This is a genomic window from Flavobacterium olei (assembly GCF_039749035.1).
GTDB classification, from domain to species: domain Bacteria; phylum Bacteroidota; class Bacteroidia; order Flavobacteriales; family Flavobacteriaceae; genus Flavobacterium; species Flavobacterium olei.
On the sequence record NZ_JBDKWC010000001.1, the window covers coordinates 519,045 to 576,715 of the forward strand.

At 34.2% G+C, this 57,671-nt stretch carries 49 protein-coding genes, 1 tRNA gene and 1 other RNA gene (1 of these 51 only partly in view); 27 read left to right on the top strand and 24 right to left on the bottom strand.

Features of this window, described 5'->3' with window-relative positions; all coding sequences use genetic code 11:
* The 8 genes from ABEB31_RS02190 to ABEB31_RS02225 all read right to left on the bottom strand — a co-directional run.
* Positions 1 to 3,094, bottom strand: partial view of a DUF6493 family protein gene (locus tag ABEB31_RS02190; protein WP_347049706.1) — the 5' portion only. Its footprint begins 11 nt before the window's first position; the window shows 3,094 of its 3,105 coding nt (coding positions 1–3,094); the start codon lies at positions 3,092 to 3,094; the stop codon falls past the left edge of the window.
* A 187-nt stretch (positions 3,095 to 3,281) separates the two neighbouring features.
* The gene (locus tag ABEB31_RS02195; protein ID WP_347049707.1) at positions 3,282 to 3,566 is read right to left on the bottom strand and encodes a hypothetical protein; all 285 of its coding nucleotides are present in this window, start codon (positions 3,564 to 3,566) and stop codon (positions 3,282 to 3,284) included.
* 222 nt (positions 3,567 to 3,788) lie between these two features.
* Positions 3,789 to 6,275 (bottom strand): DEAD/DEAH box helicase, encoded by a 2,487-nt coding sequence (locus ABEB31_RS02200; protein ID WP_347049708.1) that lies wholly within the window; start codon positions 6,273 to 6,275, stop codon positions 3,789 to 3,791.
* A gap of 2 nt (positions 6,276 to 6,277) precedes the next feature.
* On the bottom strand, positions 6,278 to 7,045 hold the full coding sequence (locus tag ABEB31_RS02205) for a Hachiman antiphage defense system protein HamA (RefSeq protein WP_347049709.1): 768 nt from the start codon (positions 7,043 to 7,045) through the stop codon (positions 6,278 to 6,280).
* Between the two features lie 185 nt (positions 7,046 to 7,230).
* Positions 7,231 to 8,028: a TatD family hydrolase gene (locus ABEB31_RS02210; RefSeq protein WP_347049710.1), complete on the bottom strand. Its 798-nt coding sequence runs from the start codon at positions 8,026 to 8,028 to the stop codon at positions 7,231 to 7,233.
* A 333-nt stretch (positions 8,029 to 8,361) separates the two neighbouring features.
* On the bottom strand, positions 8,362 to 9,783 hold the full coding sequence (locus ABEB31_RS02215) for an RtcB family protein (RefSeq protein ID WP_347049711.1): 1,422 nt from the start codon (positions 9,781 to 9,783) through the stop codon (positions 8,362 to 8,364).
* 333 nt (positions 9,784 to 10,116) lie between these two features.
* Entirely contained in the window at positions 10,117 to 12,357 is a 2,241-nt protein-coding gene (locus tag ABEB31_RS02220; protein ID WP_347049712.1) for a hypothetical protein, read from the bottom strand.
* 250 nt (positions 12,358 to 12,607) lie between these two features.
* Positions 12,608 to 12,723, bottom strand: a tRNA-OTHER gene (locus ABEB31_RS02225).
* Between the two features lie 276 nt (positions 12,724 to 12,999).
* Between ABEB31_RS02225 and ABEB31_RS02230 the strand changes: the two genes are divergently transcribed.
* The 8 genes from ABEB31_RS02230 to ABEB31_RS02265 all read left to right on the top strand — a co-directional run bounded on the left by ABEB31_RS02230 (position 13,000) and on the right by ABEB31_RS02265 (position 22,625).
* The gene (locus ABEB31_RS02230) at positions 13,000 to 13,623 is read left to right on the top strand and encodes an HD domain-containing protein (protein ID WP_347049713.1); all 624 of its coding nucleotides are present in this window, start codon (positions 13,000 to 13,002) and stop codon (positions 13,621 to 13,623) included.
* 213 nt (positions 13,624 to 13,836) lie between these two features.
* Positions 13,837 to 14,874 (top strand): helix-turn-helix transcriptional regulator, encoded by a 1,038-nt coding sequence (locus tag ABEB31_RS02235; protein WP_347049714.1) that lies wholly within the window; start codon positions 13,837 to 13,839, stop codon positions 14,872 to 14,874.
* A gap of 220 nt (positions 14,875 to 15,094) precedes the next feature.
* Entirely contained in the window at positions 15,095 to 15,580 is a 486-nt protein-coding gene (locus ABEB31_RS02240; protein ID WP_347049715.1) for a MarR family winged helix-turn-helix transcriptional regulator, read from the top strand.
* A gap of 152 nt (positions 15,581 to 15,732) precedes the next feature.
* Positions 15,733 to 18,123 carry a 3-hydroxyacyl-CoA dehydrogenase/enoyl-CoA hydratase family protein gene (locus ABEB31_RS02245; RefSeq protein ID WP_347049716.1) on the top strand — a complete coding sequence of 797 codons (2,391 nt, stop codon included), beginning with the start codon at positions 15,733 to 15,735 and terminating at the stop codon, positions 18,121 to 18,123.
* 2 nt (positions 18,124 to 18,125) lie between these two features.
* Positions 18,126 to 19,127, top strand: coding sequence for a PDDEXK nuclease domain-containing protein (locus ABEB31_RS02250; RefSeq protein WP_347049717.1), 1,002 nt, complete (start codon positions 18,126 to 18,128; stop codon positions 19,125 to 19,127).
* Complete coding sequence (locus ABEB31_RS02255) at positions 19,120 to 20,304, top strand: acetyl-CoA C-acyltransferase (protein ID WP_347049718.1); 1,185 nt, start codon at positions 19,120 to 19,122, stop codon at positions 20,302 to 20,304. Before ABEB31_RS02250 ends, ABEB31_RS02255 begins: the two co-directional genes overlap by 8 nt.
* Before the next feature lie 128 nt (positions 20,305 to 20,432).
* Complete coding sequence (locus ABEB31_RS02260) at positions 20,433 to 20,783, top strand: four helix bundle protein (protein ID WP_347049719.1); 351 nt, start codon at positions 20,433 to 20,435, stop codon at positions 20,781 to 20,783.
* 51 nt (positions 20,784 to 20,834) lie between these two features.
* Positions 20,835 to 22,625 (top strand): acyl-CoA dehydrogenase family protein, encoded by a 1,791-nt coding sequence (locus ABEB31_RS02265; protein WP_347049720.1) that lies wholly within the window; start codon positions 20,835 to 20,837, stop codon positions 22,623 to 22,625.
* 267 nt (positions 22,626 to 22,892) lie between these two features.
* On the opposite strand, the gene ABEB31_RS02270 is transcribed toward ABEB31_RS02265, so the two are convergent.
* Positions 22,893 to 23,972 carry an AI-2E family transporter gene (locus ABEB31_RS02270; protein WP_347049721.1) on the bottom strand — a complete coding sequence of 360 codons (1,080 nt, stop codon included), beginning with the start codon at positions 23,970 to 23,972 and terminating at the stop codon, positions 22,893 to 22,895.
* A 448-nt stretch (positions 23,973 to 24,420) separates the two neighbouring features.
* Here ABEB31_RS02270 and ABEB31_RS02275 point away from each other — a divergent pair, with 448 nt between their 5' ends.
* The gene (locus ABEB31_RS02275; protein WP_347049722.1) at positions 24,421 to 25,512 is read left to right on the top strand and encodes a glycoside hydrolase family 18 protein; all 1,092 of its coding nucleotides are present in this window, start codon (positions 24,421 to 24,423) and stop codon (positions 25,510 to 25,512) included.
* Positions 25,513 to 25,572: 60 nt separating this feature from the next.
* On the opposite strand, the gene ABEB31_RS02280 is transcribed toward ABEB31_RS02275, so the two are convergent.
* The 3 genes from ABEB31_RS02280 to ABEB31_RS02290 all read right to left on the bottom strand — a co-directional run bounded on the left by ABEB31_RS02280 (position 25,573) and on the right by ABEB31_RS02290 (position 27,612).
* Positions 25,573 to 26,058, bottom strand: a complete 486-nt coding sequence (locus tag ABEB31_RS02280; RefSeq protein ID WP_347049723.1) for a hypothetical protein — start codon at positions 26,056 to 26,058, stop codon at positions 25,573 to 25,575.
* 75 nt (positions 26,059 to 26,133) lie between these two features.
* Positions 26,134 to 27,054, bottom strand: a complete 921-nt coding sequence (locus ABEB31_RS02285; RefSeq protein ID WP_347049724.1) for a transporter — start codon at positions 27,052 to 27,054, stop codon at positions 26,134 to 26,136.
* Between the two features lie 39 nt (positions 27,055 to 27,093).
* Entirely contained in the window at positions 27,094 to 27,612 is a 519-nt protein-coding gene (locus ABEB31_RS02290; protein ID WP_347049725.1) for a DUF4251 domain-containing protein, read from the bottom strand.
* Positions 27,613 to 27,969: 357 nt separating this feature from the next.
* On the opposite strand from ABEB31_RS02290, the gene ABEB31_RS02295 reads away from it, so the two are divergent.
* Positions 27,970 to 28,497, top strand: a complete 528-nt coding sequence (locus ABEB31_RS02295) for a superoxide dismutase family protein (protein ID WP_347049726.1) — start codon at positions 27,970 to 27,972, stop codon at positions 28,495 to 28,497.
* 107 nt (positions 28,498 to 28,604) lie between these two features.
* Positions 28,605 to 29,807, top strand: a complete 1,203-nt coding sequence (locus tag ABEB31_RS02300) for an LETM1-related biofilm-associated protein (RefSeq protein WP_347049727.1) — start codon at positions 28,605 to 28,607, stop codon at positions 29,805 to 29,807.
* A gap of 41 nt (positions 29,808 to 29,848) precedes the next feature.
* Here ABEB31_RS02300 and can read toward each other — a convergent pair whose 3' ends face one another.
* From can to ABEB31_RS02320, 4 genes are all read right to left on the bottom strand, one after another.
* Positions 29,849 to 30,484: a carbonate dehydratase gene (gene can, locus ABEB31_RS02305; RefSeq protein ID WP_057120879.1), complete on the bottom strand. Its 636-nt coding sequence runs from the start codon at positions 30,482 to 30,484 to the stop codon at positions 29,849 to 29,851.
* Between the two features lie 116 nt (positions 30,485 to 30,600).
* Entirely contained in the window at positions 30,601 to 32,244 is a 1,644-nt protein-coding gene (locus ABEB31_RS02310) for a SulP family inorganic anion transporter (RefSeq protein ID WP_347049728.1), read from the bottom strand.
* 82 nt (positions 32,245 to 32,326) lie between these two features.
* Entirely contained in the window at positions 32,327 to 32,632 is a 306-nt protein-coding gene (locus ABEB31_RS02315; protein WP_347049729.1) for a hypothetical protein, read from the bottom strand.
* A gap of 98 nt (positions 32,633 to 32,730) precedes the next feature.
* Positions 32,731 to 33,210 (bottom strand): Dps family protein, encoded by a 480-nt coding sequence (locus ABEB31_RS02320; RefSeq protein WP_347049730.1) that lies wholly within the window; start codon positions 33,208 to 33,210, stop codon positions 32,731 to 32,733.
* Positions 33,211 to 33,317: 107 nt separating this feature from the next.
* On the opposite strand from ABEB31_RS02320, the gene ABEB31_RS02325 reads away from it, so the two are divergent.
* On the top strand, positions 33,318 to 34,262 hold the full coding sequence (locus ABEB31_RS02325; protein WP_347049731.1) for a LysR substrate-binding domain-containing protein: 945 nt from the start codon (positions 33,318 to 33,320) through the stop codon (positions 34,260 to 34,262).
* 33 nt (positions 34,263 to 34,295) lie between these two features.
* Here the strand turns inward: ABEB31_RS02325 and ABEB31_RS02330 are convergent, their stop codons facing one another.
* Together ABEB31_RS02330 and mnmC2 are read right to left on the bottom strand one after the other, a co-directional pair.
* Positions 34,296 to 34,493 carry a hypothetical protein gene (locus ABEB31_RS02330; protein WP_347049732.1) on the bottom strand — a complete coding sequence of 66 codons (198 nt, stop codon included), beginning with the start codon at positions 34,491 to 34,493 and terminating at the stop codon, positions 34,296 to 34,298.
* 166 nt (positions 34,494 to 34,659) lie between these two features.
* The gene (mnmC2, locus tag ABEB31_RS02335) at positions 34,660 to 35,322 is read right to left on the bottom strand and encodes a tRNA (5-methylaminomethyl-2-thiouridine)(34)-methyltransferase MnmC2 (RefSeq protein WP_347049733.1); all 663 of its coding nucleotides are present in this window, start codon (positions 35,320 to 35,322) and stop codon (positions 34,660 to 34,662) included.
* A gap of 295 nt (positions 35,323 to 35,617) precedes the next feature.
* Here mnmC2 and ABEB31_RS02340 point away from each other — a divergent pair, with 295 nt between their 5' ends.
* Positions 35,618 to 36,688, top strand: coding sequence for a branched-chain amino acid aminotransferase (locus tag ABEB31_RS02340; RefSeq protein WP_347049734.1), 1,071 nt, complete (start codon positions 35,618 to 35,620; stop codon positions 36,686 to 36,688).
* Between the two features lie 102 nt (positions 36,689 to 36,790).
* Here the strand turns inward: ABEB31_RS02340 and ABEB31_RS02345 are convergent, their stop codons facing one another.
* Entirely contained in the window at positions 36,791 to 37,171 is a 381-nt protein-coding gene (locus ABEB31_RS02345; protein ID WP_347049735.1) for a pyrophosphohydrolase domain-containing protein, read from the bottom strand.
* 137 nt (positions 37,172 to 37,308) lie between these two features.
* Between ABEB31_RS02345 and ABEB31_RS02350 the strand changes: the two genes are divergently transcribed.
* From ABEB31_RS02350 to ABEB31_RS02370, 5 genes are all read left to right on the top strand, one after another.
* Positions 37,309 to 37,497: a hypothetical protein gene (locus tag ABEB31_RS02350; RefSeq protein ID WP_347050034.1), complete on the top strand. Its 189-nt coding sequence runs from the start codon at positions 37,309 to 37,311 to the stop codon at positions 37,495 to 37,497.
* Between the two features lie 127 nt (positions 37,498 to 37,624).
* On the top strand, positions 37,625 to 38,830 hold the full coding sequence (locus ABEB31_RS02355; protein ID WP_347049736.1) for an SRPBCC family protein: 1,206 nt from the start codon (positions 37,625 to 37,627) through the stop codon (positions 38,828 to 38,830).
* Between the two features lie 69 nt (positions 38,831 to 38,899).
* Positions 38,900 to 39,442 (top strand): RNA polymerase sigma factor, encoded by a 543-nt coding sequence (locus tag ABEB31_RS02360; RefSeq protein WP_347049737.1) that lies wholly within the window; start codon positions 38,900 to 38,902, stop codon positions 39,440 to 39,442.
* 33 nt (positions 39,443 to 39,475) lie between these two features.
* Entirely contained in the window at positions 39,476 to 39,895 is a 420-nt protein-coding gene (locus tag ABEB31_RS02365) for a hypothetical protein (protein ID WP_347049738.1), read from the top strand.
* Between the two features lie 25 nt (positions 39,896 to 39,920).
* On the top strand, positions 39,921 to 40,379 hold the full coding sequence (locus ABEB31_RS02370; RefSeq protein ID WP_347049739.1) for a sensor of ECF-type sigma factor: 459 nt from the start codon (positions 39,921 to 39,923) through the stop codon (positions 40,377 to 40,379).
* Positions 40,380 to 40,445: 66 nt separating this feature from the next.
* Here ABEB31_RS02370 and ABEB31_RS02375 read toward each other — a convergent pair whose 3' ends face one another.
* Positions 40,446 to 41,507, bottom strand: coding sequence for a VPS10 domain-containing protein (locus ABEB31_RS02375; RefSeq protein ID WP_347049740.1), 1,062 nt, complete (start codon positions 41,505 to 41,507; stop codon positions 40,446 to 40,448).
* Positions 41,508 to 41,626: 119 nt separating this feature from the next.
* On the opposite strand from ABEB31_RS02375, the gene ABEB31_RS02380 reads away from it, so the two are divergent.
* The 4 genes from ABEB31_RS02380 to ABEB31_RS02395 all read left to right on the top strand — a co-directional run bounded on the left by ABEB31_RS02380 (position 41,627) and on the right by ABEB31_RS02395 (position 47,018).
* Positions 41,627 to 42,097: a hypothetical protein gene (locus ABEB31_RS02380; protein WP_347049741.1), complete on the top strand. Its 471-nt coding sequence runs from the start codon at positions 41,627 to 41,629 to the stop codon at positions 42,095 to 42,097.
* 153 nt (positions 42,098 to 42,250) lie between these two features.
* A complete protein-coding gene (locus tag ABEB31_RS02385; protein ID WP_347049742.1) occupies positions 42,251 to 43,570 on the top strand; it encodes a hypothetical protein in 1,320 nt (439 codons plus the stop codon).
* Positions 43,571 to 43,700: 130 nt separating this feature from the next.
* Positions 43,701 to 45,677 carry a KUP/HAK/KT family potassium transporter gene (locus tag ABEB31_RS02390; protein WP_347049743.1) on the top strand — a complete coding sequence of 659 codons (1,977 nt, stop codon included), beginning with the start codon at positions 43,701 to 43,703 and terminating at the stop codon, positions 45,675 to 45,677.
* Positions 45,678 to 45,803: 126 nt separating this feature from the next.
* Positions 45,804 to 47,018, top strand: coding sequence for an RsmB/NOP family class I SAM-dependent RNA methyltransferase (locus ABEB31_RS02395; protein ID WP_347049744.1), 1,215 nt, complete (start codon positions 45,804 to 45,806; stop codon positions 47,016 to 47,018).
* Positions 47,019 to 47,087: 69 nt separating this feature from the next.
* Here the strand turns inward: ABEB31_RS02395 and ABEB31_RS02400 are convergent, their stop codons facing one another.
* The gene (locus ABEB31_RS02400; protein ID WP_347049745.1) at positions 47,088 to 48,131 is read right to left on the bottom strand and encodes an AMP-binding protein; all 1,044 of its coding nucleotides are present in this window, start codon (positions 48,129 to 48,131) and stop codon (positions 47,088 to 47,090) included.
* A gap of 4 nt (positions 48,132 to 48,135) precedes the next feature.
* Positions 48,136 to 49,068, bottom strand: coding sequence for a CPBP family intramembrane glutamic endopeptidase (locus ABEB31_RS02405; protein WP_347049746.1), 933 nt, complete (start codon positions 49,066 to 49,068; stop codon positions 48,136 to 48,138).
* A 115-nt stretch (positions 49,069 to 49,183) separates the two neighbouring features.
* Here ABEB31_RS02405 and arsC point away from each other — a divergent pair, with 115 nt between their 5' ends.
* Positions 49,184 to 49,528, top strand: coding sequence for an arsenate reductase (glutaredoxin) (gene arsC, locus ABEB31_RS02410; protein ID WP_347049747.1), 345 nt, complete (start codon positions 49,184 to 49,186; stop codon positions 49,526 to 49,528).
* Between the two features lie 89 nt (positions 49,529 to 49,617).
* Positions 49,618 to 52,107: a TonB-dependent receptor gene (locus ABEB31_RS02415; RefSeq protein ID WP_347049748.1), complete on the top strand. Its 2,490-nt coding sequence runs from the start codon at positions 49,618 to 49,620 to the stop codon at positions 52,105 to 52,107.
* 153 nt (positions 52,108 to 52,260) lie between these two features.
* Here ABEB31_RS02415 and ABEB31_RS02420 read toward each other — a convergent pair whose 3' ends face one another.
* Complete coding sequence (locus tag ABEB31_RS02420; RefSeq protein ID WP_281232448.1) at positions 52,261 to 52,440, bottom strand: hypothetical protein; 180 nt, start codon at positions 52,438 to 52,440, stop codon at positions 52,261 to 52,263.
* A 379-nt stretch (positions 52,441 to 52,819) separates the two neighbouring features.
* Between ABEB31_RS02420 and fumC the strand changes: the two genes are divergently transcribed.
* Complete coding sequence (gene fumC, locus ABEB31_RS02425) at positions 52,820 to 54,205, top strand: class II fumarate hydratase (protein ID WP_347049749.1); 1,386 nt, start codon at positions 52,820 to 52,822, stop codon at positions 54,203 to 54,205.
* A gap of 80 nt (positions 54,206 to 54,285) precedes the next feature.
* Here fumC and ABEB31_RS02430 read toward each other — a convergent pair whose 3' ends face one another.
* Positions 54,286 to 55,488 carry an NAD(P)-dependent oxidoreductase gene (locus tag ABEB31_RS02430; RefSeq protein ID WP_347049750.1) on the bottom strand — a complete coding sequence of 401 codons (1,203 nt, stop codon included), beginning with the start codon at positions 55,486 to 55,488 and terminating at the stop codon, positions 54,286 to 54,288.
* A 240-nt stretch (positions 55,489 to 55,728) separates the two neighbouring features.
* Here ABEB31_RS02430 and ABEB31_RS02435 point away from each other — a divergent pair, with 240 nt between their 5' ends.
* Entirely contained in the window at positions 55,729 to 56,931 is a 1,203-nt protein-coding gene (locus ABEB31_RS02435; RefSeq protein WP_347049751.1) for a serine hydrolase domain-containing protein, read from the top strand.
* Positions 56,932 to 57,086: 155 nt separating this feature from the next.
* Positions 57,087 to 57,483: a transfer-messenger RNA gene (gene ssrA / locus ABEB31_RS02440) on the top strand.
* Positions 57,484 to 57,671 lie beyond the last annotated feature (188 nt).

The window sequence follows — 57,671 nt, forward strand, 5'->3', positions numbered from 1 at the left end:
TTTGCTTAATTAATGATTTAAGCGAAGCATTATCTTTCCATTGGTCAAAAAAAGCAATAGTTTTAGCCGATGGTTTCTGATTGGTTTTTATCAAAACATCGACATAATTTTCAACCATTTTTTTGAAATTTGTTGGCAGTTTATCTTTTACTTCCAGATTGCCAAAAAAAGAATTAAAAAATTGAAGCAATGCACTATTATGCAAAGGCGAAATATCTTTTAGAGCAATGATTCCGTCGGTCAATCTGGAGAATGCTCCATATTTACCGGAAGCCAGAAAAGCGGCTTTTTCTCCAAATTTCTCCAAATCTATACTTTGTTTTTCAATCAGATTAATTAGAGTTTCTGATGCCAGCAATCGAAGTTCTTTTTTCTCCTGAAATAAACAGGTAGCAAATAAAAAGATCGAAATCTCTGAAAATCTAAATTCCGGTCTGCTGGTCACTTCCAGAAAACCTCTTAATTCCGGTTTAGCACCATCTGCAATTCTGCAGTTGTTCAATAAAGTTACCGCCAAAGCATCTGAGTTTTGCGGCGTTATACTGTGCCAGTAAAAAGTATTTCCGGCGTAATTTAAATTATAATCCCAACTATTAGATCTCGTGTAAATATCCAGACTATAGAGCAAATAATTTGGCGTTTTGGCATGAATTGGAAAATCAAATCGAAGCTCGTACCACGACGGAGATCTTTCTTTTTCTTTGGTTTGATAATTTCTCCACTCGTTCCATTGTTCTTTAAAAGAAAATTTCGGTTCAAATGGTGCAACCACAAACGGAACTTCTTTTATATACGTTCTTTCAAAATCTGTAAAAATCTGATCTGGATAAAAAGTTCGCGCTGCCACTGCCCACAAAGAAAGGTTTCCGGTTTCTTTTGTTGTTTTGCCAAAAGTCGCCAAAACTTTAGAAATCAAGGAAGTGTTATCTATTGTCAGTTTTTCCTCTACACCCAAACAAAATGATAATAAACCTTTTAACTCCCCTTTTACCTCATCCAGTAACGAAATGACTTCTTCTACATTCTCTCTTGGCATTCTGGCAATTGCAATCGCTAAATCTGAATAATCAATTTCTTCATTTGTTTTTTGATACGCAATCACTCTTTCAAGTAAAACTTTTGGTGCAACCCAATACGGTTTATGACTCGGAAAAGAAAGCAATGGCAAAACAGAATTGGATTCGATTTTTTGTTGTGCTTTTACTAACAAAGGCAGAATTAAAGTTAGGGTGTTTATTTTGGAATAATGTTTCAGTCTGCCATCAAATTCACTATTGATGTTTTGAATTTTCCTCAGCAAAAATGATTTCATAAAATCTTTATGTACACTTTCGAAATAAAGTTTTTGCAGTTGTTTTTCGTAAGGCTGTAATTGTGCGGTATATCCTGATGGAAATAAATCTCGTTGCTGAATAAAAGTATTTATTAGAATTTCACTATCCAAAGCTTCTTCAGAACTTATAAAATTCCCGAATTGAAAAACGATATCATTCCAGTCTTTTGGCAATATTACTTCTTCGCTCAATAACAATTCTTTTTTAGGTTCAAATTGATATTCTTCAAAACCGGAATCATCAATTGTCAGAGAATCTTCATCCAAAAACCGATTCAGTCCCGATTTTATATTGCCCTGCATCAAAGTCACATACGAAGACAATTTTTCCTTAAGCTTTTTGTCTTTTACAGAACCCAATTTCAAAATCAATTTTGAGGTACGTTCCTGCAAAGTCAAATCAGAGATTACAAAAACATCAGCGATTAACGATGCAATTGTATTATTGAGTTTCGGATTTCCTTTGCTCATTTTTTCTAAAACCGGCAAAACACTTTTAATCGTTGCTTTGCAATCGCTGCGCATCATTAAAGGCTCCAGCCATTCTAAAAAAGATTTGGTTTTAAATTTCGGATGCGTGTAAATCTTTTTAATCAGATCAATTCCGTAACTGGTAATTGGCGGATACGCATTGTGCAAAAACGAAAATATATTTTCCTGATATACAACCAATTCATCTTCTGTTGCCCCAAATTCCTCCATTCTTTTTCTAAAGAAAGACTTTAGATTATTGTTCCATTCTTTGGTCTGGATCTGAATCGCATTTTCGATAAAAAACGATCGATCCATTTTTTTCTCGTCTATCAAAAATTTAAAAATAATTCCCCAGGTAAGGAACTCGTCATATTTTTGGCTTTCATTGTCCCTAAAATACGTACTATGAAGCACGGTTTCGTAATTAAACAACTCCGGAACATCTCTTTCCCAGGTTGTCTGATCTTCTAAAACACTGGCAATAAAAACTCTGGTTTTCGATTTGGTACGCCACTCGTTTGTCGCCGCCAGACATACCGCATATAATTCGGGATTAAACCGCATCAAACCTTTTTCTTCAAACAAACGCAGAATATGATAATTAAAACTCATCCAATCCTGCCTTCTTACTTTCTCTAAAATAAAACTTTCCAGCCAGTTTGGTTTTGCCCACAACAAAACATCCATTACATGTTGTTTCTGGTCTACTTCGTTAAGCAATTGCAAGACTTCATCCCAGGAACTAATGTCGGCTTTATCAAATAGTGCGATCGCACTTAAGGTAATAATTTCCCTTTGCGTCTGGTCCCCCCGCGTTCCCCAGTTAGAACCCCAGTTATTGCCTGTTTTGTTATTTCTAAGAAATTCCGGTTCTTTAGACAAATCAATGTATTGTGTCCAGAATTTTTTGTTTTTTTTGATTTGCTTTTTAAATGCTTCAATATTTCCTTTGGAATTTTCCTGTAAAAATGGCAAAACCAAATCTATATTTTTAGATTTTATAATGTTGTCATATTCTTCTAAAATTGCTGCCGCACTAATTCCTTTTGCTGTTTTAGGTTTTGGCGCCAAAGCAACTTCCCCACTGTCAGAATATCCTTTTTTGAGTTTTTCATTGACGAGTTTTTCGGCCGTTCGCAAACATTCTTCGTCTGTTGCAAAACTCTTGGTTTGCGACGTTCCCGAAGTTCCGTTTTTGCCGTAAGTAACCTTAAACTCAGATCCTGTAACATTTATCTCCCAGAATTTATCCGAATTTCCATCAATGTATTTGAGACTTTTTTTCATTATATATACTAAACTAAATATTCTTCAACTCTTATTTTATCGAAAGCGTAAAGTAATAAATTATAAAATTATTTTTTCTTAAATTGAAATCTTTTTAGTGTTAAAATTTAATTATCTAAAATTCAACTTAAGGTTAAACTGAAGCGGAAAAAATACCCCGCAAATTGGTATTTGCGGGGTTTGGATTTTATTGGTTGAGTTTTGCAACCGCTATAGTGTTGCACGCATTTACAATTTCTGTATTTGAAAACGGCGACAAAGTCTTTGCCAGATTCCGGCTTGTTCTGAGACAGCTTAACATTTTGAGCCTTAAATCGAGATTATTACCGCTTTCTGTCTCAAGTATAAGCTCGAAAATTTCCTGCAGATACAAAGGCTGATTTTGAAATTCTCCCTCAAACCAAATGTCTGAAAGGAAGCTCGCCACGGAAGGCATTACTTCTTGTTGTGTTTTTTGATTTTCTTTTTGCATAATAGAAAATTTTTGATACGCGAATACCCCGCTTTAGGTGTGCAAAACATTCAAAGGAATGATTTAGGACAGTTTCCTGTTCCTTCACCGTGACGAGGTATTCGTTTATGTTTACTTTAAAAAAGTTTAGGATTTCTCCTTTGATTGTTTTGCTTTGCAAAGATATGTTTTTATTTTAAAAGAAAGAAAAAGATTACTTTTTAATATTTTGAATTGTGATCTTTAATTCAAATATTTTTCAATCTCAAATTTAAACAATTCAGGTTTTGAAGAAAGATATTTTCTAAAAGTAAAAATGTCTTTAGCTTTTAGATTTCCATTAGTATCTAATCCAATATTTAAAATTTGATTATCTTTCCTTAACTCAGAAATTGTACTTACACTTAATCCAAATCTAACTAAATCAATTATTGAGCTGTTAGTGGTACCATAAACTATTTTAAGATAATAATCATTAGGAATAATTTCAAAATCATGAAGAAATGAAATCAATTGAGTTATTTTGTATCCAATAAAATCTTCTTCTATTTTTAATTTAACAATGGCAATATTAATCAAATCTACTCGTGAATCCGACAAATCAATAAAAACTTTGCTGTCATATTTTTTATCACCTTCATCATATTTTGATCTTTTACCAGCTTCTTTTGAAGTTAATTGACCATAACTTGTCCCAATAAATAAATATGGATCATCAGTTATCGCCTTTTTATCAAAATATTCCTTCGTTGAGATTATTCTTTGATTCAAATGCATATGTTGTACTACTTCTATAAAATTATTATAGTAATTTCTAGCTTTTACTTCGCTCAAACGAGAAATTTCAAAATCAGTTATATTATTAAGATGGTTATTGACAAAAATTTCATTAATAATATCAATAATTTTATCATTTTCATTGAAAACATGTTTATTAATATTTTCAATTATAATTTGAATAGCCAAATCTATATTTTCAAAATAATTACTGATCGAATTTTCAATGCAATATCTCTTAATTCTATCAAACTCATTTTTGGGTTCTTCTAAAATAAAGTCTGAGAAATCATTTATCTTTCTATCTTCTAATTTTTGTTTTGTGATACTTTCATCACTTGAAAGATTCAACTCTTCGATATTGTAGCTTTCAGCGATTGGATTTTCAATAACATCTTTTACATTTTCACGATTTAGCTTTTCCATTGTACTCTTCATTGATCTTTTTCCTTGGAATAACTCATGATCCAAAAAATGAATCTTTGAAATTAATCTATCTAAAGTTTTATCATTAAATATAAAATTTAATCTATTTGCTCTACCTATTAAATTAATTAAATCGTTATAAGAAATATTTCTTCTTCCAACTCTATTATTTGTAATAAAAATTGTTTCAATTGGCATGTTAATTCCTTCAAGTACAACCTTATTTGCCACCAAATATTTGATTTCATCAATTTCCCTATATTTGCTTTCTATATATTCTTTTACAATATTTGGTATTTTTCCATGTAAATAAACAACCCCTTTACTAAGAAATTTAGCAAGCTTAAAATCTTTATGAACTTCTTTTTTTAGCACAGAAATTATTTTTTTTATTTCTAAATTATCCTCCTTAGTATCTCTCAAATTATTATATAATCTTTCTGCGAAAAGCTCAATTGTTGGTGGCTTATTCTGATAAAAAAAATTCTTGGATTTTAGATTATGTTTAATATAATCAAAATATGTAATTTTTAAATTTATAGCATAAGTTTCTCCCGAAAATCTATTAAAGAAGTAGCTTTTGTCATTGTTAAAATAATAGACTTCAAAACTTTTAAAATCATGATTAACTTTCTTCACTGAAATTTCTCCTTGAAAAGTCTTTTTTAATTTTAAGTTTTGAACTGAACCAATTAATGGGGATAAGTAAATAATTTTTTGATTATTATTTCTTCTATAATTTAATTGCAATAACCTGGCTAAAATAAAACTTCTTGAATCTCTCTTAAAAATGTTATGAGCTTCATCTACAAATAAAATATCATAATAATTTCTATTATTACTATTTAAAATGCGGGTTGCTCTTTCTTGTGTTAAAATCCCAATAAATCTACTTTCGTTGGAATACATTTCATCATGTAAAACTAATTTATAATCTGCAGACAATTCTTTTAAATCGAGATAAGTTTGAATTAATAATGATTTAGTAGGTACTATAACGGCAATTTTATTTGGCTTATTTATTTTAATAAAATCTTTAACTATTGAACTTTTTCCATATGAAGTTGGAGCAATGTAAGCAATCTCATTTCCTTCAAAGCTTATGATTCTTTTTCTAGAATTATTTTGCTCTAATGATTCAACATAACCTTGTCTAATTTCATAGTCTTTTTTAAACAAACTATAAGCAAAAGCATCAATAATAATATTTTTGGTATTTAATTTCAGTAGTCCTTTTCGGAGTATAAATTCTACAAGTGGATAAAAACCTAACTGCATAGATACATCATATAATGCTTGATACTTATGATATGAAAATGAATATTTGAGGATAATATAGTAACCTATTTTAAAGTAAGAAGTATATCTTTTATCTGCATCATATAATTTAAAAAATAATATAGAACAGCTCAAAAGAAATCGAATTTCTTCGAAAGATAATTCTCTATTTAGACATAAATTTTCAAAATTATTTCTAAACTTTTCGTTATTTCTTAATCTACGTAATTGTTCAATGTCCTTTTCCACTATTAGCTATTTATAAACTTTATAAAATCATCTACACTCTTTTTATTAACACATAAAACATTTAATTTTTTAGCTTCTTTTTTAACTATTTCTTTTTCTAATTTCTTTTGAAGTTCACCATTGTCAATTTTTTTCCAACTCCCTTTAAGATAAATTGTTGAACAAGGTATTATATTAAACTCTTTAATTTTATGTTTTTTATTATTGATAAAATCCGAGCTTAATTTTTTCATATTTTCTGTTAAAGTTTTATTTGGATTTGCTATTTGAATATGATGTTTTGCATTTTCCCAAGGATCATTTATTTCGAGATTTTCTTCACTAGATTCTATTTTTGTTTTAATATCGGAATATGCTTTATTAATTTCGCTAAAGTGAGTATTTGTTAATACTGTCGTCGATTTACTTTCTACTAGCCACATTTCATCATCTAGCATATACAGACCGTCAAATCCTTTCTTTGGTCCTCTTTCTTCTAAATTTTTAAATAGAGAATATTGTTCAAATTTTCTAGATCGTAAATATAAATGGCAAATAAATTCAGCAACAAATCCATTTTTAGCTCTTTCATCCTTTTTCTTTCTATCAATCCATATTTTGATTCTCTTCTTGACGTCCTTAATACCCTCATCATTTATAATTCCATTTCTAATAAATCCGATCTCTTCTTCAATTAATTTTAGAAAATCCTTTGAGTAATTTTCAACATTAATAAAGTTGAGTGTTACTTTCTTATCTAAGGGAATTACCGTATGATTGAAAATATTCATAATTTGCTGTTTATATTTTTTTAATAAAAAACCAATTCTCAAAGTTCTATAAAGTTCTAATAATAATCTTACGGTTTTCCGTAGTTTGCAGAATTATCACTTCCAAATATATATAAACAAAAAGCCTTCAAACCAAGTAAAAACCCCTGATTTAAAAGCCAACAAATAATCTTTATAATTAAAATCTAAATCCCAAAAAACGCTTTAGCATTCCTAGTCGTTTCCTCCGCAACCTTATCCAAAGCAATTCCTTTAAACTGTGCAATGGTTCCCGCAACGTAAGGCAGAAAAGCAGGTTCGCATCTTCGTTCGTGGTATTTTTTTAAAAGGCTATTCGGGACATTTTTTGGAAGCATAAACGGCGCATCGGTTTCGATCATCATTTTGTCGAGCGGTACGTACTGAATGACTTCTTTTAAATGTGCGAAACGTTTGCTGTCTGAAATCGCTCCGGTAAAACCGAGATAAAATCCGTTATCGAGATAGGTTTTGGCTTCGGGCAAAGTTCCCGTAAAACAATGCACCACGGCTTTGGGCAGTTTCGGCAAATAGTCTTTTGTGATATTCATAAACGAACTAAAAGCGGCTCTCTCATGCAAAAACAATGGTTTCTGAACTTCGATCGCGAGTTCTAATTGCGCTCTGTAACATTCTTCCTGTTTGTTTCGGGGCGAAAAATCACGGTCAAAATCGAGTCCGCACTCGCCTACCGAAACGACTTGTTTTTGTTCTAATAATTTCCGAAGTCTCGCAATACTCTGATGATCGAAACTCTTCGCATCATGCGGATGTATTCCCGCCGTGGCATAAAGCACACCCGGATACTGTCTCGCAATTTTTGCGGATTCTTCACTGTTTCTTACGCTTGTTCCGGTAAGGATCATTTGCGTTACGTCGGCATCTACCGCGTCTTGTACGACATCGTCTATGTCGTTTTGGAATTGTTTGTTTGTTAGGTTGATTCCTATATCTATGTATTTCATTTTTTTTAGATTTTTTGTAGAAGAAAGAAGCAAGACTTTATATCTTTCTTCTTTGCTTTTTCTTCTTTGTCTGCATTTTTATTTTTTTGCCACGAAGGTGGTAAGGCTCAAAGTTTTTGTTTCTTTTCTTTGTGTTGAATTAATCTCGCAATCCCGATAGCTATCGGGAGCAGAGGCGCAAAGTTTTTTTGTTTCACGCAGATTTAAAAAAGATTTAAGCAGATCGGCGCAGATTATCTTAAAAAAAAATCTAATTAAATCTGCTAAAATCTGCCGTATCTGAGTGAAACAAAATCTGTGCGCTATATCTTTCTTCTTGCCTCTTTTCTCTCCTTAGTCTTCTCTGCTTCCGTCATCGGCCATTCTAACAAGCTTTGGTGTAAACTTGGCCACAACATCAACCAAATCCTGTTGTGCTTCCATTACCTGATTGATATCTTTATACGCCATGGGAGCTTCGTCCAGACCGGCACCGATAAGTGTGACACCATGATCTCTCAGGATCGATTTCATCTCTGTTTTCGTAATGTTTTTAATCGCCTGAGTTCTGCTCATTTGTCTTCCGGCTCCATGCGACGCGGAGTTTATGGCGTTTTCCTCGCCTTTTCCTCTCACTAAAAATCCCGGTGCGGTCATAGATCCCGGAATGATTCCCATCACGCCTTTTCCTGCTGGAGTTGCTCCTTTTCTATGCACGATTACCTCTTCGCCGTTCCATATTTCTTTCCAGGCAAAATTATGGTGGTTTTCGACTTTGGCTAAAATTGTAGCTCCCAAAGCACGTTCCATTTTGTTATGGATAATCTCGTGACAAGCCGAAGCGTAGTCTCCCGCCAAATTCATAGCCATCCAATATTCCTGACCCAATTGTGAGTTCATATCCAGATACGCTAAATTTCTAGCTACTTCCGGAAGTTTACATTCGTCTTTGGCTATTTTAGTATAATGTCCCGCGATTGTTGCTCCCATTCCGCGTGAACCGGAATGCGTTAACAAAGCCACATATTTTCCTTTTGGGATATTTAAAACGGCATCGTCTTTGGCAAATTCCATAATTCCGAATTCCACGAAATGGTTTCCACCACCCGAAGATCCTAATTGCGACCAGGCTTTATCTTTTAAATTCTTCACAAACGGATTCATATTGAAAGTATCATTCTCCAAAACCGCATGATCTGATTTGTACTGACCTTGAAATCCGTGACCGGCTCCGAAAACAGAATTCGTTATTAATTCTTTTTTGAATTTGGCTTCGTTTTCAAAGTAAAAATCTTCCTGAATATCATAAACCGACAAGGCCATTCTACACCCAATATCAACACCAACACCATACGGAATAATAGCGTTTTTAGTCGCTAATACACCACCAATCGGCAATCCGTAACCTTGATGAGCATCTGGCATTAAGGCTCCCGCAACTGTCACTGGCAATTTCATGGCTACTTCCATTTGTTTTCTCGCACCGTCTTCGATATGATCCAATCCGTAAGCCGAATACGCATTTGGATTTGGATTTAATGCAATAAAGTCTTCCGCTTTTTCATTCGCTTTTTCGATTAAAGCCACAGCCAGCTTGCTGAATACTTTATCGTCTATATAATTTTCCGGAGTTGCTAAGACGTTTTTGAAATTGGCAATCATTTCGTCTCTTGTAAATCCGTTTCTTTTGCTGTTTATTTTTAAGGCAATCCCGATTATTTTTCCTTCAGGGAATCCTAATTCTAATATATCTGTACCGTTTATTTGTGTTTTCATTTTTTTCTTTTTTTTTAAGGGACAAAGATCCAGAGGTTGATAGGTGCAAAGGTTTTACACTGCTACGCAGTTATTTTGCGTAGATTATTATTTCTCGCAAAGTCGCTAAATCGCAAAGTTTTTTTGCCACAAATTCCACAAATTTTAGCTAATTTTTTTGGCACAGATTAGAAGAATTAAAATGATATAAAAAATCTACTTAAATCTGCGAGAGAAAAACTTTGCTCCCGAAGCTTCGGGGCTGCGCTTTGAGAGATTAATTTAAAAGACGCACAACAGTGCACCTCTACAAAACCTATGAACCTTTGCTCCTATGAGCCTTTGTCCCTTTTTTTAATCTATTAATAATTGTGTCACCGCTGCAGCGTTCATTGCCCATTGCGCGTTGTACACCTCATCAGCATTTTCATTTTCTACGATTGTTAGACCTTGAGCTTGCGCTTTTAGTTGTAACAAACTACCAATATTTAGTTTGCTGTTCAATTTTGCCAGTAAAGCCTGAACTCCTTTGAAATCCAAACCTCCAACGACCTGACCTCCGAAAGTCATCTCTAACCAAACAATTTCTCGTTTTGCTACATCCAACACTCCAAAAACCAAACCTTTGGCAACATTCTGCGTCACACGAACCTGATGATCTACACACGACGGATCGTAGGCAACACCTGTTTTTTCCGAAATTTTCATCGGATATTTACTGTTCATCCAACCTACAACCAAATTTGGCGTAATACTTCCGTTGCTGTACGCGTTGCAGGTAAACGTCACAAATTTTGCGTTTGCTTTCGCCAACTCGTCTATGTTAATGTTGATATATTCAGCTGTTCCAATTTTATTCGGAATACTTCTGATATCACCACTATGCTGACAACCCATAGTCGTCAATCGGCTAAAAGAACACATATCTGAACGTGTTTCGTGTGCGATATGACAGCTCAAATCCATATCTAAATGCTGAGCCGGCAGATCTTTACCCCATTGCATAAACAATCGCACTTCGTTTCCTTCAATTGGGAAACGCGTTCCCATTAAAGCAACCGGCAAATCCTGAACCGTATCGCTTCGGTCTCCAATAGAAACCGGCATATTATACAATTGCGGATCAATATAGATCGTTTTGTTTGTGCTTTTAATCGCCGCAAAACGCTTTTTCATTGCCAGAATACACAAATCTTCAATTTTAGTTTTCATTTCTTCCAATTGAAAATCTTCATACAATTTCAATAATTGATTTGAAGCAATACGTTTGTTTGTTCCGCCCAGAGGTTTCACACTTCTTTCCATCTTTACATCAAAATAATTTTGAGCATACATGTTTAGCGTAAATATCAATCTGGCCGGAACTTTATCGATAATTTCTTCAAAATGAGCAATCGTTTCGTCTGCTCCAAACCAAAGCATATTTGAGAATAAAGATCGCGCAAACAATCCCGGACGTTGTTTTAACAATGCAAATGTTTTATCGGCATCAAATTTCAATCTTGACGAATTTACTTTGCTTTGCCAGACATCATACACTTGATTATAAAATACATCCATTAAAAAATTTAATTTCTCAAATCCTTTTCTTTTGCTGTATTCTGCCAAACGCAACGCACGGATAAAACGAACCCACATTCCTCTTTTCGGGTGCATGATCTCGCACATCATTTCGACATCCATTTCCATGTTGTTCAGCCAGTTTGCTACCATCAGACATTCTTTTCTCGAATATTTAAGTTTCAAATCTTTTTGAGAAGCAACTTTTGCCTGTGGACTTGTGTCCAGAACATGGTATAAATGCTGTGCATTTTTAGCTGTTCTTTTAATGATCGTTTTTGGCTCAATAATCTGCAATAAACCTGTGTTTTTGTACCACAAATAACGTAATATATCAGTTGGCGTTTTCAAAAATTGCTGAGCTTCTTCCTCTTTACCATTTTCAATCAAAAGATCGATTACGAGCATTAAAGTTTCCTTCATTGCAACATCCGTTTTTGGCAATGGCAAGTATTTCAAAGCGATTTTTAAACTATCAATCTGAGTTGCGTCTAAAGCCGTTTTGGACTGTAACAACGAAATATAAAAATCCTGCAATTCTTTTTCATTCCACAATTCCAGAACTTTTAATTTACTTCCCTGACCAATATTTTCAAGCTTTCCGAATTCGAATGGCGTTCCGCAAAACGGACAACCATTGTATCTTTCTATAGGAAAAGTATTTTCGGGAATAATATGTCCGCATTGTAAAGTTGTTCCGTTTTTAGACTGGAAAACATTTGCGAAAAACGTGACAATATGATCTACAACAGATTCGTTTGTTGGCACATTCCATTCTTTTACCAATGGTGTCCAGTTTTTGTCGGTTCCTAAAACTTCTCTCAGAACCTCTAAAACTTCTATTTTATATTTTGGGTTTTCGCTGTTTAAGGCATACAAAAGCGGCTCAGAAAATGTGAATCCGAGTTTGGAAACATTGGCCAGCAACACCGAAGTGGTTCCGGATATATTTTTAATTTCATTCGTCATCATTTCTGTTGGAACGAAAATTGCATTTTGACGTAAACTGATTTTTAATAATTCTTGTGTTTTCATTTTTTTTAGTTTTAAAAATTTAGATAATGGTGCTTCTGAGTTCTACCTAAAAGAGTTTGAAGTAAGAAGCACTTGACCTGAAATTGGAGTGTAATGAATTAGCTAATTCAAATTGGAAGTTTGTGGGTTTCCCCGAGAAGTAAGCTAATTTTGACCCTCGTTTTTTTGTACTGGTGATTTTAAAACTATCGTTCGGATTCGAACCGAAATTAGCCGTTTTCTAAAGTAAGTTTTAATTGACCATTACTAGTGGAGCAGACGGGATTCGAACCCGCGACACGGACATTAAAAGTGTGAGAAGTAAATTTTGATTGACCTTTTGGGATAATTTCAAAATTACCTGCTCTACCGCTGAGCTACTGCCCCATTTGTAATTTGAGTTTAAAAGGTAATGGTATAAGTTTATCTCTAAATGGGTGTTTGAAGTAACTTAAACTTGACCTGTCTGAACTCAATTTTTATTTATAAGAACGTTTGTTTTATTTTCTAAACAAAGATTTCTAAACTAGTACGCAATTATTCTGCGTAGTAAAACTTTTTTAAGAAATATCATTGTTTTATTTCCTGAGCAAAGATTTCTAAACTACTACGCAATTATTTTGCGCAGTAAAAAAGAAATTTTAAATTTGAGTAAAAAATTATATGAATTTAGAAAAAAATTATTCTGAATTACTTTTGAATATTGGCTTTACAGCGAATAAAATTCAGCAAAACTGGACTGATTTGGAAAAAGCATATTCCAATAAATCAAGGCATTACCATAATCTAACGCATTTAAAAGAAATGATTGCCAGTTTCGAAACGTATCGAGATCGTCTTCAAAATCCGAATGAAATATTAGTTTCTATTTTTTATCATGATTTTATTTATTCGGCTTCAAAAAAAGATAATGAATTGAAAAGTGCCAAGTTTGCTTTGTCGATTTTAAATGAAAATCACACTTTAAATAAACAATTAGTTTTTGATGCCATTTGCGCTACACAACTTCACGCGCACAATGCAAACGAAGATATTAATTGGCTGATTGATTTCGATTTGAAAATCCTAGCCAAAGACTGGGACGATTATAAAATCTATTTTGAGCAAATACGAAAAGAATACCGAATTTACCCTGATTTTCTTTATAAACCCGGACGCGCAAAAGCGTTGAAACATTTTCTGGAGAATGAATTTATTTTTCAAACGGATGAATTCAGGAATTTATATGAAGATCGGGCAAGAAGAAATATTGAAAAAGAGATAAGTTATTTAGAAATCAAAAAGTAATCTCGCAAAGTCGCTAAGACGCAAAGTTTTTTTATTTAAGCAACGCTCTCACAGTTTTGTCATTTCGAGGAACGAGAAATCACACGCGGGATTCGACGAAGATTTGATTTTCTTTGTAGAGTTACTAGTGTGATTTCTCGTTCCTCGAAATGACAAACCTAAACAAAAAACTTTGCGCCTTCGCGACTTTGCGAGCAAAAACACACACAACATATGTCACAAAACAAAAACGCCTTAATCCGCTACAAAACAATTGACAAATGTCTGCAGAATAAATACCGGCAATGGACATTGGAAGATTTAATAGAATGCTGTTCTCAGGCTTTGGAAGAGTATGAAGGGCGCAAAATCCCCATCAGCAAACGCACCATACAGATGGATATCCAGATGATGCGCAGTGAAAAACTGGGTTATAATGCTCCAATCGTCGTTTATGATAAAAAGTATTATCGCTACGAAGACGAAGATTTTTCTATCACTGATATTCCGTTAACGGAAACCGACATGAATGTGCTGACGGAAACCGTTTCTATGCTGAAACAATTTAAGGATTTTTCATTATTCAACGATGTTTCGGATATTTTACAACGTCTGGAAGATAAAATCTACGCCGAAAAATCGCATACTAAACCGGTTATTCATCTGGATAAAAATGAAAATTTAAAAGGACTTCATTATCTGGAAGAGATTTATCAGGCAATAATCAAAAAGATGGTTTTGGTGATTACTTATAAATCGTTTAAATCGCGAGAAGAATCCAAATTTCATTTTCATCCTTTTATATTGAAGGAATTCAACAACCGTTGGTTTTTAGTCGGAAAGAAAAAAGCAACTCAGCCGATTACGAATTTAGCTTTGGACAGAATTATTTCGATTGATTATGATTTCAATCTTACTTATCTGGAAGAAGATTTTGATGCCGAATCCTATTATGAAAATATTATTGGCGTAACGATGAATTCGGGTTTGCAGCCCAAACACATTGAATTGTGGATTGACGCTATAAATGCCCCGTATGTTTTGACTAAACCTTTGCATGCTTCGCAGCGTTTGCTTGCGGAAAATGAAGACGGCAGTATCATTATTGATTTATTTCTGATTGCGAATTATGAAATGGAGCGTCTGCTACTGGGATTTGGATGTGGCTTAGAAGTTCTTAAACCTGAAAATTTGAGAAACCGGCTTAAAAAAACTCTAAAAGATGCTATTTCTAAATACGAAGAACCAGATCATACTGAGATAAACTCATGATTTTTGGAAATTAATCAAATTTAAAATTACTAAAATAGCATAAAAAGATTTTTACGATATTAAAATTGTTAAAATCAGAGAAAAGAATAGTATATTTCAAATTAAATAAACTACAAAGCCCTCTAAACCAAAGGGATTTTTTAACTAACCAAAAAATTATGAAAAAATAATATGCATGCATAGTATTTTTTTATTATATTTGAAATCGATATAGTTACCTATGAAAGACAAAACGATAGATTATATTTTGAGAGCTACATGGCAGGCTGTTTCAAGAATGTATAATGAAGAGGCTGCAAAATATGATGCCACCATGGCAACAGGATTTGCTCTGTTAAGTATTGATAAGGAAGAAGGAACTCCGTCTACTGCTTTAGGCCCAAGAATGGGTATGGAAGCTACCAGCTTAACCAGGACATTAAAATCAATGGAAGACAAAGGTCTGATTGTCCGCAAAAAAAATCCAACTGACGGAAGAGGTGTTTTAATTTATCTGACCGATTTTGGAAAAGAAAAGAGAGAATTATCTAAAAATACTGTTCTGAAATTTAATGAGACCGTCAGAAAACATGTTTCAGACGAAAAAATGAAACATTTCATCGAAGTTTCGGAAATTATAAATGAACTGATTCAGGATAAAAACATATTTAATCACACGAGCGCCAGCGAACTGGCGAAGCAAACAGAAAACGAAGAAAAAGAATAGTATTTCCTCAGAAAAGAAATATTTCAAAAACTGCAAAAAACAAACAAGTAACAAATTATGAAATCGCCCATCATAAAAAAAAATTGTGTAAACAAATACCAATTAAAAAAGGCGATAACATATTTGACAAATAAAAAAGAAAATCAACAAATATGAAACGCACAATTAAAAAAGTTGCTGTAATCGGATCCGGAATTATGGGTTCGGGTATAGCTAGTCATTTTGCCAATATTGGTGTTGAAGTTTTACTGCTTGACATCGTGCCCCGCGAGTTAACAGAAGCTGAAGCTAAAAAAGGATTAACTCTTGAAAGCAAAGCCGTTCGCAACCGTGTTGTAAATGACCATTTGGCGAACTCATTAAAATCGAAACCCTCTCCTATTTACAGTCAGAAATTTGCAAGCCGAATTACGACTGGAAATACGACAGATGATATGGCAAAAATTGCCAATGTGGACTGGATTATTGAAGTTGTGGTGGAACGTCTGGATATTAAGAAATTGGTATTCGAGCAAATTGACAAATTCCGCAAACCGGGAACTTTGGTTACTTCTAATACTTCTGGTATTCCGATTCATTTTATGAGTGAAGGAAGAAGCGAAGATTTTCAACAGCACTTCTGCGGAACTCACTTTTTTAACCCTGCGCGTTACTTAAAATTATTCGAAATTATTCCAGGTCCAAAAACTTCAAAAGAAGTACTGGATTTCTTAACCGATTACGGATCTAAATTCTTAGGAAAAACTTCGGTTGTTGCCAAAGATACTCCGGCGTTTATAGGAAACAGAATTGGTATTTACGGTATTCAGAGTTTATTTCATTTAGTAAAAGAAATGGGATTAACGATTGAAGAAGTAGATAAATTAACAGGACCGGTAATTGGCCGTCCAAAATCGGCTACCTTCCGTACCGTCGACGTTGTTGGATTGGATACTTTAGTACACGTTGCTAACGGTATTTACGAAAATTGTCCTAACGATGAACAACATGAATTATTCAAACTTCCTGATTTCATCACTAAAATGATGGAAAATAATTGGTTAGGTTCTAAAACCGGTCAGGGGTTTTATAAAAAAGTAGACAAAGATATTCTTTCTTTAGACTTAGATACATTGGAGTACCGCGCTGCAAAAAAAGCAAATTTTGCAACGTTGGAATTGACTAAAACTATCGATAAACCAATTAATCGTTTTAAAGTTTTAGTAAAAGGAACAGACAAAGCGGGAGAATTTTACAGAAAAAGTTTTGCCGGAATGTTTGCTTACGTTTCAAACAGAATTCCTGAAATCTCAGACGAATTATACAAAATTGACGATGCCATGAAAGCTGGTTTTGGATGGGAAAATGGTCCATTCGAAATCTGGGATGCTATTGGTGTTGCCAAAGGAATAGAAATCATGAAAGCCGAAGGTTTAGAGCCAGCTGAATGGGTAAATGAAATGTTGGCTTCCGGAAGCGAAAGTTTCTACACGATAAAAGAAGGTGCAACGTATTTCTATGATATTCCATCAAAATCTCAGACTAAAGTTCCGGGTCAGGATTCATTTATTATCCTGAACAATATTCGCGAAAGCAAAAAAATCTGGAGCAACAGCGGAGCAATTATACAAGATTTAGGAGACGGAATTTTAAACTTAGAATTCCAGTCTAAAATGAATACGATTGGTGGTGATGTTCTTCAGGCTATCAATAAAGCAATTGATTTAGCTGAAAAAGAACACCAAGGTTTGGTTATTGGAAATCAGGCAGCGAATTTCTCTGTTGGTGCTAATATCGGAATGATTTTTATGATGGCCGTTGAGCAGGAATATGATGAATTGAATATGGCAATCAAATTGTTCCAGGACACGATGATGCGCGTTCGTTATTCTTCAATTCCAGTTGTTGTTGCGCCTCACGGAATGACTTTTGGCGGTGGATGCGAAATGAGCTTACACGCTGATAAAGTAGTTGCAGCAGCTGAAACTTATATGGGATTAGTTGAATTTGGTGTTGGTGTAATTCCAGGTGGTGGTGGTTCTAAGGAACTGACTTTAAGAGCGTCTGATTTATTCCGCAAAAATGATGTGGAGCTGAATGTTCTTCAGGAGTATTTCTTAACGATCGCTATGGCTAAAGTTTCAACTTCTGGTTATGAAGCTTTTGATACCGGATTATTACAGCACGGTAAAGATATTATCATAGTAAACAAAGACCGTCAGATTGCTGAAGCTAAAAAACATGCATTGTTAATGGCAGAAGCCGGTTACACACAACCGATCAGAAGAACTGATATTAAAGTTTTAGGAAAACAAGCTTTAGGTATGTTCTTAGTTGGAACAGATCAAATGGAGGCTGGAAAATACATTTCTGAACACGACAAGAAAATTGCCAACAAACTGGCTTACGTAATGGCGGGTGGAGATTTATCTGAAGCGACTTTAGTCTCTGAGCAATATTTACTGGATATCGAACGTGAAGCGTTTTTATCTCTTTGTACAGAAAGAAAAACGTTAGAACGTATTCAATATATGTTAACTAAAGGAAAACCTTTGAGAAATTAATCATGGAAGTTCAGAATCCAAATTTATTGCTATCAGTAAAAGAAATTATCATTCAGTCTCGACAACGGGTTTATCGAATGGTAAATTCAGTTTTATTAGATACGTACTGGAATATTGGAAGGTTAATTATTGAAGACGAACAAAACGGAAATACCAAAGCAATTTACGGCAAATCGACTTTAAAAAATTTATCAAAAGAACTGACTTTCGAATTTGGAAAAGGTTTTGATTATACAAACCTAACCAATATGAGAAATTTTTATTTGGCTTTTCCAATTCTTGACGCAGTGCGTCAAGAATTGAGCTGGACACATTATCGGTTATTATCACGAATTGATTCTGAAGAAAAAAGAATGTATTATTTAAATGAAAGTATTACAGGAAATTGGAACAGCAGAACTTTACAAAGACAAATTAATACTTTAAGTTTTGACAGGATTCTAAAGCCAGAAAATGAGGTTTCAGCAAAAATAAAAATTCAGAATATCATTAAAGACCCTTATATTTTTGAGTTTCTAGGTTTAGAAAACAATGTAAAAAATACTGAAAATAAAATTGAGTCTTCAATTCTGGAACATATTCAGAAGTTTTTATTAGAATTTGGAAAGGGCTTTGCTTTTGTAGCTAGACAACAGCATATCGTCACCGATACTTCTGATTTTTTTATTGATTTGGTTTTTTACAATTACATCCTAAAATGTTTTGTAATTATTGATTTAAAAACAACTGAGCTTTCCCATCAGGACATTGGACAAATCGACATGTATGTCAGAATGTATGATGATTTGAAAAAGTCAGATGATGATAATCCAACCATCGGGCTATTGTTATGTACCGAAAAAGACGAAACTATTGTAAAATATTCTGTTTTGAATGATAAAAACAACCTTTTTGCTTCAAAATATGTTTTGTATTTACCTAAAGAAGAAGAACTAAAACAACTTATTGACCAAGACAGAGTTCGATTTGAACTTGATAACATAAAAAACAAAAGCGATGAATAAAACAGCCTATATAGTTAAAGCTTACCGTACAGCGGTAGGAAAAGCACCAAAAGGGGTTTTTAGATTTAAAAGACCTGATGAATTAGCTGCAGAAACCATTCAGTTTATGATGGATGAACTGCCTGATTTTGACAAAAAACGCATTGACGACGTTATGGTAGGAAATGCCATGCCGGAAGCAGAACAAGGTCTTAACGTTGGACGTTTAATTTCTCTTATGGGATTAAAAGTAGAAGACGTTCCCGGAGTTACCGTAAACCGTTACTGCGCTTCCGGATTGGAAACAATCGGAATGGCAACAGCAAAAATCCAGTCTGGAATGGCAGATTGTATCATTGCAGGTGGTGCAGAAAGCATGAGTTTTATTCCGATGGGAGGTTACAAACCAACTCCGGATTATAAAGTTGCCGCTGCAGGTCACGAAGATTATTATTGGGGGATGGGATTAACAGCAGAAGCAGTTGCCAATCAATATAAAATCTCAAGAGAAGATCAGGATGAGTTTGCTTACAACTCGCATATGAAAGCTTTGAAAGCGCAGGCAGAAGGAAAATTTGACAAACAAATCGTTCCGATTACTGTAGATCAGACTTTCATTAATGAAAATGGTAAAAAAGAAGCAAAATCATACGTTGTAAATAAAGATGAAGGACCAAGAGCCGGAACTTCTAAAGAAGCTTTAGCTGGATTAAAACCGGTTTTTGCTGCTGACGGAAGTGTAACTGCCGGAAACTCATCTCAAATGAGTGACGGTGCTGCATTCGTTTTAATCATGAGCGAAGAAATGGTAAAAGAATTAAACCTTGAGCCAATCGCAAGATTAGTAAACTTTGCTTCTTCCGGGGTTGAACCAAGAATTATGGGTATCGGTCCGGTAAAAGCAATTCCGAAAGCGTTGAAACAAGCAGGATTAGAATTGAAAGATATTGACTTAGTGGAATTAAACGAAGCTTTTGCTTCTCAGTCTTTAGCTGTAATTCGTGAGTTAGGATTAAATCCTGATATCGTAAACGTAAACGGTGGCGCGATTGCATTAGGACATCCGCTGGGCTGTACAGGAGCTAAACTTTCCGTTCAGTTATTTGATGAGATGAAACGTCGTGGTAATAAATACGGAATTGTTTCTATGTGTGTGGGAACTGGACAAGGTTCTGCGGGGATTTATGAGGTGTTGTAGTTTTTTTTAAAGAGGACAGAAGCAAGACGAAAGACTTTCTGTTGTAATGAAAAACAGTCTAAAAAGAAAATTGAATAAAGTAGTAAAAAACTTACTTTTAATTTTTCTTCTTATCTTGCCTCAAAAACATGAAACACAATTTTAAGAATTTGAAGATTTGGATTTTAGCGATGGAAATTACAAATGATATCTATAAACTAACAGCCAATTTTCCAAAATCTGAAACTTACAGTCTGGTGAATCAAATGAATAGATGTTCTGTCTCGATGCCTTCTAATATTGCTGAAGGTTCAAACAGAGGAAATAAACATTTTCAGCATTATTTGAATATCAGTTTAGGCTCATCATTTGAATTACAGACACAATTGTTAATAGCTTGTCAAAACAACTATTTAACTAAAGAAAAAACAGAAAAATTAGAAAACAAAATAATTGAATTTCAAAAGATGACTACGGGCTTCATCAATAAGTTAGGTTAAAATCTTTCTTCTTGCTTCTTTCATCTTTCAAATCTAAAAAACAAAAAAGTCATGAGCGACAAAACAAGAGGAGGTCAATTCCTAGTAAAAGAAACAAAATGCGAGGACATCTTTACTCCAGAAGATTTCTCAGAAGAGCAGTTAATGATGCGTGACTCTGTAAAAGAGTTCGTTGATAAAGAATTATGGGCGCATAAAGATCGTTTTGAAAAGAAAGATTACGCATACACAGAAGCTTCTATGCGTAAAGCGGGCGAACTTGGACTCCTGGGAGTTGCGGTTCCGGAAGAATACGGCGGATTAGGAATGGGATTTGTTTCTACCATGTTGGTTTGCGACTATATTTCGGGAGCAACGGGTTCGTTCTCTACTGCTTTTGGTGCTCATACCGGAATTGGAACTATGCCAATTACACTTTACGGATCTGAAGAACAAAAGAAAAAATACGTTCCGAAATTGGCTTCGGGAGAATGGTTTGGTGCTTATTGTTTAACGGAGCCGGGCGCAGGATCTGATGCCAACTCTGGAAAAACAAAAGCGGTTTTATCTGAAGACGGAACGCATTACTTAATTACTGGTCAGAAAATGTGGATTTCGAATGCAGGTTTCTGCAGCGTTTTCATCGTTTTTGCCAGAATTGGAGATGATAAAAATATTACAGGTTTCATCGTAGAAAACGATCCGTCAAACGGAATTTCTATGAATGAAGAAGAGCATAAATTAGGAATCCGTGCTTCTTCTACGCGTCAGGTTTTCTTTAACGAGACCAAAGTTCCAGTTGAAAACATGCTGTCTGAAAGAGGAAACGGTTTTAAAATCGCAATGAATGCACTTAATGTTGGGCGTATTAAACTGGCAGCTGCTTGTTTGGATGCTCAAAGAAGAGTTACTTCTGGAGCTGTAAAATATGCAAATGAAAGAATTCAGTTTAATACTTCTATTTCTTCATTTGGAGCTATCCGTTCTAAATTGGCTGAAATGGCTACAAGTGCTTACGCTGGAGAAAGTGCTTCTTACCGTGCTGCAAAAGATATCGAAGACAGAATTGCTGCCCGTGAAGCAGAAGGAACTTCTCATCAGGAAGCTGAATTGAAAGGTGTGGAAGAATACGCGATAGAATGTTCAATTCTGAAAGTTGCGGTTTCTGAGGACGTTCAAAACTGTTCTGATGAAGGTATTCAGATTTTTGGCGGAATGGGATTCTCTGAAGACACTCCAATGGAAAGTGCATGGAGAGACGCACGTATCGCACGTATTTACGAAGGTACAAACGAAATTAACAGAATGCTTTCTGTGGGAATGCTGATTAAAAAGGCTATGAAAGGTCACGTTGATTTACTTGGACCAGCTATGAAAGTGCAAGAAGAATTAATGGGAATTCCATCTTTTGATACTCCGGATTTCTCTGAATTATTTGCAGAAGAAAAAGGAATTGTCGCTAATCTTAAGAAAGTTTTTTTAATGGTTGCCGGAAGCGCTGTTCAAAAATACGGACCGGATTTAGATTCTCATCAACAGTTATTAATGGCTGCCTCTGATATTTTAATCGAAATCTACATGGCTGAAAGTACAATTCTGCGAACTGAAAAATTAGCAAAATCTCAAGGTGAAGATAAAGTTCAGGAGCAGATTGCAATGGCAAAATTATATTTGTACAAAGCAGTAGATATTGTAAACTTAAGAGGAAAAGAAGGTATTGCTTCTTTCTCTGAAGGTGATGAACAGCGTATGATGTTAATGGGATTAAAACGTTTTACAAAATACACTAACCTGCCAAATGTAGTGGCATTGAGAGAAAAAATCGCAGAAAAATTAGTTGCAGAAAATTCATACTGCTTCTAATATAACAATAGTTTTTAGCTTTTAATTTGTTTAAACCCGTGCAAGTCCGAAACTGCACGGGTTTATTTTTTTTACCCCTATTTATTAGGTTCGATGATGTCGGAAATGAACTTAATATCCTTAGAAGGTCAATTTTATTACTGACCGCGTGAAGGATAGGAGCTGGCTACCGAAGTAGCGCGGATAGCCTGACAGCATCCTGAAAAAGGGCGTATATGCGCAAACAAAATTTGCCCTTTTTTAGGATGGTGGCACGCCCAAAATAGTCTACAAATCTTCTTGCACAATAATATGTTCTGGTTTATCGTCGAGCCAGGCCACGAACAATTTATATCCGATAGAAAAAATAATTGGTCCAACGAACAGGCCTATAAATCCCGACATCATAAAACCTCCAATTACTCCAAGAAAAATGACGAGCATGGGAACCATGGCACCTTTTCCTAATAATAAAGGCTTTAAGACATTATCTGAAAGTCCGCTGAGGATAAAAAATATTGACCATATAATGGCGGAAGAGGTATCATCTAACGAAAAAAGATAAGCGATTACTCCGAGATTAATCAGGATTGGTCCAATCTGGATAATGGATAACATGAGACATAATATGGTTAATACTCCGGCAAAGGGAATATTGGCACCAAAAAGGCCAATTGCCTGGATGATAGTCTGAATGACAGCGACGCCTAAAACACCTTTTACGACCTGATGTACGGTTGAAATAGAAATGGTTAAAAACTCGTCTCCGTAACTGCCTGAGATTCTTTTGACAAATTTGATCGCCAATGCTTGCCCGCTTGTAGAAACCAGCAGTACTCCGGCAATGATAACCGACAAAATAATTTGTAGAAAAGCGGCTCCTGAGCTAACTGCTTTTGCTAATAATAATTTTGAAATATCCAGGAGCTGTTCTTTGTACTGGAGCATACCATTTTCAAGATCGACTGATAATGCATAGAGAAAATTATATGCTTTTTCTCCAATAATCGGCCATTCCCTGATATTTGCACCGGGTGGTGAGACTTTTAGCGTTCCGTTTTCAATTCCGTTTTTAAGCTCTGTAACTGTTGAAGTAACGGAGTCAAAAAATACTACAGTGGGTAAAATTATTAGTAGTAAAAGAAGGGTCGTAATAAGAAATGAAGTCAGGCTTTTTCGCCCTTTTAATTTTTTCTGCAAAAAATTGAATATGGGATACAATACAATTGCCAAAATGACTGCCCACAGTATTGGCATTAAAAAAGGCAATAAAAGTTTAAAACAAAATCCTAATATAAGGAAGACGATTCCTAACTGCAGGATGGTTTCGAAGATCTGTTTACTTTTGTTTTCGGGAAAATCTTTCATATGGTTATATATTTAAGGATTAGATAATTTCTCTCTTTGAGATTTATTTTCGCTGTCATCGGAGAATAGACGACCTATTAAAAATTAGAGGAAATTATTTTCCTACTCCAAAAAATGTTTACAAAAAAGTGAGCTTTTCCCCTCTCTTATTTTCAATGATGAAAATTTGAATTCAGAACTTGTTGTATGAACCATTGATGTGATAATAACGCCTTTTTAAAATTGGAATAATCCCTTACCTTCCTGCGATTATAAATTCTATATTTCAGACTAATTAAATCCTCATTATCAATTACTTAGTAAATTTATGCAAAATTATTAATATTATTAACAAATATTTACTTCTCAATTTTTACTCTTTTATAAACAATATAAATTTGCTATTAAATTAAAAAGAGATTACGCAGTAAATGTTATATATTTAGGGCTCTAAAAACTAAGACACACAATGAAACAAATTATTTTATCTGCATTACTTTTACTGTTTGGTATGGGTATTACATTTTCTCAAAAAAACAAAAAACCGGACATCATTGCCTATTATACCGGAGATTCTAAACTTATAGATGAATATGAGATTAACAAATTAGATCAGATTATATTTAGTTTTTGCCATTTGAAAGATGGAAAACTAAGTGTTGATTCGGCTAAAGATTCAATTACTATAAAACATTTAGTAAGTCTGAAAGCTAAAAATCCACGGCTTAAAATTGTATTATCGCTTGGTGGCTGGGGCGGATGCGAGCCTTGTTCTCAGGCATTTTCTACGGCAGAAGGAAGAGTAAAATTTGCTAAATCTGTAAAAGAAGTCAGTGACTACTTTAAGGTAGACGGTTTAGATTTAGATTGGGAATATCCGGCAATTGAAGGTCTTCCCGGACATTTATTTCAGCCCGCAGACAAATCGAATTTTACAGAATTATTAAAGAGTTTACGATCAACCTTAGGCAAAAAATATGAACTGAGTTTTGCGGCCGGAGGTTTTCAAAAATATTTGGATGAATCTATAGATTGGAATGCCGTTACACCGCTGGTAAACCGTATAAATATTATGAGCTATGACTTGGTAAACGGATATTCTCAGGTTACAGGTCATCATACCCCTTTGTATAGCACTACCCCAAATGAAGAATCGACAAACCGTGCAGTTGAATTTTTGCTGAAACAAGGAGTTCCTGCAGAAAAATTAATCATTGGAGGTGCTTTTTATACCCGAACATGGATCAACGTTGAAAACATCAATAATGGTCTTTATCAGGCAGGTAAACATGTTGAAGGTGTTAATTTTAAAGATTATGCCAAAACCTATACAGAGGCAAATGGATGGAAGTATTTTTGGGATGATAAAGCCAAAGCACCATATTGGTACAACGCGAAAACAAAAAGTTTTGCAACCTCTGACGATATCAGATCTATCAAGGAAAAAACAGAATATGTAAAGTCAAAAAAACTAGGAGGAATTATGTTTTGGGAACTTACTTTGGATAGTACAAGAAACGGAATGGTAAACGCTATCTATGAAGTTAAAACTGCCAAATAAAAAATATAAAAAAACGGAAGTTATTTAAAATAGCTTCCGTTTTTATTTAGTAAATTATTTTTACATTACTTTGGACTTATCGAGTTCTCCAATAAAAGGAATTGATTCCAGAATCTCACTTCGAATAATCGTCTGCAAATAAACCTCTAACTGAATAAATTTAGCTGCATTTATAGCGCCTATTGCTTTTTTTGCCTGATTGTAAGTCTTCGAGTAAAGTTTCTCATACGCCATGTGATTTTTTAATGTGCCTTTTGCCAGTTCATCTGCTTTGGCATCTGTAAGTGTTTCGTAGTTTGCAGCGTAATCGTTAATTAGTTGAAATTTTGATTGACCGAGTGCCTTTCTTTCTGCTTCATAACTATCGTATACTTTAGAGAATGCAGCTGTCTGGACATCAGACAAGTTCATATATTGTTTGACAACATCTGCCTTAGATTTGCCATAAATACGCTGCACCACTTCAAGGTCTTCTTTATAAGAAGATTGCCCGTAACCAGAAAAAACAGTAATTGAAATCACGAAAACAAGAAGTAATTTTTTCATAATCTTAAATTTTTAATAGGGTTTATAATTGGTTTGCATTTTCTATAATTTTTAAATCCTGGGATTAAGATTTAACTAAAAAAAAGAATACTGATAAGATGCTGTCAACGCATAATAATTTAAGCCATTGTTTGTGTATGCGCCAATATGGTATTGAAATCTAAGCGACTGCCCTTTTGCAATTGGTGTAGAAAAGGTTGCTCCTACCCGCCAGTTGTCTATCGCACTATCATCGGCAATGCCATCTGTTATAGTCTCACCACCAAAAAACCAATTGGTGTTAAGACCAAACCACATATTATTTTTAAAATAATAATTACCATGCATTTGCAGGCTATAGGTTTGCTTCTGCTCTAATTTTTTACCCATAAAATTTTTATTATCGGTATAAAACCAAATGCCGCCATACATTTCTGCGTAGAAGTGTGCAAAACGATGCGAAACTCCGATCTCGGGTTTAAAAGCCCAGCGATTATTTCCTATATTGATTCTTTTGTCGTCATAATATTTTCCTGTCGGAATAGAAGTAACCAGACTTACTCCTAATATCGTTTTTTGTTCAAAACTGATAAAATCTTTTCGCGCAAGTGCTGGCGAACCGAGTAAATTAATTCCAAAACGAATTTTCATGTCTGCAAAACCCTGTCTGGAACCTTCAAGTACAGAACCATCGTTTATAGTTGCTGCCCCATCCATAAAAGCATAAGGAATTACTATTTGAATACGGGCTAATTTATCTGCTATAGCAAAAGTCCTGATATAACTTCCTACCAAATTATGACTCTGAATTTTGAAATCCTTAATAGGCAATGATGGCTCTGTCAACACATTTCCATCTATAAAACCATAACCGGCAGCAATAACATTTAAGTCTTTGGGTACGTTTGCATACACACGCGGTTCCAGATCCTGACTATGAATGGTGAAAATCTTGAAAAGGAAAAACAGAAAAAAAGGACACTTCTTATTTCTTAACCAAAAAATCTTTTTTACCATACGAAAGAAGAGTTTGGAACCAATTAAAAAAAATAGTTTTTATTTATTTTCTGCAGGTTTGGGAGCACTAATTATTCCATCATAACTAATTGGCCCTCTACTGTTGCTATTTACCGAAAGTGTTGCACTACCGTTATAAAATATTCTGAACATTAAGTCATAAGAATCATTGATACCCTTTACAGTTGCCCTTACATTGATATTTTTAGATTTATTTTCGATTTTAACATTCTGTGGTTTACCTTCAAATTTTATTCCGCCATCTCCGTTGTAAGGAACATTATACGCACGTCCAAAAAATGGAATATCACAGGTTGTTTTATCAGCATTAAATTTTAAGAAATACGTATTATAATCCAGATGAATTAATCTTCCGCCCTGCGGTGTTGCTTTTTGTGCCTCAAAAATAAAATTTTGAGAAGCTACAAGTTCCTGAATTTCTTTTTGCTTTTGCAGTTCTTTTTCCTGTTTAAGTTCTTTCTTCGTTTTTTCCTGCGCCAACAATGAAAAGTTAGAAATACTTAAAAATGTCAGCATACAAAGTACTATTGTTTTCATAATATTATTTTTTAGTAAAACTGATCATGGCAATATCACCAGAGAGAAAATTTTATGTTTTCCTCCACCTGTAATGTTTTATCACGTAATTTTTTGTAGTGCAGTCAAGTTAATGCAAATTAAGGTAAGAATATGTTCCGTCATATCATTAATCATTAATTTTGAATTAGTTAGATAAATGTAATTTCAGAAATTTTTCGTTAAAACCTTTACGAATTTAAGCAATATTTTTCTATTTTTAACTCAATCAAAATTAAATTACCGATAATAGTTTGACTTTTTTTTAACTTTTAGAGTTAATCCAAGTCGTTATTTTATGTTAAATTTACTTAATAATTAATTAAAAAGCCTTGAAACATGAAAAAGATAATCGCTTCTTTCGCCATAATTACTGCCTTAATTATTGGCTGTAAGACCAGTACAAAATCTAATGATGCCAAAACTCTGACTGTTGCCCTGGAGCCAAAAAGCAATAGCACAGTTACCGGAACTGCTACTTTTACCGAAAAAAATGATAAAGTAACATTTACAGCAAAAATGACTGGTTTAACACCAGGGGTTCATGCAATTCATATTCATGAAAAAGCAGATTGCAGCGCGGCAGACGGAAGTTCTGCAGGCGGACACTGGAATCCGACTTTTAAGAAACATGGAAAATGGGGAGTTGGAGAATATCATAAAGGAGATATTGGAAACTTTACTGCCGATGCAAAAGGTAACGGATCGATCACTTTAACAACAGATGAATGGTGTATTGGATGTGGAGACACTAATAAAGATATCTTAGGAAAAGGTTTAATTGTACATCAGGGAACAGATGATTTTACAACCCAGCCAACGGGAAATGCAGGAGGACGAGCTGCCTGTGCCGGAATCATCAAATAACTATATCGTAATAACCACTATTTTAACAAAATCTAGTGGTTATTTCATTTTAAAATGAATTCTAAAACCAGAAAAAGACATAGCTTTGCAACAGCAAAATTAAGTCCATGATTAATCCATCAGCACACGGCTGGATCGATAAGTTTTTTAGTGAACAGAAGTTTTCAGAAGCAATTCCTTTTGAAACTGTAGACTCGTTTTACTATAAAGTAAGAGAAACAGGATTTATCTACGGTCATATTATTGCTATAGATTCGCCAGTTCCAATTCAGATTAAAGGATGGTTTAAAACCGAAATTTCTAAGGTAGCACTTTTAAATACCCTCTATCATGTTTTTTGTTTAGAGAAAAAAAATTCGGAACCTAAAAATTTTATTTCAGAAGTTTTAAAGTTTTATAAAGAGATGAATCCGGAGGGATTTAATTTGTTTAAAATTTTATTGCCAAAAGATACACCTTCTCATTCCCTCGAAAATATAATAGATCAAAGAGTTCAGACCAATGACAGCATCATAAGTAAAAACTTTTCGCATTTGGTAACCAATGCATTGTTATTTATTGATGTTTTGGCTTTTAGACAATATCTGGAACATGGACATATTCCAGAAAAATATTTAAAACGCATTGAAGAAACTGTTTTAGGAATTGTTGGTTTGGCACTGAAAACAAAAACAGTAAAATCACAGCATGATGATTTATTGATCAAACTTTTTGAAGCTTCCATACGTTATTCTAAATTTTCAAAGGTTACTATTGAAACTTTAGAAACTTTACAACTCGATTATTTCAAAAATAAATTGGAACATTATTATTTAATCGACATGGCCGGAATGGCTTTGTGGAGTGATGGTATTGTAGAAAATGAAGAATCTTATTTTCTTTATTCATTAGGTTCCATGATGGGCGCCGGAGATGCGTTTGTTACAAAAAGTATAGACACCACCCACGATTTTATTACAACACACAAAAAGAAGATTCCATACTTTAATTATTCTAATCCGGTTAAGCATTTCTATGATCAAATGACGCATAGCGTTGTTAAACTGATTATAAGAAATAAGAACCGATTAATTAAGGAAATTGTCCAGAGCAAGGAATTAATGGTTTTACTGGCTTATTCTACCACAAGAGATCTGGATGCGAAGGAAAAAAAGAAAGTCAAAAAACAACTTTTGGATATTTGTAAGACCATTCCATCCCTGACTATATTTTTATTGCCAGGAGGAAGCTTACTACTTCCTATCTTAATTAAGTTTATACCCACAATGCTACCGTCTGCTTTTAATGAAAACTTAGACGAAAACGAATAAAAAAAAATCGCCTTTCAAAGGCGATTTTTTTTATTTACTTATTAAAATTTCAACTGATACACTTCATCCAGTTCTTCATTCGAAGCAATATTTACATTTAAGTCGGTAACAAATCCCGAATTTAAACCGTAAACCCATCCGTGAAGCATTAAATCCTGACCATTTTTCCATGCATTCTGAACAATAGAAGTTTTAGCCAGATTGTAAACCTGTTCTTTGGCATTGATTTCTACAAAAGCATTAAAACGCTCCGTTTCATCTTCAATAGAATTTAAATATTTATCATGTAAACGATATTCATCTTTAATATGACGAATCCAGTTATCAATAATTCCAACAGACTGATTTCCCATTGCAGCTTTTACCCCACCGCAGCCATAATGTCCGCAAACAATTACGTGTTTGATTTTTAGTACATTTACAGCATAATCCAAAACACTCAGCATATTCATATCAGAATGCACGACCATATTTGCGATATTACGATGAACGAAAACTTCGCCTGGTTTTGCCCCCACAATCTCGTTAGCAGGAACGCGGCTGTCAGAACATCCAATCCATAATAAAGGAGGCGACTGGCCTTTTGCCAGATCAGCGAAATAATTAGGGTCTAACGCCAATGAATTTTCTACCCACTTTTTATTGTTTTCTAATAACTGCTCATAAAATTTTCTCATTTCTTTATTTTTTTTGTGGTAATTTATAAGTTATAAACTTATCAAAAAAGGAACATGATGTAAAGTTACCTAAATTTTGACATTTCATCTTCTTCAAAAACACCAAAATTTATTTATTATTCTCTAACAACTTCTTTTTGAACAACTTCTCTTTTTGCAACATCATAATAATGTTCAATTGTAACATGATTGTTATTCTCAGGCGTATTTTCCAATTCGTATGCTTTTTTAAAGCCTTTCAGCTTTACTTTTATATTTTCATCAACAGCACGGGTTTCTTTAAATTCACGAATCAAATCCAGGACATCATGCGCGATATACTCTGTATCATGAGCGTTGATTATTACTTTTGAATTTTCCGGAATTTCGCTCAGAGTCTGTTTAATTGCCGCTTTGTTCAGGAACGAAACTTCCTGTGCTAAATCGATATGAATGATATCACCATCTTCGTATTCCTCTTTCTTAAAGATATACGCTCTTTTCAGGTTTCCTCTCAGAACAAAAATAATACTGATCACAATACCCAACGCAACACCTTTTAGCAAATCTGTCGCAACGACAAAGACCAAAGTTGCAATAAAAGGAACAAACTGGTATTTTCCCTTTTTCCAGAAATGCATAAAAGTTGCTGGTTTTGCTAATTTATATCCAACCAAAATTAAAACTGTCGCCAATGTTGCCAATGGAATCTTGTTTAGAATTGTTGGAATAGACAATACACTTATCAGTAAAAGCACTCCGTGAATAATAGCAGACATTTTGGATTTTGCACCAGCGTTATTATTCGCAGAGGTTCTCACTACTACCGAGGTCATAGGCAGTCCGCCCAAAAGAGAGCTTAATATATTCCCGAAACCCTGCGCTCTAAGTTCTACATTGGTGTTGGTATATCTTTTTTGGACATCCATTCTGTCTGAAGCTTCAATACATAAAAGTGTTTCAATAGAAGCAACAATGGCAATTGTAACACCAACTACCCAAACCTGCGGATTTGAAACAGCAGCAAAATTTGGTGTAATTATAATGGATTTAAATTCATCAAAAGATTTTGGAACTGGCAAAGAAACCAAATGTTCTTTTGCAATTGCCAACGCGCTTCCTGTAGATATAAATATTTCGTTTAAAATTACCCCGGCCATTACAGCTACCAAAGCTCCCGGAACTAATTTTATCCTTTTAAGAAAAGAAACTTTATCCCAGGCCAGAAGGATTGTTAACGAAACTGCAGAAATAACGACGGCCCCGGGAGTAATATGATTTAAAATATCAAATAAAAACGAAAAAGTATTGCGTCCGTCATTTTGTATAAATGCCTGATCTCCTTCAAAATCTGCATCATAGCCAAAAGCATGTGGAATTTGTTTTAAAATGATAATGATACCAATACCCGCCAGCATTCCTTCAATTACATTTGTTGGAAAATAGTTTGATATACTTCCGGCTTTTAAAAATCCTAATGTTAATTGAATTACTCCTGCAATAAAAACAGACATTAAAAACACATCAAAAGCTCCAAAATCGGTAATAGCTGTTAAAATAATGGCTGTTAAACCAGCAGCCGGACCTGATACACTAATGTGTGACTGGCTCAGATATCCTACCACGATACCACCCACAACACCGGCAATAATTCCGGAAAATAACGGTGCTCCCGAAGCCATTGCAATACCTAAACACAATGGAAGAGCCACCAAGAAAACCACTAAACCTGATGCAAAATCAGATTTAAGGTTGGCAAAAAGATTGATTTTTTTTGTCATAATACAATACTAAAAAAATTATTCATTAAAGATTTGCCCCATCTCTTCTGAGATGCGGTTAAGATTAAGATAATCGGAAGTATTATACTAAATTAGGTGGGGGAGCGAATATGCTCGGAGAGATATTATCAAGTTTGACAATATTTTCAGAAATGATTGTTTTTTTCTCGATGTAAACCGGTAATAAAACCTCGTGTTCTAAAATAGAAGGATGCACTACATTTTTAAGTTCTTTGTGTACCTCTTCTTCTGTAATACTAAAAGATACAGCCGCACTGTTACCTTTCTTTAACGCCTGAACAATAGTTGGGGTCGATAAGAAGGCAATAAATATGAATAATAATATGCGTGCAATAAATTTCATCAAGGCAAAAATAGCGTTAAACAAATAAAATCAAAGAGATTTTTATAGAAATTTAACAATAATAATAAAGCAGAATGCAATTTTAATCACATTCTGCTTCTAAATATTTAAAGAACAACAATTTAAAGTGTTTCTTCTAACCAGGCATTCATCATCCAGATCGTTTTTTCCTGCTCTGCAATGAAGTCACTCATCATAGAATTGGTTCCTTCATCATTTATTTCGGCCGATTTGTTTAATATTTCTCTTTCGATTTTTAATAAATCAGATAGCGAATGAACGATTAACTGAACGGCTTTTTCGTCATTAGAAATATTTTTCCCAACAGCCAGTTTGTTGTTTTGAATATAATCTTCAAATGTATGTAAAGGAGTCCCTCCTATTGTCAGCACTCTTTCCGCTATCATATCTATCTTAAGTTGTGCATCTGTATATAATTCTTCAAATTTGACGTGTAAGTCAAAAAAGCGCTTTCCGCGGATGTTCCAGTGAATTCCTCTTAGATTTTGGTAATATACCTGAAAGTTCGATAATAAAACATTTAATTCCTTTACTAATAATTCTGATTCTTCTACAGGTAATCCTAAAATATTTGTCTTCATACTATTATTTTTTACTCTAATTTACTACAAAATTAAAGCAACTTCACCAGAAATTGTATAATAAAAAATTATATTTCCCTATTTTTGCATCACAAAATACTATCAAAATGACGATAACTCAATTACAATATGTTCTCGCAGTTGCAGAACACAAAAATTTTACTCTTGCAGCCGAAAAATGTTTTGTTACCCAGCCTACTTTAAGTATGCAGATTCAAAAAATAGAGGAAGAATTAAATATCTTAATTTTCGACCGTAGCAAGAAACCCATTCAGCTTACAGACATTGGACAAAAAATAGTCAACCAGGCCAAAAACATCGTTAACGAAGCCGACCGTATTAAGGATATTGTGGAGCAGCAAAAAGGTTTTATTGGTGGTGAATTCCGTTTAGGAATTATTCCGACCATTATGCCTACTTTGCTTCCTATGTTTCTAAATAATTTTATAAAGAAATATCCAAAAGTAAAATTGCTAATTGAAGAATTGAATACTGAGGAAATCATCCTCAAATTAAAGAACGGTCACCTGGACGCTGCTATTGCCGCAACACCTCTAGAAGATGAAAAAATAAAGGAAATCGTTTTGTATTTTGAGCCGTTTGTAGCTTATATTCCGGAGCATCATGCCAGTTTTGAAAAACAGGAAATTGAAGTTTCTGATTTAAATCTAAATGAAATTCTGTTGCTTCAGGACGGGCATTGTTTTAGGGACGGAATTTTAAATTTGTGTAAAAATGTTTCAGACACCGACCAGAATAATTTCCAGATTCAAAGCGGCAGTTTTGAAACCCTGATCAAATTAGCAGATGAAGGTCTAGGCACGACATTACTTCCGTACCTGCACACATTAGATTTAAAAGAATCAGACAAACTGAAACTCCGAAACTTTAAAGAACCTAAACCCGCTCGCGAAGTAAGTTTGATTTATCCAAAAAGCGAATTAAAAATGCAGATTATCGATGCACTTCGATCTACAATTGCCGGCGTTGTAAAAGGCGCAATTGTTTTTCAAAATGTTCAGATCATTAGTCCGCTACAAAAGAAAGCATAAAAAAAGGAGCCAAATGGCTCCTTTTTTATTACACTATACTTTAATTAGTTGTAGACTTTGTTTTAATTCTGGTTTTTCAATTATAAAATTCATCAACCACTCTTGTAATTGCTCCATCTCATAAGGAAGCAATGTTTTGATAGCTTTTTCTAGCTCTTTGCAGAAAAGTACCGGATCGAAACTTACTCTTTCAAGTATTGATTTCGTGTAATCAAACATCATTTTTGACATAATAAAATTAGATTTTCGGGGGTTATCTATATTTTTAAACTCGCACCAAAAGTAAACAAATTACCCACATAAAGTCTATTTTTAACTTATTTTTTTATAAACTTTAGCAGCGAATACGTTTTCTTAAAACAAATAAATCAATATAGAATTGTTCTAAATAACTCATTTAAACCTTTTTAAAGGCTCTAAACATTTCTCTTTTTCCCGGTGGTCCAGCCAATTTTTCTACGGTAAACCCAACTTCGATCATGCTTCTTTTAACAACTCCGCGGGCTGCATAAGTTACAAGAACTCCATTTGGTTTTAAACTATCGTACATTTTCTTAAATATTTCAGTACTCCAAAGCTCCGGCTGAACTCTGTATCCGAAGGCATCAAAATAAATCAAATCAAAAATTTCTAAATCGTTTATTTCGTGAAAAAATTGTTTTCTTTTGGTTAACGAGAAGCGATCACAAATTTCTACTTTTTCATTCCAGTTTGATTTATGCATTTTCGCGAAAATGTTTTCAAATTCCAATGCATTCAGCTCTTCCGCATAATTCATCTCTAAAATCTCATCGGCATCCACGGGATAAGCTTCTACTCCAACATAATCAATAATTTGATTTTTACGAACAGATTCGAGATACGTTATAAAAGCATTCAGACCTGTACCAAACCCGATTTCCAAAACACTAACCGGAGTATCAAATAAGGAAAGTCCGTTTTTAATAAATACATGTTTAGCCTCCTGAATGGCTCCATGTTTGGAGTGATAACATTCGTCCCATTCCGGCAAACGAATTGTGGTTGAGCCATCTAACGTTTTAATTATTTCTCTTTTCACATTTTAGAATTTTACAACAGCCAATTCCATATTTTAAAGCTGTTTTGGCATTCAAATTTAATCAAAACAAATGCGTAAAGCCTTAAAAAACCATACTTTTTTCATAAATTCTTTATAAAAATCAATCAAATAATTCAGTTTATTATAGGATAAATAAATCTCAATCAAAGACGGTAAATAATGAATTTTCGCTAAGCATTTTACATAATTTTACGTAATTTTGCATACAATAAAATATATTTTACACGGTATCAATAGTTTCGAACTGCATACCTCACAAAAAACTTACATAACTATGAGTACAACTCAAACAGGCAAAATTGAAATCATAAAAGCTACTTCTACTAAAATAAATGAAGTTGACTTTGACAACTTAAGTTTTGGTGCTGTATTTACAGACCATTTATTCGAATGCGATTTTAAAAACGGACAATGGCAAAATCCTGTCATTAAACCATACGCTCCAATTTTGATGGATCCATCTTCAAAAGTCTTTCACTACGGACAGGCTATTTTTGAAGGCATGAAAGCTTATAAAGATGACAATAACGATGTTTGGTTGTTCAGACCAGATGAAAACCACAAACGTTTTAATAATTCTGCAGTGAGAATGGCAATGCCTGAAATCCCGGAATCTATTTTTATGGATGGTTTAAATGAATTACTGAAACTAGACAAAGACTGGATTCAGAGAGGCGACGGAGCAAGTATGTACATTCGTCCTTTTATGATTGCTACCGGCCCCGGAGTTATAGCAAATCCTTCGGATGAATATAAATTTATGATTTTACTTTCTCCGGCAAAAGCCTATTATGGAGGTGAAGTAAAAGTTATTATTGCTGAACATTACAGCAGAGCTGCAAATGGCGGAATCGGAGCTGCAAAAGCGGCAGGAAATTACGCTGCTCAGTTTTACCCAACCAATCTGGCCAACAAAGAAGGGTTCCAGCAGGTTATCTGGACTGATGATGCTACGCACACCAAACTGGAAGAAGCAGGAACTATGAACGTTTTCTTCAGAATTAATGATACATTATTGACGGCGCCGACTAGCGAAAGAATTTTGGACGGTATTACCAGAAAAAGTCTGATTGAAATGGCTAAAAAAGAAGGTCTTAATGTAGAAGTTCGTCCGGTTATAGTTTCAGAATTAGTAGAAGCTGCTAAAAACGGATCTCTAAAAGAAATCTTTGGAGCGGGAACTGCTGCAGTTATCAGTGTAATTAAAGGTTTCTCATATCAGGACCAATATTACGAAATGACTCCAATCGAGAATTCGTATGCTTCTCTTTTAAAAGAAAAACTAACAAGTCTTCAAAACAAACTTTCTGAAGATACTTTTGGCTGGACCGTTAAAGTTCAATAATCCAAAAGTTAACAAAAATAGAAAACCCGATAAATTTAGTTTTATCGGGTTTTTATTTACCTATTTAAAACAAAATCAAGGCGTAGATTCTGAGTATGTTACTTAGAATAATTTCGAAAAATCAGGTTTAAAATAATTCGGGCCTTTCATTACTTTACCGTCTTCACGATATATTGGCTGTCCGTTTTCTCCTAATTTACTCATATTACTTCGTTGAATTTCATCAAAAACCGCTTCAATTTTATCCTGAAGTCCGTGTTCGATAATTGTTCCGCATAAAATATACATCATATCGCCAAGTGCATCGGCAATTTCGACTAAATCATTATTCTGAACCGCTTCATAATATTCTTCATTTTCTTCCTTCATTAAATTGTAACGAAGCAATTTCTTCTCTACTCCAACATCGGCAATTGGAGTTGCACTGTGGCCAATTTTAAAAGCGGTGTGAAATTCTGTTACGGCGTCGAGTTGTTTTTTCATATTATAATTTTCTTTTTTTTGCTAATGTAAGTCACTTTGAAATAAATTCGAAAATAAAATATATAATTTAATAATTGAAAAGCAATTTAGCATTAAATCATATTCAATTCTTTAAATTTGCTAAAAATTTTTATATCATGTTTAGCCAGGGACAAATACTATTTGGAGTATGTTTTTTTATTGCTTTTGTAATTATTATGATATTTGCATATCGAAAAGATTTAGCCTTACATAAAATCTTTTATAAAGGAAATTACAAAGTGCTTCTTGTATTTCTGCTTTTTATTGCCATTTTATTTTTAATTAAATTCTTCTTCAAGAGATAACCGATCTGAAAATAAAAACTAATTTTCAAATAAAATATCCGCTGTTATAAAATAAAACCTAATAATTACGGGTTATTATTGAGATGACAATAAAATTTTTAACTTTACCCAAATCAAAATATCTGCTATGAAAATTCTAAAATATTTATTCCTTTTTGCGTTACTAAGCTTTGTTGCCCTTACTGTTTTTATTGCAACTCAGAAGGGAGATTTTATTGTAGAAAGAAGTAAGGTTATCAATTCGCCACGTTCGACGGTGTATAATTATTTGAATGACTTTAGAAATTATGAAGATTTTGAATCGTGGTCTCTGGAAGATCCTTCTATAAAAATGACTTACGCTAATAAAACAAGCGGAAATGGCGCTTCATTTTATTGGGATGGTGCTGACGGAAAAGGAAATGCTATAATTCTTAAAACAAAAGAGGGCGAAAGTATCGACCAAAAAATACAATATGATGGTACAGATGCCGATGTGACCTGGACTTTAAAAGATACCTTAAACGGAAAAACAAAAGTTACCTGGAAAGGAAAAGGAACGATGAGTTTTCTTTTTAAAATCTATAGCTCATTACATGGAGGTTCTGACAGAGTTATAGGAACTATTTACGAAAAAAGTTTAGCTAATATTGATAAAAATCTGGATTACGAAACTAAAACATACGCTGTTAAAGTAGACGGACCTGTTAAAAAAACAGAAACCCCTTATATTCGCCAGACTTTTACAAGTGAAATTGCCAAAGTAAATAAAAATGCACGAATTGTAATTCCGAAACTAATTCACTTTAGTGAAACCAATGGACTGGCGGCAAACGGAAAACCATTTATTATTTACCATACTTATGATACAAAATCTGGTTTAGCTAAAATTTCAATCTGTCTTCCTATCAATAAAGAAATTTCCATTAGTTCGGGAAGTGATATCCTTTCCGGAAAACTAAACGGATTTGACGCTGTAAAAACTACTCTTACAGGAGATTATTCTCACAGAAACGAAGCTATTGCAAAAACAACAGCTTATATTAATAATGAAAAAATTATACCGGACTTGAGCTGGTCGCATCTTGAGATCTGGACTCTTAGCAAAATGGACGTAAAAGGTTCTTCTAAATTGGTAACCGAAATTTATTTCCCGGTAAAACCGAGAGTAATTCCAACGGTTACAGAACCGGTTTATGGTTTGGAAACAACAGTTCCCCAATCTGAAGAGCAAACGCAAACCCAAGCTCCAAAACCAACACAAACAGAACCTGTAAAACGCAAACCGGCCACACCTGCAACGCCTGCTCCAACACAAACTCCTGCACAAGAAGAAGAACAGTCAGAATTTTAATTGAAACGGATTAAACCTTTTGTTTTTAATTCAGTCTAACTTCTAACAGAAGGTTACAAAACAAAAAGGTTGATAGACGAGAAAGATTTTATAAAACAATTATTAAATCCTGAGACGCAAAATATTGCGTTTCAAAAACTCTTGTCCGATTACCAGAAACCTTTGTATTCTCATATTCGAAACATTGTTTTGAATCATGATGATGCAGACGATGTTTTACAGAACACTTTTGTAAAAGTTTTTCAGCATCTTAAAAATTTTAAAGGAGAAAGCAAACTTTTTTCCTGGATGTACCGCATTGCTACAAATGAAGCTTTGACTTTTTTATCGCAGAAAGCAAAACTGAGAGGAATTTCATCTGAAGATCTTCAGAATAAAACTATAGATAATTTAAAAGCCGATCAGTATTTTGACGGAGATGAAATTCAAATCAAACTTCATAAAGCAATTGTAACACTGCCCGAAAAGCAGCAACTTGTTTTTAAGATGAAATATTTTGAAGAACTAAAATACGAAGAGATTGCAGATATTCTGGGCACTTCAGTAGGAGCGCTTAAAGCATCTTATCATCATGCAGTAAAAAAAATTGAATTATATGTTACATCCAATTAAACCTTTTGTAACTAAAACTGTCTTATAAGTATTATGAAAACATTTAAATTAGAAAACGAACCAAAAATAAAATCCGGGTTTAAAGCACCAGAGAATTATTTTGATGATTTTTCCGAAAAGGTTTTACAGCAATTAAACGAAAAAGATGTAAAAGTAATTCCGTTTTACAAAAATAAAAAATCACTTTCGCTGGCGGCCGCTGCGGTGATTGGTTTTGCTTTACTAATTCCGATCGTTAATAATTACAAAGCAACATCTAATGATCTTGACGAAGCTACATTAGAAACTTATTTATCTTATCAGTCCAATATAAGCCAGTACGATTTAATTCAGAAATTAGACGACAGTGATATTGAAAAACTAAATAAAAATGTTTCACTTGAAGATGAAACGCTGGAAGATATTTTAGCAACAAATCCGAATATTGAACATTTGATTTCGGAACAAAATTAAACTTAACCCACAACTTAGCTTAACAATGAAAATAAAAAACATTTTACCGTTATTGCTCTTTCTGATTAGTTTTTCATTTTTTGCACAAAATGGAAAAATGGATGAAAAACGTGAAAAAATTAAGGCTTTTAAAGTTTCTTTTTTAACGACAGAATTAGAATTAACTTCAACAGAAGCCGAAAAATTCTGGCCAATTTATAATGCGTATGACGATAAACAATTCGAATTAAGACATTATAAAATGAAAACTTATCTGAAGAAATTAAATGATGATAATATCAAAAACCTTTCAGAAAAAGAAGCTGTTACTCTATTATCTCAAATAGAAAGTACAGATAAGGAATTGTACCAGCTTCGTGAAAAATTCATGAACAATGTAAAGAAAGTACTTCCTGCAAAGAAAATATTAGTACTTAAAAAATCGGAAGACGATTTTAGCAGAAAATTGCTGCAGCAATACCGCGACAAAGCCAACAAAGATTAAACTTAACGATACAACAGCGATAGGAACCCTATATAATAATACTTACTTTATTATTTAGGGTTCTTATTATTTAAAACGAAGTCGGATTACTTTATTATGCCCCGCAGCTATTGCCGTATTTCGATTAACGAACCTAATGGTAAAAAGCGTCGAATCTGTAGATAACTGGGTCCAGTTTTCACCACCGTTTTGAGAATATTGCACGCCTTCAGATCCAACGCAGATGATTTCCCTTCCATTTCCGCCGGGAACATACTGCACGCATGATGCATAACCAAATCCCATGTTTTGCCCTATTAACTGCCAGGTTTTTCCACCATCGACAGTGAAAGCTTTATTGTCCTTTTTTTTATCCGGAAACTCGTAATCGCCTCCGGCAATAAATCCATGCTTTGAATCGTAGAAATCTGCTGTAAAGATTCCGGTCATTTCTTTTCCCTGTACAATTGGTGTATCAACAGTTTTCCACGTTTTACCTTTATCTGCAGAATAAAAAACACGGGCTTTTTTTCCTCCGGAAACCAGCCAGGTATCATTTCCTTTTATTACGATATTGGTATTACTTGCCGCAAAAGCTGCTTCGCCCTGAGAATTTGTTGGCAGTTTATCAGACAAAACCTTTGTCCAGGTTTCGCCGCCATCACGGGTAATAATAATTGAAAAGGTATCTTCGGTCGGGTCGCCAATTGCGATTCCTTCCTTATCATTCCAAAACTGCATACTGTCGTAAAAAACTTTCGGATTAATTTCCTTGTAGACAAGTTTGGTTTTCATTGTTTTTTTATCAACCTGATAAAGTAATGCGGGATTTGCAACACTTAAAAGAAAAACATTTTTTGATGTATGAGCAATACTTCTAAATTCCAAATTAAGAGTGTCACGGTAAATACGTTCTTCGTGCTTTTCCTTTTTATCAAGATCAAAACTTCCAAAACGTGAATTATCTGCTCCGTACCAAATTTTATTTTTATCAATTATAATAGCGCGGATACTAATTTTATCCCGAAACAACGTATCTATTTGTACTCCGGTAAAACCGCTAAAGAAACTTGCTTTATTCTCATTTGTTACAACTCTAAAAGAGACAAACACAAGAAACATGCAAAAAAACAGTAGTACTTTTTTCATATAAATAATATTTAGGGTTTTGCTAAAATACAATTATTTATAAAAATACAAATAGCTTTCTACAATAATTGTGGCACAGTGTTTGAAATATAATTAATATAATTTTAACAAGAAAAGTAATGAAATTAAAAATAATAATTATAGGAATAATTCTATTATCGTGTAATTTTCTCACTGCTCAAGGATTTGAAATTGAGGCTAAAAACGATTATATATCAGATAATTTAGATTTAAATGAAGTATTGAAGATTTACGAAGAATCTCAGAATTTACAGGACTTTGAAAGAAAATTAAACTTTCCAGTCTACACTATTTCAAATGTTGATATGGACAACGATGGCAGAGTTGATTATTTCAGAGTAATCGAACATAAAGAAAAAGGCATCAACACCATTTATATTCAATCTGTAATAGGCAGAAATAAATATGAGGATGTCGCGTACATCTATCCAATTTTGAATTCGGAACCCCAACAGAGACCGCAGCCTCAATTACAACAAGTTGACGCTTCTCAAACGTTTCAAAAAATAGGTTTCGTGGCTGCTATTTTTCTGAATGTACTCGATATTGTTTTATCCAACAGAAGATAATTATCAATCAGATCTTAACTTACAAAAGACAACCAAGAATAAGATAATTGATTTTCAACACATTAACAACTCAATCAAAAACTACAAACCTCTTCTATTTTTTTGTGGCACAGTAATTGAATATTCCATTACAGAAAACTTAATATATAAGTCATGAAAGCGAAAATACTTTTATTAGCCCTATTTGCATTAGGTGTAAGTTCTTGCCAGGCACAAGCCGGCGCTACTGTTTATGCAAAAAACTCAGATATAAGCGATAATTTAGATTTAAGGGCTGTTGCCTCTATTTTTGGAGAATCAGCAAACCTTCAGGATTTTGAAAGACGTCTTAACGATCCTAAATATCAGATATCAAATCTTGACCTTAATGGCGACAATGAGGTTGATTATCTTCGAGTAATCGAAAGTGTAGAAGACAGAACACACGTAGTAATTATTCAGGCTGTTTTAGATCGTGATGTGTATCAGGACATAGCGACCATAGACGTGGAAAGAGACAATTACAACAAGGTAAATGTTCAGGTTGTCGGAAATACTTATTTGTATGGCGATAATTACATTTACGAACCGGTTTACAACACCGTTCCGGTAATTTACACTTCATTCTGGGTTACAAATTACAGACCCTATTATTCAACATGGTATTGGGGTTATTATCCAACGTACTACAGAGCCTGGAATCCGTATCCGGTTTTCAGATACAGAAATAATGTAAATGTTTATATCAATGTAAACAACCATTACAATTACGTGAATGTAAGAAGAAGTTACAGAGCTCCTGCTATTTATGAAACAAGACGTACTTACGGTTACGAAAGAATGCGTCCTAACAGTAGTTTTTCACAAAGACATTCTAATGTTTCGAACCGATACGAACTGGATCAAAGAAGGGTTGCCAGCAGAGAATCTGGCAGAAATACATACAATACCAACAGAAATGCAACAGCAAGACCAGGATCTTCTGATAACAGGAATTCAAACAGGACTTATGCCGAAAACAGAAATTCTACAAGTAGAAATGCTGTAGACAGATCTAACAGTAGCAGATCGAACAACTCTACTGGAAGAAATACAGAAAATGCAAGTACGGGAAGAAATGTTAATCGCGATTATTCGTCAAGAAATGACAATGCCCAAAGAGTTGAAAGCAGCCCGAGAGCAGAGTCCAGAGGAAACTCAGAATCGAGAGGAAATACTAATCGCCAAATGTCTGCACAAAGATCTGAGAGTGCAAGAAGTCAGGCTGAAAACAGATCGAGTGCGCCAAACAGAGAATATTCTCCAAGACCACAACAAAGTCAGCAACGATCTGAAGCACCAAGATCTGAAGCTCCCAGACAGCAGCAAAGTCAGCAAAGATCTGAAGCTGCAAGAATGAGTCAGGAATCAAGAGGTTCAGAGTCATCCCGAAGCAGCCAGCCTCAAAGAGAGAGCGGATCGGGCTCCAGAGGTGGAGGTGGCAGAAGAGGTTAAGTTAATTAAATACAAAATATGAGAAAGAAGCACAATTCTAGGATTGTGCTTTTTTTTATCTTTTTACTTTTAATTGATGCTAATTTGTTTTAAAACAGTAAATTTGCAACCGTCTTTTATAAAAATATACATGAGCGCATCGCATAAAAACTTACATAGTAAGTTGTCTATTGGGGGTTTATTGATTACTTTAGGGATAATATATGGAGATATAGGTACTTCTCCATTGTATGTAATGAAGGCGATTTTAGGCGATCATACGATTAATGCTGACATTGTTTTAGGAGGTATCTCTTGTGTTTTCTGGACCCTTACGTTACAAACTACAATAAAATATGTACTGATTACCTTAAGTGCAGACAATCATGGCGAGGGTGGGATTTTTGCACTCTACGCTCTGGTCAAAAAAACAAAGATTCAGTGGCTTATAGTTCCTGCCATTATTGGAGGAAGTGCCCTGCTCGCTGACGGAATTATAACCCCTCCTATTTCGATTTCATCTGCGGTAGAAGGAATTCGGGCATTTTATCCCACAATGGAAACACAAACCATTGTATATATTGTTATTACGATTTTATTTATTTTATTTACAATTCAGCAATTCGGAACTAAACTGGTCGGTAAATTCTTTGCTCCGATGATGTTAATCTGGTTTGCTATGCTTGGAACTCTAGGCGCTATTCAGGTGGCTAACTTTCCGGAAGTAATTAAAGCAATTAATCCGTATTACGCTTATCATTTATTATCGATTCATCCTGATGGGTTTTTTGTTCTGGGTTTTGTATTTCTGTGTACGACCGGAGCAGAAGCATTGTATTCTGACATGGGACACTGCGGTAGAAAAAACATCAGAATAAGCTGGATTTTTGTTAAAGCAACTTTGGTATTAAACTACTTTGGACAAGCGGCTTATCTAATTCACCATGAAGGAAGTACGTTACAGCAATTAGGCGGCGAAAATGGTAACCCTTTTTACTTAATTATGCCACATTGGTTTTTACCTTTCGGAATTGTGGTTGCTACATTAGCAGCCGTTATTGCATCTCAGGCACTTATAAGCGGTTCGTTTACACTGATCAACGAAGCAATGCGTCTGAACTTCTGGCCAAAAGTAAAAATCAAATATCCTACAGAAGTAAAAGGTCAATTGTACATTCCGTCTATTAACTGGTTATTGTTTTTTGGTTGTGTTGGAATTGTTTTACACTTTGAAAAATCCGGAAATATGGAGCATGCGTATGGTCTTGCCATTATTTTGTGCATGATCATGACAACAATATTACTGAACTATTACCTAATCATGAAGCGTGTAAAACTGTACTTTATGGTGCCGTTAATTACAATTTATTTATTGATTGAGTTCAGTTTCCTTTTTGCGAATATTACCAAATTTGCAGAGGGCGGTTATGTTACTTTGATTATTGCATCAATGCTTATCTCGATAATGACGATATGGTATTTAGCTAAGAAAATCAATAAGAACTATACCAAGGTCGTTAAAATTGACGATTACAAACAGGTATTAGTTGAATTAAGCCAAGATTTTTCTATTCCAAAATATGCTACGCATTTGGTTTATATGACAAATGCTAACCGTATTGACGAACTGGAGGAAAAAATCATTTATTCTATTCTTCAAAAACGTCCAAAGAGAGCTGATATTTATTGGTTTGTTCACGTAAATATTTTGACAGAACCTTATAAAACTCAATATAAAGTAACTGAAATTGCAAAAGATGATATTTACAGAATCGATTTTAATTTAGGTTTTAGAGAACCAACCAAAATCAACTTAATGTTCAGGGAGGTTATCAAGGATATGGTAAAACGCGGTGAAGTTGATATTACCAGTCGTTATGAATCTTTAAACAAAAACAATATTATCGGAGACTTTAAATTTGTATTGTCTGAGAAATTTTTATCCAATGACAATGATTTAAGATGGCACGAAAATATTATCATGAATTCTTATTTCTTCATTAAAAAACTGAGTTTGTCTGAAGAAAGAGCTTTTGGTCTGGACAGCAGTTCTGTTAAAATAGAGAAATTCCCAATGGTGCTTCATGCTCCCGAAAATATTGGGTTAACCCGAATTACAAAACAATAATATATTTCAAAAAAACACTCTCAATCGGAGTGTTTTTTTTCTTTAAACGAAAGTCAGAATAAGATTCGGTATTAAAAATTTAACTTTCAATCAATTAATAGTACCTTTGCACTTCAAATAATAAAAATGAGATTACACAGAAATTTAGTTTATACTACCATTGACTCTTTGAATGCTATCTTCAATGAAGGAGAATATGCAGACAAAGTGGTAGCAAGAGCATTAAAAAAAGACAAACGCTGGGGAAGCTCAGACAGGAAGTTTGTTGCTGAAACGATATACGAAATTGTTCGTTGGAAAAGATTATATGCGGAAATTGCCGAAGTAAAAGAACCTTACGACAGAGATAATTTGTGGAGAATGTTTGCTGTTTGGGCAGTACTTCGCGGGTATCCTATTCCGGACTGGAGACAATTGGAAGGAACTCCGGAAAGGAAAATAAAAGGCCGCTTTGACGAATTATCTAAAATTAGAGCTTTAAAAGAATCGATTCCGGATTGGATGGACGAAGTTGGAGTTAAAGAATTAGGTGAGCAGGTTTGGTCTAAAGAAATTGCAGCTCAAAATCAGCCGGCAAAAGTTATTTTGAGAACTAATACATTAAAAGGCACCAAAGAAAGCCTTAGAAATACGTTAATGGATTTAAATATTGAAACAGAATATTTAAAAGACCAGCCAGAAGCTCTTGTTTTAAAAGAAAGAGCCAACGTATTTTTAACTGATGCCTTTAAACAAGGTTTATTTGAAGTTCAGGATGCCAACTCACAGTTAGTTGCAGGATTTCTGGATGTAAAACCGGGAATGCGTGTAGTTGATACTTGTGCAGGTGCAGGCGGAAAAACATTGCACATGGCTTCATTAATGGAAAATAAAGGTCAGTTGATTGCGATGGATCTTTACGAAAGTAAATTGAAACAGCTAAAATTAAGAGCGAAAAGAAATGGCGCTTTTAATATTGAATACAGAATAATTGACAGCACAAAAGTGATCAAAAAATTACACGAAAAAGCAGATCGTGTTTTAATTGACGCACCTTGCAGCGGTTTAGGAGTTTTAAAAAGAAACCCTGATTCTAAATGGAAATTACAACCTGAATTTATCGACAACATTCGTAAAGTTCAAAGTGAGGTTTTAGAAAATTATTCTAAAATTGTAAAACCAGGCGGAAAACTGGTTTATGCAACCTGTTCTGTTTTACCATCTGAAAACCAGGAACAAGTAGAGAAATTCTTAAAAACAGAAATAGGAAAACAGTTTACTTTTGTTCAGGATCGTAAAATGTTAGCTTCAGAGTCAGGTTTTGACGGATTCTATATGGCGCTTTTAGAAAGAAAAGCTTAATAATTTATATCTCAATATTTAAATTCCAGATTCCAATAATAAATTGTAATCTGGAATTTTTTATTTTAATTAATCCTGCAAAGTGGGTTTACGAAGTAACTTCCCATTCGCGTTTTCTTTGAATTTAGAAACAAAAACAATTTCTTTTGGTTTTTCGTATTTGCCTAAAACATCAAAAAAATCAGGAGCAAAATCTTGTTTTTCCCCTTCAATAACCAAAATTAATTTTTCGCCCAAAGTAGTATCCGGCAGCCCGGTAACAAAAAATCTGCTGTTAATCTTGCCTACTAATTTAGCTTCAATCTGCTCAGGAATCAATTTTACTCCTCCACTATTTATCACATTGTCAATTCTTCCCAAAAAGATAAATTGTTTTTCATTTACCAATTCTACCAAATCGTTTGTCACAATAGGTTCATCAGAAATTGTGGTTACATTTATCACAAGACACTGACGATCGTCCTGCGAAATTTTTACATTTGGCAAAACAGAGAAAACAGCATCTCCCAGACGTTTTGCTGCAATATGCGTTATGGTTTCAGTCATTCCGTAAGTTTCATAGATTTCTGTTTTTAAAGGCATTAATTTTTCCTCCAGTGAAGAATCCATTTTAGCACCACCAATAATTAACTTACGTACGTTAGCCAGTTTTTCTATCGAGTTTTGAACCTGAAGCGGCACCATTGCCACAAAATCGTAAGTTGCAGAATTAAAAGCCAAAGGATGAAGGCTTGGCGAAACAACATCCAATTCTAATCCTAAGATCAAACTTCTCACCAACATCATTTTTCCGGCAATAAACTGAGTTGGAAGACACAATAATGCTTTATCGCCCGGTTTTAAACCGAAAAAATCACCTGTTGCCAGGGCAGAATGAATCATAGCCTGTTTTTCTAAACGAACCAATTTTGGAAGGCCGGTGGTTCCCGAAGTTGTCATTTCGATATAATCCTTTTTATCAAACCAATCCATAAAAAACTCTCCTATCGATTGTTCGTAAGCATCTCCTTCTTTAACATAACTGTATGCAACGCGGCACAAATCATTGGCATTGAGATGATAGCCATTTAGCTTAAAATAATTATGAACATTTCTATGGGTTAAATTTGGCATGACTTTATTGTATTACTTCTGTATTATTAATATTTCCTGTTAACTTTTCTTTCCAATTTGTCCAACCGTATTTTTTACTGAAAATAAACAGCAAAATCGGATAAATAATCACTACAGGCAAAATAACATCTACACCTGCCGATGGTTCTGATAAATCCTTGAAAATGGAATTAGTTTGAAAAACAGACCAATCAGACGTGACTAACAAAGCTCCTATAAGGTTATTTGCAGCATGAAAACCCAAGGCAAGCTCCATTCCCTCATCCATCAATGTTATTATTCCTAAAAACAAACCCGTTCCTATATAATATATCATAATTACATTTCCCATTTTGGCTACTTCCGGATTTGCCCAGTGCATCGATCCAAAAATAACCGAAGTCATAAGAAGCGGAAACCATTTGTTACGGGCCAAATTCGCAAACCCCTGCATTAGATAACCTCTAAAAACATATTCTTCTGTACTGGTTTGAATGGGAATTAAAATGGCACCCAAAACAACCAAAATCAAAAAAGGAATTAATTTAAAATTTAAAATAAAATTTTCCGGAGATCTGAAATAAACAAATGCAAAACTAAGAAGCGAAAAAAACGTCCATATAAAAAAGGAAAAACCCACACGTTTCCAATCTACTTTTGATCGCGAAGTTGTAACAGATAATAAAGTCTGATGATGAATAAACCGCACTACAAAATAGATTCCTGCAAAAGCAAAAACAAATGAAATCATGACCAGAAAAAGAGTGGTATTGGATTCAAACATTCTCATAATTCCTTCATTTGTAGTAGGAAAAGCAGTTTTTTCGGTAAATGTTTTATAAAAAACAGCAGCTGTAATCGGAATTTGTCCCACAAAAGAAGCGGCGATAATAAACAACGATCCTAAAAGATACTTCCAGAACTTATTTTCAGGTTTAATTCCTTGCTCTAAAAACATAAATGTAAAATTTTAAAAAATGAGAATTCTTATTTAGTAAGTTAGTCTTACTTTTGGTAACGCTAAATTACCTCTTTTTTATCTTTCCTTATTTGGAATACCTAAATATAACAAAATGATACAAATTTACCATAACCCAAGATGCGGAAAATCGAGAAACTGTCTGGCTTTTATCGAAAAAACCAATCAGGAATTTGAAATTATCCCTTATTTAACGCAAACACCTTCTTTTGAAGAATTAAAAAAACTGCTGCAACAGCTTGATTTAGATCCGATTCAGCTAATTAGAACAAAAGAAAAAATTTGGATTGAAAATTATAAGGATAATGGGCTGACAAATGATGAGATTATCGCTGCAATGGTTGAAAACCCGATTTTAATTGAGCGCCCAATTGTTGTTAAAGACGGAAAAGCTATAATTGGCCGGGATCCTGAGAAGGTTGCTTCTTTTTTAGATTGATTCTAAAATATTCAATTAACATTTTTTTGTGATTTCTCTCATTAAACCAAAAACTATTTTTGCCGTCTAAAAAGAAAAGAAACCAAAAAATGAAAAAAATCAAATTTGTCGTATTACTTGTATTCTTGTTTACGAGTTTTTACAATTACTCACAACAAGGTCCGGGCGGTAGTACCAAAGTTAAAGTTTCCGGAAAAGTTTTAGAAAAAGTAACCAAACAACCTTTAGAATATGCTACAATTTCGATTACTGCTCCAAACGATACTAAGGTAGTTGCAGGCGGAATTACAAATCCAAAAGGAGAATTTGAAGTTGCTGTTGCTCCGGGTACATACGATATCAAAGTTGAATTTATTTCATTCAAATCAACAGAAATTAAACAAAGAAGCATTTCAGGCGACACAAATTTAGGTGTTGTCAATTTATCTGAAGACGCAGCTCAGCTTAATGAAGTTGTAGTTCGCGCTGAAAAATCTACAGTAGAAATAAAGCTGGACAAAAAAGTCTACAACGTTGGCCAGGACATGATTGTAAAAGGCGGAAGTGTAAGCGATGTCTTAGACAATGTTCCATCTGTTTCTGTTGATACCGAAGGAAATGTCAGTTTACGAGGAAGCGACAATATCCGAATTTTAATTGACGGAAGACCTTCGCAGGCTATCAATATGGCAGAAGCTTTAAGACAGCTTCCTGCCGATGCAATTGATAAAGTTGAAGTTATTACCAATCCATCTGCACGTTATGATGCCGAAGGTGGATCTGGAATTATTAATATCGTTCTTAAAAAGGGAAAAAATCAAGGCTTTAACGGGACTTTAATTGCTTCGACAGGTTTACCGGAAACGTATGGGATTAGTGGCAATGTGAATTATAAAACAGAGAAATTAAACTACTTTACAACAGCCGGATACAATTACAGAACAAATGAAGGAGCCGGAAAAACAAATTCTGAGTATTTAGACGACAATAAAAACACTACAAGTTTCTTAGACGAAACTCGTGACACCAAACGTGTAAGAAACGGATTTAACGGAAGAGCCGGCTTTGAATGGACGATTACACCAACCACTTTCTGGACAAATGCGATCAATTACCAAAAAAATACAGGTGATGACCGTGATTTGATCAATTACTATAATTATGATGCCGGTCGTAATTTTACAGGAACAACATATCGTTTAAACAACGCTGATACTGGCAGCGAAAATGTTGAATTTACTTCAAACTTAATTAAAAATTTCAACGACAAAGGACACAAACTTACTGCAGATTTTTCTATTTCAAGAAATACCGATGACAGCGAAAGCATAATTGAAGACTCGCCGAGATACGACAGTACATTAAATGATCAAATACAAAAACAAGTTTTATTTCAGGCAGATTACGTCTTGCCATTGGGCGAAGGAAGCCAGTTTGAAGCAGGTTATAAAGGAAGTTTTGGCGATTTGAATAACGTTTATGATGTTGCAAATAACGGCGTTCCAAATCCTAATTTATCAAACACATTAGAATACAAGGAAAACATTAATGCACTTTATACGCAATATGGTTTCAAAACAAATAAATTCTCTTATTTATTTGGTTTAAGATGGGAAGACACTAATATCGAAGTTAACTTACTAGACAACAACGATTTCAATACTAAAAAATACAACAATTTATTTCCAAGTGCTTTTGTTAGTTATGAAATTTCAGACCAAAGCAACTTCTCAGCTAGTTACAGCAAACGTTTATCGAGACCAAGAGGACGTTTTATGAATCCAGCTGTAAACTATGCGAGTAACATTAACATCTTTCAGGGAAATCCGGATTTAGATCCTTCTTTAACAGATAAATATGATATTGGCTATATTAAAAGATGGGATAAAGTCACTTTTAATACCTCGGCCTATTTTGAAAACACAAAGGACGTCTTCAGCTTCGTAAGATCTCCTACGGGCGATGTGGTGACTCCGGATGGTGAAGTGGTAACTCCAGCACCAGGTCAGATCGTTGAAGGTACTCCGGTAATCAAAAGTTCTCCTATTAACTTAGGAAGAGAACAAAAATTTGGTTTCGAATTTACCTTTAATTACACGCCATACAAATGGTGGAAATTGAACAGTAACTTCAATTTCTTTAATGTAAAAACTACAGGAGAAAACACCTATACCGATACCCAAGGCAATGTTGTGGTTCAGAATTTAGACAATCAGGCCAATTCATGGTTCGCAAGAATTAACTCTAAAGTAACGCTTCCGTACAAAATTGACTGGCAATTAACTGCCATGTACAACGGCGATCAAAAAACTGCACAAGGAAAAAATCTAGGTCAGTTCGGGATGAATACTGCTTTTAGCAAAGATGTATTAAAAGACAAAGCTACCATTGCTTTCAATATCAGCGACGTTTTCAATTCAAGAAAAATGAGATCGTATACTTATTTAGATAATGTAAATTCATACAGTGAATTTCAGTTCCGTAAACGTCAGTTCAATTTATCGTTTACGTACCGTTTCAATAAAGCAAAAGGCGAAAGAGATAAAAACATGCCTAAAAACGAAGGTGGTGGCGAAGGCGGAGGTGATTTTCCCGGATAATTTAAATTTCAATATTAATATCAATCCGGATTTCGATTTTGCAATTGGAATCCGGATTTTTTTACTTCAATTGAAATTAAAATTCCTGTTTTATGAAACAAAAAAAAGGACTCGTAAAAACGGGTCCTTTTTTTATGACATCAATCTAAAATCTTATAATTTAAAAGATTGTTCTTCTTGTCTTTTTTTAGCTCTCTTCTCTTTGATCATTTCCCAGCTTGCACCCGTAACCCAATAAGATACGAAACCAACTAAGAAAAACATTAACCAAAATCCTATAGTAAGAATGGTTAAGAAAAGTAAAAAGCCTAAGTACTGTGAAAATTCAAACATGTTTTCCGGAATTTTGAATGTTACGACAAATGTAGACTATATATTTTTTTTCAGCAATAAAATCTAAATCAATTTTCGTTAAATAACATTTATCCGTATATTTATACTGATTTTAAATAAGCTTTTTTTAATGCGAAGCCTTTTAAATAAAGACTTTGTTAAAAGCAATAATAATTTTAAGGAGCTGTTTCTCCTGAAATTTCAGGATCATCTGTATCTTTTTATTTTAAAAAAAAAAACAAAAAGGATGGCGCTCGACAGGGCTGGAAATTCATTTTCAAAAACATGCACTTATTTAATATTGAACATTTTACATTTTACATTTTACATTTTACATTTTACATTTTACATTTACAAATAACATTTTACAAACAACAAAATGAAATACCGTATAGAAAAAGACACCATGGGCGAAGTTCAGGTCCCAGCCGATAAATATTGGGGTGCACAAACAGAACGTTCCAGAAACAACTTCAAAATAGGACCATCGGCATCCATGCCAAAAGAAATCATTGAAGGTTTTGCCTATTTAAAAAAAGCAGCGGCGTATGCAAATTACGATTTAGGTGTTTTACCAATAGAAAAAAGAGATGCTATCGCAGCCGTTTGTGACGAAATTCTCGAAGGAAAACTAGACGATCAGTTTCCTTTAGTAATCTGGCAGACTGGTTCGGGAACTCAAAGCAACATGAATGTAAACGAAGTAATCGCTAATCGTGCACAAGTTCTCAAAGGTTTTGAAATCGGTGAAGGTGAACAATTCATCAAAGCCAATGATGATGTGAATAAATCACAATCTTCAAACGATACTTTTCCAACCGGAATGCATATTGCGGCTTATAAAATGGTTGTAGAAACTACAATTCCGGGTGTTGAAAAACTTCATGCAACTTTAGTAAAAAAAGCAGCAGAATATAAAGATGTTGTCAAAATTGGACGTACGCACCTTATGGATGCAACGCCATTAACTTTGGGTCAGGAAATTTCAGGTTACGCTGCACAACTGGCATTTGGTTTAAAAGCGCTTAAAAACACCTTATCCCATTTATCTGAAATCGCTTTAGGTGGAACCGCTGTCGGAACTGGCTTAAATACCCCAAAAGGGTACGATGTAAAAGTAGCCGAATATATTGCGCAGTTTACCAATCATCCTTTTGTAACGGCAGAAAATAAATTTGAAGCACTTGCAGCTCACGATGCGATTGTAGAAACACACGGTGCCTTAAAACAACTGGCTGTTTCATTAAACAAAATCGCAAATGATGTAAGGATGTTAGCCTCAGGCCCACGCTCCGGAATTGGCGAAATCCATATTCCCGAAAATGAACCGGGATCTTCTATTATGCCCGGAAAAGTAAATCCAACCCAATGTGAAGCATTAACAATGGTTTGCGCCCAGGTTATCGGAAACGATATGGCAATCGCTGTTGGAGGAATGCAGGGACACTACGAATTGAATGTTTTTAAACCTGTTATGGCGGCAAACTTTTTACAATCGGCACAATTATTAGGAGATGCCTGTGTTTCGTTTGATCAACATTGCGCACAGGGAATCGAACCTAATCATAAAAGAATAAAAGAATTGGTAGACAATTCACTTATGCTGGTTACGGCTTTAAATACTAAAATAGGATATTACAAAGCCGCAGAAATCGCTCAGACGGCTCACAAAAACGGAACAACTCTTAAAGAAGAAGCTGTTCGTCTAGGCTATGTAACGCCGGAAGATTTTGATGCATGGGTGAAGCCAGAGGAAATGGTTTAACCTTAGGTTCTGAGATAGTAAGTTGCTACGTTTCTAAGCTATAAGAGCTCAGAAACGTAGCACCTTGGTTCCTTAGAAACTTATTTACCATCTACATAATCCTGCAGATAGCTAAATCTTTCCGTCAATTTTCCTTTTTCTGTGATTTTGGCGCGTTGTAGAATTCCGTCTTTATCTCCATTAAAGAAAGCCGGAATTACATGCTGCATAAACTGCTCTCCGAATCCTTCACTGGCATCTTTTGGAATCTCACATGGTAAATTATCTACCGCCATAACTGCCACTGCAGCGGGATGAAATAAATCAACTTCCCTGTCTTCTAACGGAAAATAACCATATAAAGGCTCCTCAATTGTTGAAGAACGTATTGTACAGGCAATTGGGCCATTTACGTCACAAGAAATATCTGCCACAACTTTAAGCTTACAATCACTTGCGTTTAGCATTTCTTTAGTCAAAATCAATGGAGCATTGTTGGCGTAAAAATGGCCGGCAAAATAAATGTCGGACACTTTTGTGAATTTTTCAAAATCGGATTCGTATTCGTCAGGATGATTCACAAAATCTTTAAAATCCAGCATTTCACCGTCTTTTCTTTTGTTGTATTCCAAAACGTCAAGCTGTACATAAACAGCCTGAGCATATTTTTTATTCAGGTAATTATCAATCGTAATTTCTTTTACTTTTATGGCATCCAGAATTTCTTTGGCTCCGCTCCCAACCTTTCCTGTTCCGGTAAGTACAAATTTTAAGGCGGGCATTGTAATGCGTTTTAATTGCGTTATCATCGCATCTTTTCCAGAAAGTGTTTCTGCTTTTGGAAGCTTAAACAATTCAAATTTGATTCCGAAAGCTCTAATTCCATTGTAAACCCCAACCATTCCGGCATATTTTCCGAAACCAATTAAACGTCTGTCGAGTTCGTCAACAATGGTTTCGTGATCGTATAAGTCAATATTTTTTTCTAAAATGGCCTGCAGTAATTTTCTGTTATGAGGCTGTTTTTTAATAGTATGAGAAAAAAAGAAATACGCTTTGTCCGGAATTAGATTTTCTACCGGAACTTCTTTAACACCAAATAAAACATCACAGTCAGAAATATCATCTGCAACTGTAATCCCCATACTTTTGTAGGCGTCATCTGAAAATATTCTAATATCGGAACTTTCCACTTTTACAGAAGCTTCGGGATAAAGTTGTTTTAATCTGTTCAATTCATTTGGAGAAAATACAACTCTTTTGTCCGGCGGATTTTTTCTTTCTTTTATTATTCCAAACTTCATTTAGACTTTATTTTAATATTTAATTATATAACTTTTTATATCGTATTTGTTTCAAATGTAACAAATTTAGTTAAAATTTTGTTTGCAAATTCCTATTTAGAATGTTTCAAAACCGTTACTTGCTGAAAAACAAGACACTATAATTTTACTGTCTTAAAATTATGTTAAAAAGCAGTCGTAAACACGTTTTAATTGAGAAAACGACAAAATTGAATTCGATATATTTGTTTTTAAAGAACGATGCAAATGATTTTCCTTAAAAAAACAAAGATACCACAAATACTTTTTTCTATACTAGTTTTAAGTTCTTGCGGCCAAAACAAAAAAACAGCAACAGATACCACTCCGGAAGTCGAAGATACATTGCCTAAAATGAAGCCTTTAGCTTCAGAACCAAAAGTTTCTCAGGCCTATAAAAATTCAGTTATGGGCAGAATAAATCATTTTTATACTAAAAACTGGCCCAATAATAATATGAACGGCAGTTTTTTAGTGGCCAAAAACGGTCAGATTTTATTTGAAAAATATAATGGTTTTGCTAATAAAAATGAGGGCACAAAAATTACACCTGAAACTCCTGTTCAGATTGCGTCCGTTAGCAAAGTATTAACGGCTACAGCAGTTTTAAAGTTGGTAAATGCGGGTAAAATAGATTTGGATCAGAAAGTAAATACTATCTTAAAAACATTTCCGTACGAAGGATGCACCATCAGAATGCTTTTAAGCCATCGTACCGGAATGCGTAATTACGCTTATTTTACAGATCATGACAAATCGGTTTGGGACCGTCACAATCAATTGACAAATAAAGACATTCTGGATATTCTGGCTACTAAAGATATTGGTCTGGAAGCCAAAACTGGTACCCGTTTTAGCTATTGTAATACGAATTATGCTATGCTGGCACTTATTATTGAGAAAATTACGGGTTTAAGTTATAAGGAAGCAATGTCTGAAATGATTTTCAAACCCCTTGGAATGACTCATACTTATGTTTTTGACGATGATAAAGACCGAAAAAAGATTGTTCCTTCGTATAAGGGGAATGGTGTAGAAATTGGTTTCGATTATTTAGACAATGTGTATGGCGATAAAAACGTTTTTTCTACTGCAAGAGACCTTCTGAAATTTGACAGAGCCAGAAACTCACCTGATTTTCTAAAACCTGCATTACTAAAACAAGTTTACACCGGTTACAGTAATGAAAGAAAAGGGACAAAAAATTATGGTCTTGGCATAAGAATGATCAATTGGGAAACGGGACAAAATTTTTATTTCCATAATGGCTGGTGGCATGGTAATACTTCCTCTTATATTACTTTGATGAATGAAGGAGTTACAATAATTGCGCTTTCTAATAAAATGACAAGAAACACGTATGCCGTTCGAAAATTAGCTCCGGTGTTCGGAGATTATCCTTTTAATTTTAAAGACGAAGAGTAAAATTATAGTCGTAATGCCGAAAGTCAAAAGTCGTAAAGTCTTAAAAACATTTGCCAATGCTGACTTTGGGCTTTCGACTTTGGACTTTATGACTTTTTTTTTAAAATTTTAGCAGAAAGTAATTTCAAATACTCTAAATTTGCAGACTTATTTTTGGGGTCGACTGGTTTTGACAGCAAGTCGAATTGAACAGTAAGCACGTCGAGCATTGAGACCTTGCTCGTAAATATAAGATCTCAACACTTTTACACGGCGAAAATAACTACGCTTTAGCTGCATAATCTGAATTATAGTAAGATTAGCCACGTCCCTATCAGATAGGGAAGCTGGATTCTCCTTGAAAGCCTTGGTTTGTGGCGGTCAGTTAAGGGGAACCGTAAAAATAAACCTAGATTTCTATGAGCTTCGGGTAGATTTCGAAATTAAGAAGATAAGTGTTGAGTGGTTGTTTCTGGCCTGGCTCAACAACGAAAACCTAATCAGGAAATAAGCGTGTAGAAAGCTCTTTAGTTGCTTGTTTGGACCCGGGTTCGATTCCCGGCGACTCCACAGAAAGGAAGGTGTCGAACACCTTCCTTTTTTATTTATTTCTATAAAAATCAATGTTTTAACATCGAAATTATCATTTTTTACATCTATTTTTTAATAAAAACAAAATCATAAAGGAAAAAATATTTAGTGCTGAAGGGAATCGAACTCCATAATCCTAATAAAACAAGGCATGGAGCAAGCTGTTCGAC

Excerpts from the sequence above, each read along its gene's own strand:
- ABEB31_RS02195 (WP_347049707.1), bottom strand. The coding sequence starts at position 3,566 with ATGCAAAAAGAAAATCAAAAAACACAACAAGAAGTAATGCCTTCCGTG.
- ABEB31_RS02205 (WP_347049709.1), bottom strand. The coding sequence starts at position 7,045 with ATGAATATTTTCAATCATACGGTAATTCCCTTAGATAAGAAAGTAACA.
- ABEB31_RS02210 (WP_347049710.1), bottom strand. The coding sequence starts at position 8,028 with ATGAAATACATAGATATAGGAATCAACCTAACAAACAAACAATTCCAA.
- ABEB31_RS02215 (WP_347049711.1), bottom strand. The coding sequence starts at position 9,783 with ATGAAAACACAAATAAACGGTACAGATATATTAGAATTAGGATTCCCT.
- ABEB31_RS02220 (WP_347049712.1), bottom strand. The coding sequence starts at position 12,357 with ATGAAAACACAAGAATTATTAAAAATCAGTTTACGTCAAAATGCAATT.
- ABEB31_RS02230 (WP_347049713.1), top strand. The coding sequence starts at position 13,000 with ATGAATTTAGAAAAAAATTATTCTGAATTACTTTTGAATATTGGCTTT.
- ABEB31_RS02235 (WP_347049714.1), top strand. The coding sequence starts at position 13,837 with ATGTCACAAAACAAAAACGCCTTAATCCGCTACAAAACAATTGACAAA.
- ABEB31_RS02240 (WP_347049715.1), top strand. The coding sequence starts at position 15,095 with ATGAAAGACAAAACGATAGATTATATTTTGAGAGCTACATGGCAGGCT.
- ABEB31_RS02245 (WP_347049716.1), top strand. The coding sequence starts at position 15,733 with ATGAAACGCACAATTAAAAAAGTTGCTGTAATCGGATCCGGAATTATG.
- ABEB31_RS02250 (WP_347049717.1), top strand. The coding sequence starts at position 18,126 with ATGGAAGTTCAGAATCCAAATTTATTGCTATCAGTAAAAGAAATTATC.
- ABEB31_RS02255 (WP_347049718.1), top strand. The coding sequence starts at position 19,120 with ATGAATAAAACAGCCTATATAGTTAAAGCTTACCGTACAGCGGTAGGA.
- ABEB31_RS02260 (WP_347049719.1), top strand. The coding sequence starts at position 20,433 with ATGAAACACAATTTTAAGAATTTGAAGATTTGGATTTTAGCGATGGAA.
- ABEB31_RS02265 (WP_347049720.1), top strand. The coding sequence starts at position 20,835 with ATGAGCGACAAAACAAGAGGAGGTCAATTCCTAGTAAAAGAAACAAAA.
- ABEB31_RS02270 (WP_347049721.1), bottom strand. The coding sequence starts at position 23,972 with ATGAAAGATTTTCCCGAAAACAAAAGTAAACAGATCTTCGAAACCATC.
- ABEB31_RS02275 (WP_347049722.1), top strand. The coding sequence starts at position 24,421 with ATGAAACAAATTATTTTATCTGCATTACTTTTACTGTTTGGTATGGGT.
- ABEB31_RS02280 (WP_347049723.1), bottom strand. The coding sequence starts at position 26,058 with ATGAAAAAATTACTTCTTGTTTTCGTGATTTCAATTACTGTTTTTTCT.
- ABEB31_RS02285 (WP_347049724.1), bottom strand. The coding sequence starts at position 27,054 with ATGGTAAAAAAGATTTTTTGGTTAAGAAATAAGAAGTGTCCTTTTTTT.
- ABEB31_RS02290 (WP_347049725.1), bottom strand. The coding sequence starts at position 27,612 with ATGAAAACAATAGTACTTTGTATGCTGACATTTTTAAGTATTTCTAAC.
- ABEB31_RS02295 (WP_347049726.1), top strand. The coding sequence starts at position 27,970 with ATGAAAAAGATAATCGCTTCTTTCGCCATAATTACTGCCTTAATTATT.
- ABEB31_RS02300 (WP_347049727.1), top strand. The coding sequence starts at position 28,605 with ATGATTAATCCATCAGCACACGGCTGGATCGATAAGTTTTTTAGTGAA.
- can (WP_057120879.1), bottom strand. The coding sequence starts at position 30,484 with ATGAGAAAATTTTATGAGCAGTTATTAGAAAACAATAAAAAGTGGGTA.
- ABEB31_RS02310 (WP_347049728.1), bottom strand. The coding sequence starts at position 32,244 with ATGACAAAAAAAATCAATCTTTTTGCCAACCTTAAATCTGATTTTGCA.
- ABEB31_RS02320 (WP_347049730.1), bottom strand. The coding sequence starts at position 33,210 with ATGAAGACAAATATTTTAGGATTACCTGTAGAAGAATCAGAATTATTA.
- ABEB31_RS02325 (WP_347049731.1), top strand. The coding sequence starts at position 33,318 with ATGACGATAACTCAATTACAATATGTTCTCGCAGTTGCAGAACACAAA.
- ABEB31_RS02330 (WP_347049732.1), bottom strand. The coding sequence starts at position 34,493 with ATGTCAAAAATGATGTTTGATTACACGAAATCAATACTTGAAAGAGTA.
- ABEB31_RS02340 (WP_347049734.1), top strand. The coding sequence starts at position 35,618 with ATGAGTACAACTCAAACAGGCAAAATTGAAATCATAAAAGCTACTTCT.
- ABEB31_RS02345 (WP_347049735.1), bottom strand. The coding sequence starts at position 37,171 with ATGAAAAAACAACTCGACGCCGTAACAGAATTTCACACCGCTTTTAAA.
- ABEB31_RS02350 (WP_347050034.1), top strand. The coding sequence starts at position 37,309 with ATGTTTAGCCAGGGACAAATACTATTTGGAGTATGTTTTTTTATTGCT.
- ABEB31_RS02355 (WP_347049736.1), top strand. The coding sequence starts at position 37,625 with ATGAAAATTCTAAAATATTTATTCCTTTTTGCGTTACTAAGCTTTGTT.
- ABEB31_RS02365 (WP_347049738.1), top strand. The coding sequence starts at position 39,476 with ATGAAAACATTTAAATTAGAAAACGAACCAAAAATAAAATCCGGGTTT.
- ABEB31_RS02370 (WP_347049739.1), top strand. The coding sequence starts at position 39,921 with ATGAAAATAAAAAACATTTTACCGTTATTGCTCTTTCTGATTAGTTTT.
- ABEB31_RS02375 (WP_347049740.1), bottom strand. The coding sequence starts at position 41,507 with ATGAAAAAAGTACTACTGTTTTTTTGCATGTTTCTTGTGTTTGTCTCT.
- ABEB31_RS02380 (WP_347049741.1), top strand. The coding sequence starts at position 41,627 with ATGAAATTAAAAATAATAATTATAGGAATAATTCTATTATCGTGTAAT.
- ABEB31_RS02385 (WP_347049742.1), top strand. The coding sequence starts at position 42,251 with ATGAAAGCGAAAATACTTTTATTAGCCCTATTTGCATTAGGTGTAAGT.
- ABEB31_RS02390 (WP_347049743.1), top strand. The coding sequence starts at position 43,701 with ATGAGCGCATCGCATAAAAACTTACATAGTAAGTTGTCTATTGGGGGT.
- ABEB31_RS02395 (WP_347049744.1), top strand. The coding sequence starts at position 45,804 with ATGAGATTACACAGAAATTTAGTTTATACTACCATTGACTCTTTGAAT.
- ABEB31_RS02400 (WP_347049745.1), bottom strand. The coding sequence starts at position 48,131 with ATGCCAAATTTAACCCATAGAAATGTTCATAATTATTTTAAGCTAAAT.
- ABEB31_RS02405 (WP_347049746.1), bottom strand. The coding sequence starts at position 49,068 with ATGTTTTTAGAGCAAGGAATTAAACCTGAAAATAAGTTCTGGAAGTAT.
- arsC (WP_347049747.1), top strand. The coding sequence starts at position 49,184 with ATGATACAAATTTACCATAACCCAAGATGCGGAAAATCGAGAAACTGT.
- ABEB31_RS02415 (WP_347049748.1), top strand. The coding sequence starts at position 49,618 with ATGAAAAAAATCAAATTTGTCGTATTACTTGTATTCTTGTTTACGAGT.
- ABEB31_RS02420 (WP_281232448.1), bottom strand. The coding sequence starts at position 52,440 with ATGTTTGAATTTTCACAGTACTTAGGCTTTTTACTTTTCTTAACCATT.
- fumC (WP_347049749.1), top strand. The coding sequence starts at position 52,820 with ATGAAATACCGTATAGAAAAAGACACCATGGGCGAAGTTCAGGTCCCA.
- ABEB31_RS02430 (WP_347049750.1), bottom strand. The coding sequence starts at position 55,488 with ATGAAGTTTGGAATAATAAAAGAAAGAAAAAATCCGCCGGACAAAAGA.
- ABEB31_RS02435 (WP_347049751.1), top strand. The coding sequence starts at position 55,729 with ATGCAAATGATTTTCCTTAAAAAAACAAAGATACCACAAATACTTTTT.